This is a genomic window from Streptomyces sp. NPDC017529 (genome assembly GCF_044329785.1).
In the GTDB taxonomy this organism is placed as follows: domain Bacteria; phylum Actinomycetota; class Actinomycetes; order Streptomycetales; family Streptomycetaceae; genus Streptomyces.
The window spans coordinates 209,191-265,179 of sequence record NZ_JBIRJY010000009.1 but is presented as its reverse complement, the minus strand read 5'-3'; the positions used below and the strand labels follow the sequence as shown (position 1 = coordinate 265,179).

The 55,989-nt window shown below is 72.7% G+C and carries 51 protein-coding genes and 1 pseudogene; 24 read left to right on the top strand and 28 right to left on the bottom strand.

Features of this window, described 5'->3' with window-relative positions; genetic code table 11:
* Nucleotides 1–128: 128 nt before the first annotated feature.
* Nucleotides 129–1,187 carry a glycosyltransferase family 2 protein gene (locus ACH4K4_RS24200; protein WP_398169957.1) on the bottom strand — a complete coding sequence of 353 codons (1,059 nt, stop codon included), beginning with the start codon at nt 1,185–1,187 and terminating at the stop codon, nt 129–131.
* A 275-nt stretch (nt 1,188–1,462) separates the two neighbouring features.
* Here ACH4K4_RS24200 and ACH4K4_RS24195 point away from each other — a divergent pair, with 275 nt between their 5' ends.
* Nucleotides 1,463–2,932: an LCP family protein gene (locus tag ACH4K4_RS24195; protein WP_398169956.1), complete on the top strand. Its 1,470-nt coding sequence runs from the start codon at nt 1,463–1,465 to the stop codon at nt 2,930–2,932.
* A 44-nt stretch (nt 2,933–2,976) separates the two neighbouring features.
* Nucleotides 2,977–3,681, top strand: coding sequence for a hypothetical protein (locus tag ACH4K4_RS24190; RefSeq protein ID WP_398169955.1), 705 nt, complete (start codon nt 2,977–2,979; stop codon nt 3,679–3,681).
* A gap of 25 nt (nt 3,682–3,706) precedes the next feature.
* Here the strand turns inward: ACH4K4_RS24190 and ACH4K4_RS24185 are convergent, their stop codons facing one another.
* Complete coding sequence (locus ACH4K4_RS24185; protein ID WP_398169953.1) at nt 3,707–4,258, bottom strand: acyl-CoA thioesterase; 552 nt, start codon at nt 4,256–4,258, stop codon at nt 3,707–3,709.
* Between the two features lie 263 nt (nt 4,259–4,521).
* Here ACH4K4_RS24185 and ACH4K4_RS24180 point away from each other — a divergent pair, with 263 nt between their 5' ends.
* The 7 genes and pseudogenes from ACH4K4_RS24180 (at nt 4,522) to ACH4K4_RS24150 (ending at nt 8,919) form a co-directional block, all read left to right on the top strand.
* Nucleotides 4,522–5,841 carry an LCP family protein gene (locus ACH4K4_RS24180; RefSeq protein WP_398169952.1) on the top strand — a complete coding sequence of 440 codons (1,320 nt, stop codon included), beginning with the start codon at nt 4,522–4,524 and terminating at the stop codon, nt 5,839–5,841.
* A gap of 419 nt (nt 5,842–6,260) precedes the next feature.
* Nucleotides 6,261–6,470 (top strand): hypothetical protein, encoded by a 210-nt coding sequence (locus ACH4K4_RS24175; protein WP_329920733.1) that lies wholly within the window; start codon nt 6,261–6,263, stop codon nt 6,468–6,470.
* Nucleotides 6,454–6,978, top strand: a complete 525-nt coding sequence (locus tag ACH4K4_RS24170; RefSeq protein ID WP_398169950.1) for a DUF6879 family protein — start codon at nt 6,454–6,456, stop codon at nt 6,976–6,978. The genes ACH4K4_RS24175 and ACH4K4_RS24170 overlap by 17 nt, the downstream gene beginning before the upstream one ends.
* On the top strand, nt 6,968–7,810 hold the full coding sequence (locus ACH4K4_RS24165; RefSeq protein WP_398169948.1) for a helix-turn-helix domain-containing protein: 843 nt from the start codon (nt 6,968–6,970) through the stop codon (nt 7,808–7,810). The genes ACH4K4_RS24170 and ACH4K4_RS24165 overlap by 11 nt, the downstream gene beginning before the upstream one ends.
* 38 nt (nt 7,811–7,848) lie before the next feature.
* Nucleotides 7,849–8,166 (top strand): hypothetical protein, encoded by a 318-nt coding sequence (locus tag ACH4K4_RS24160; RefSeq protein ID WP_398169946.1) that lies wholly within the window; start codon nt 7,849–7,851, stop codon nt 8,164–8,166.
* A 20-nt stretch (nt 8,167–8,186) separates the two neighbouring features.
* Nucleotides 8,187–8,411, top strand: a pseudogene (locus ACH4K4_RS24155) (DUF397 domain-containing protein); the annotation flags it as partial.
* Between the two features lie 37 nt (nt 8,412–8,448).
* Complete coding sequence (locus tag ACH4K4_RS24150; RefSeq protein ID WP_398169945.1) at nt 8,449–8,919, top strand: hypothetical protein; 471 nt, start codon at nt 8,449–8,451, stop codon at nt 8,917–8,919.
* A gap of 340 nt (nt 8,920–9,259) precedes the next feature.
* Here the strand turns inward: ACH4K4_RS24150 and ACH4K4_RS24145 are convergent, their stop codons facing one another.
* Complete coding sequence (locus ACH4K4_RS24145; RefSeq protein ID WP_398169944.1) at nt 9,260–10,432, bottom strand: acyl-CoA dehydrogenase family protein; 1,173 nt, start codon at nt 10,430–10,432, stop codon at nt 9,260–9,262.
* A 198-nt stretch (nt 10,433–10,630) separates the two neighbouring features.
* Here ACH4K4_RS24145 and ACH4K4_RS24140 point away from each other — a divergent pair, with 198 nt between their 5' ends.
* Nucleotides 10,631–11,971 carry a UDP-glucose dehydrogenase family protein gene (locus ACH4K4_RS24140; protein ID WP_398169943.1) on the top strand — a complete coding sequence of 447 codons (1,341 nt, stop codon included), beginning with the start codon at nt 10,631–10,633 and terminating at the stop codon, nt 11,969–11,971.
* A gap of 142 nt (nt 11,972–12,113) precedes the next feature.
* On the opposite strand, the gene ACH4K4_RS24135 is transcribed toward ACH4K4_RS24140, so the two are convergent.
* From ACH4K4_RS24135 to ACH4K4_RS24125, 3 genes are read right to left on the bottom strand one after another with little or no spacing between them, the layout of a single operon-like run.
* Nucleotides 12,114–13,301 carry a dipeptidase gene (locus tag ACH4K4_RS24135; RefSeq protein ID WP_398169942.1) on the bottom strand — a complete coding sequence of 396 codons (1,188 nt, stop codon included), beginning with the start codon at nt 13,299–13,301 and terminating at the stop codon, nt 12,114–12,116.
* Nucleotides 13,298–13,837 carry a 5-(carboxyamino)imidazole ribonucleotide mutase gene (gene purE, locus ACH4K4_RS24130; protein WP_398169940.1) on the bottom strand — a complete coding sequence of 180 codons (540 nt, stop codon included), beginning with the start codon at nt 13,835–13,837 and terminating at the stop codon, nt 13,298–13,300. The genes ACH4K4_RS24135 and purE overlap by 4 nt, the downstream gene beginning before the upstream one ends.
* Nucleotides 13,834–14,952 (bottom strand): 5-(carboxyamino)imidazole ribonucleotide synthase, encoded by a 1,119-nt coding sequence (locus tag ACH4K4_RS24125; RefSeq protein ID WP_398170026.1) that lies wholly within the window; start codon nt 14,950–14,952, stop codon nt 13,834–13,836. Before ACH4K4_RS24125 ends, purE begins: the two co-directional genes overlap by 4 nt.
* Nucleotides 14,953–15,115: 163 nt before the next feature.
* Here ACH4K4_RS24125 and ACH4K4_RS24120 point away from each other — a divergent pair, with 163 nt between their 5' ends.
* Together ACH4K4_RS24120 and ACH4K4_RS24115 are read left to right on the top strand one after the other, a co-directional pair.
* On the top strand, nt 15,116–15,553 hold the full coding sequence (locus tag ACH4K4_RS24120; protein WP_398169939.1) for a protease inhibitor I42 family protein: 438 nt from the start codon (nt 15,116–15,118) through the stop codon (nt 15,551–15,553).
* A gap of 136 nt (nt 15,554–15,689) precedes the next feature.
* Complete coding sequence (locus ACH4K4_RS24115) at nt 15,690–16,220, top strand: GtrA family protein (protein WP_398169938.1); 531 nt, start codon at nt 15,690–15,692, stop codon at nt 16,218–16,220.
* Between the two features lie 21 nt (nt 16,221–16,241).
* On the opposite strand, the gene ACH4K4_RS24110 is transcribed toward ACH4K4_RS24115, so the two are convergent.
* Both ACH4K4_RS24110 and ACH4K4_RS24105 read right to left on the bottom strand, forming a co-directional pair.
* Nucleotides 16,242–17,489, bottom strand: a complete 1,248-nt coding sequence (locus ACH4K4_RS24110; protein WP_398169936.1) for an ATP-binding protein — start codon at nt 17,487–17,489, stop codon at nt 16,242–16,244.
* A gap of 59 nt (nt 17,490–17,548) precedes the next feature.
* Nucleotides 17,549–18,229, bottom strand: coding sequence for a response regulator transcription factor (locus tag ACH4K4_RS24105; RefSeq protein ID WP_360126934.1), 681 nt, complete (start codon nt 18,227–18,229; stop codon nt 17,549–17,551).
* A gap of 523 nt (nt 18,230–18,752) precedes the next feature.
* Between ACH4K4_RS24105 and ACH4K4_RS24100 the strand changes: the two genes are divergently transcribed.
* A complete protein-coding gene (locus tag ACH4K4_RS24100) occupies nt 18,753–20,279 on the top strand; it encodes a peptide MFS transporter (protein WP_398169935.1) in 1,527 nt (508 codons plus the stop codon).
* Nucleotides 20,280–20,351: 72 nt separating this feature from the next.
* Here ACH4K4_RS24100 and ACH4K4_RS24095 read toward each other — a convergent pair whose 3' ends face one another.
* The 5 genes from ACH4K4_RS24095 to ACH4K4_RS24075 form a co-directional block, all read right to left on the bottom strand.
* On the bottom strand, nt 20,352–21,719 hold the full coding sequence (locus tag ACH4K4_RS24095; RefSeq protein ID WP_398169933.1) for a hypothetical protein: 1,368 nt from the start codon (nt 21,717–21,719) through the stop codon (nt 20,352–20,354).
* Nucleotides 21,719–22,885: a hypothetical protein gene (locus ACH4K4_RS24090; protein WP_398170025.1), complete on the bottom strand. Its 1,167-nt coding sequence runs from the start codon at nt 22,883–22,885 to the stop codon at nt 21,719–21,721. The genes ACH4K4_RS24095 and ACH4K4_RS24090 overlap by 1 nt, the downstream gene beginning before the upstream one ends.
* 903 nt (nt 22,886–23,788) lie before the next feature.
* On the bottom strand, nt 23,789–24,598 hold the full coding sequence (locus ACH4K4_RS24085; protein WP_398169931.1) for an LPXTG cell wall anchor domain-containing protein: 810 nt from the start codon (nt 24,596–24,598) through the stop codon (nt 23,789–23,791).
* Nucleotides 24,599–24,899: 301 nt separating this feature from the next.
* Entirely contained in the window at nt 24,900–25,400 is a 501-nt protein-coding gene (locus tag ACH4K4_RS24080; protein WP_398169929.1) for an ATP-binding protein, read from the bottom strand.
* A 181-nt stretch (nt 25,401–25,581) separates the two neighbouring features.
* Entirely contained in the window at nt 25,582–25,950 is a 369-nt protein-coding gene (locus ACH4K4_RS24075; protein WP_398169927.1) for an STAS domain-containing protein, read from the bottom strand.
* A gap of 260 nt (nt 25,951–26,210) precedes the next feature.
* Here ACH4K4_RS24075 and ACH4K4_RS24070 point away from each other — a divergent pair, with 260 nt between their 5' ends.
* Nucleotides 26,211–27,215, top strand: a complete 1,005-nt coding sequence (locus ACH4K4_RS24070) for an RNA polymerase sigma factor SigF (RefSeq protein WP_398169925.1) — start codon at nt 26,211–26,213, stop codon at nt 27,213–27,215.
* Nucleotides 27,216–27,326: 111 nt separating this feature from the next.
* On the opposite strand, the gene ACH4K4_RS24065 is transcribed toward ACH4K4_RS24070, so the two are convergent.
* Nucleotides 27,327–28,028 (bottom strand): class I SAM-dependent methyltransferase, encoded by a 702-nt coding sequence (locus ACH4K4_RS24065; RefSeq protein ID WP_398169924.1) that lies wholly within the window; start codon nt 28,026–28,028, stop codon nt 27,327–27,329.
* Between the two features lie 155 nt (nt 28,029–28,183).
* Between ACH4K4_RS24065 and ACH4K4_RS24060 the strand changes: the two genes are divergently transcribed.
* Nucleotides 28,184–29,386: a sensor histidine kinase gene (locus tag ACH4K4_RS24060; RefSeq protein ID WP_398169922.1), complete on the top strand. Its 1,203-nt coding sequence runs from the start codon at nt 28,184–28,186 to the stop codon at nt 29,384–29,386.
* On the top strand, nt 29,383–30,033 hold the full coding sequence (locus ACH4K4_RS24055; protein WP_398169920.1) for a response regulator: 651 nt from the start codon (nt 29,383–29,385) through the stop codon (nt 30,031–30,033). Before ACH4K4_RS24060 ends, ACH4K4_RS24055 begins: the two co-directional genes overlap by 4 nt.
* 71 nt (nt 30,034–30,104) lie before the next feature.
* On the opposite strand, the gene ACH4K4_RS24050 is transcribed toward ACH4K4_RS24055, so the two are convergent.
* The 10 genes from ACH4K4_RS24050 to ACH4K4_RS24005 form a co-directional block, all read right to left on the bottom strand.
* On the bottom strand, nt 30,105–30,539 hold the full coding sequence (locus tag ACH4K4_RS24050; RefSeq protein ID WP_398169919.1) for a hypothetical protein: 435 nt from the start codon (nt 30,537–30,539) through the stop codon (nt 30,105–30,107).
* A 161-nt stretch (nt 30,540–30,700) separates the two neighbouring features.
* Nucleotides 30,701–31,906 (bottom strand): imidazolonepropionase, encoded by a 1,206-nt coding sequence (gene hutI, locus ACH4K4_RS24045; RefSeq protein WP_398169917.1) that lies wholly within the window; start codon nt 31,904–31,906, stop codon nt 30,701–30,703.
* Between the two features lie 29 nt (nt 31,907–31,935).
* On the bottom strand, nt 31,936–33,261 hold the full coding sequence (locus ACH4K4_RS24040; RefSeq protein WP_398170024.1) for a formimidoylglutamate deiminase: 1,326 nt from the start codon (nt 33,259–33,261) through the stop codon (nt 31,936–31,938).
* A 71-nt stretch (nt 33,262–33,332) separates the two neighbouring features.
* Nucleotides 33,333–34,580: an allantoate amidohydrolase gene (locus tag ACH4K4_RS24035; protein ID WP_398170022.1), complete on the bottom strand. Its 1,248-nt coding sequence runs from the start codon at nt 34,578–34,580 to the stop codon at nt 33,333–33,335.
* Nucleotides 34,581–34,639: 59 nt separating this feature from the next.
* On the bottom strand, nt 34,640–36,298 hold the full coding sequence (hutU, locus tag ACH4K4_RS24030) for a urocanate hydratase (protein WP_398169915.1): 1,659 nt from the start codon (nt 36,296–36,298) through the stop codon (nt 34,640–34,642).
* 159 nt (nt 36,299–36,457) lie between these two features.
* Nucleotides 36,458–36,988: a hypothetical protein gene (locus ACH4K4_RS24025; RefSeq protein ID WP_398169913.1), complete on the bottom strand. Its 531-nt coding sequence runs from the start codon at nt 36,986–36,988 to the stop codon at nt 36,458–36,460.
* 127 nt (nt 36,989–37,115) lie between these two features.
* Complete coding sequence (locus ACH4K4_RS24020; protein WP_398169911.1) at nt 37,116–38,207, bottom strand: proline racemase family protein; 1,092 nt, start codon at nt 38,205–38,207, stop codon at nt 37,116–37,118.
* The gene (locus tag ACH4K4_RS24015; RefSeq protein WP_398169910.1) at nt 38,186–39,148 is read right to left on the bottom strand and encodes a dihydrodipicolinate synthase family protein; all 963 of its coding nucleotides are present in this window, start codon (nt 39,146–39,148) and stop codon (nt 38,186–38,188) included. The genes ACH4K4_RS24020 and ACH4K4_RS24015 overlap by 22 nt, the downstream gene beginning before the upstream one ends.
* Complete coding sequence (locus ACH4K4_RS24010; RefSeq protein WP_398169908.1) at nt 39,145–40,899, bottom strand: FAD-dependent oxidoreductase; 1,755 nt, start codon at nt 40,897–40,899, stop codon at nt 39,145–39,147. Before ACH4K4_RS24010 ends, ACH4K4_RS24015 begins: the two co-directional genes overlap by 4 nt.
* Complete coding sequence (locus ACH4K4_RS24005) at nt 40,887–42,152, bottom strand: NAD(P)/FAD-dependent oxidoreductase (RefSeq protein ID WP_398169907.1); 1,266 nt, start codon at nt 42,150–42,152, stop codon at nt 40,887–40,889. The genes ACH4K4_RS24010 and ACH4K4_RS24005 overlap by 13 nt, the downstream gene beginning before the upstream one ends.
* A gap of 134 nt (nt 42,153–42,286) precedes the next feature.
* On the opposite strand from ACH4K4_RS24005, the gene ACH4K4_RS24000 reads away from it, so the two are divergent.
* Together ACH4K4_RS24000 and ACH4K4_RS23995 are read left to right on the top strand one after the other, a co-directional pair.
* Entirely contained in the window at nt 42,287–43,672 is a 1,386-nt protein-coding gene (locus ACH4K4_RS24000) for a diaminopimelate decarboxylase (protein WP_398169905.1), read from the top strand.
* A 29-nt stretch (nt 43,673–43,701) separates the two neighbouring features.
* Nucleotides 43,702–45,057 carry an APC family permease gene (locus ACH4K4_RS23995; protein WP_398169904.1) on the top strand — a complete coding sequence of 452 codons (1,356 nt, stop codon included), beginning with the start codon at nt 43,702–43,704 and terminating at the stop codon, nt 45,055–45,057.
* An 11-nt stretch (nt 45,058–45,068) separates the two neighbouring features.
* Here the strand turns inward: ACH4K4_RS23995 and ACH4K4_RS23990 are convergent, their stop codons facing one another.
* From ACH4K4_RS23990 to ACH4K4_RS23980, 3 genes are all read right to left on the bottom strand, one after another.
* Complete coding sequence (locus ACH4K4_RS23990; RefSeq protein WP_398169903.1) at nt 45,069–45,686, bottom strand: hypothetical protein; 618 nt, start codon at nt 45,684–45,686, stop codon at nt 45,069–45,071.
* Nucleotides 45,687–45,801: 115 nt separating this feature from the next.
* Nucleotides 45,802–46,722, bottom strand: coding sequence for a MurR/RpiR family transcriptional regulator (locus ACH4K4_RS23985; RefSeq protein WP_398169902.1), 921 nt, complete (start codon nt 46,720–46,722; stop codon nt 45,802–45,804).
* Nucleotides 46,723–46,875: 153 nt separating this feature from the next.
* Entirely contained in the window at nt 46,876–47,877 is a 1,002-nt protein-coding gene (locus tag ACH4K4_RS23980; protein WP_398169901.1) for a LacI family DNA-binding transcriptional regulator, read from the bottom strand.
* Between the two features lie 179 nt (nt 47,878–48,056).
* On the opposite strand from ACH4K4_RS23980, the gene ACH4K4_RS23975 reads away from it, so the two are divergent.
* The 4 genes from ACH4K4_RS23975 to ACH4K4_RS23960 all read left to right on the top strand — a co-directional run bounded on the left by ACH4K4_RS23975 (nt 48,057) and on the right by ACH4K4_RS23960 (nt 51,475).
* Nucleotides 48,057–48,962 carry an amidohydrolase gene (locus tag ACH4K4_RS23975; RefSeq protein WP_398169900.1) on the top strand — a complete coding sequence of 302 codons (906 nt, stop codon included), beginning with the start codon at nt 48,057–48,059 and terminating at the stop codon, nt 48,960–48,962.
* Entirely contained in the window at nt 48,959–49,567 is a 609-nt protein-coding gene (locus ACH4K4_RS23970; protein WP_398169898.1) for a cysteine dioxygenase, read from the top strand. The genes ACH4K4_RS23975 and ACH4K4_RS23970 overlap by 4 nt, the downstream gene beginning before the upstream one ends.
* A gap of 66 nt (nt 49,568–49,633) precedes the next feature.
* Nucleotides 49,634–51,046 (top strand): purine-cytosine permease family protein, encoded by a 1,413-nt coding sequence (locus tag ACH4K4_RS23965; protein WP_398169896.1) that lies wholly within the window; start codon nt 49,634–49,636, stop codon nt 51,044–51,046.
* 9 nt (nt 51,047–51,055) lie between these two features.
* The gene (locus tag ACH4K4_RS23960) at nt 51,056–51,475 is read left to right on the top strand and encodes a hypothetical protein (protein ID WP_398169894.1); all 420 of its coding nucleotides are present in this window, start codon (nt 51,056–51,058) and stop codon (nt 51,473–51,475) included.
* Between the two features lie 389 nt (nt 51,476–51,864).
* On the opposite strand, the gene ACH4K4_RS23955 is transcribed toward ACH4K4_RS23960, so the two are convergent.
* Nucleotides 51,865–53,256 (bottom strand): cystathionine beta-synthase, encoded by a 1,392-nt coding sequence (locus ACH4K4_RS23955; RefSeq protein WP_398169892.1) that lies wholly within the window; start codon nt 53,254–53,256, stop codon nt 51,865–51,867.
* A gap of 261 nt (nt 53,257–53,517) precedes the next feature.
* Between ACH4K4_RS23955 and ACH4K4_RS23950 the strand changes: the two genes are divergently transcribed.
* Nucleotides 53,518–54,528, top strand: coding sequence for an SGNH/GDSL hydrolase family protein (locus tag ACH4K4_RS23950; protein WP_398169890.1), 1,011 nt, complete (start codon nt 53,518–53,520; stop codon nt 54,526–54,528).
* Between the two features lie 128 nt (nt 54,529–54,656).
* Complete coding sequence (locus ACH4K4_RS23945; protein ID WP_398169888.1) at nt 54,657–55,877, top strand: acetyl-CoA C-acetyltransferase; 1,221 nt, start codon at nt 54,657–54,659, stop codon at nt 55,875–55,877.
* The last annotated feature ends 112 nt before the right edge of the window (nt 55,878–55,989 follow it).

Sequence of the window (55,989 nt, the reverse complement as noted above, 5' to 3'; positions counted from 1 at the left end):
GGCGGGCCGTGCCCAGCCCGCCCGAACCACGGAGACGGAAGGGTCGGATGTGACGCCGGTGGGTGGCGGCGGATACGCGAACGGGCGCCCCGGTGAGGCGCCCGTTCCCTGCTCGTCCGCGTCCGCGCCTATTCGGCGGCGACCGGCTCCGCCGCCGTCACCGCCGGGCGGCGGCTGGCGATGACCTTCTTGGCCAGCGACCGCGGGCTGGTCAGGAAGCCCCAGCCCCAGGACATGTGCATGGTCGCCAGCGCGACCGGGATCTGGGCCCTGGCCTTCAGCGGCAGCCCCTTGCCCGCCGGGGCCGAGCCCGCCACGATGGCGGCCAGGTAGCCGGCCGGGACGACGAAGCCCCACGGCGTGACGAAGGCGCCGACCACGGCGCCCGCCGCGATGGCGCACACGGCGGTCGGCGGCGCCAGGTAGCGCGCGTTGATCGAACCGGCGTGGTAGCGGGCCACGACGTGCCGCCAGCGGCCGTAGTCCTTGTACTGCTTCGCGAGCGCGCGGACGCTGGGCCGCGGCCGGTACCGCACCTTCAGCTCGGGCGAGAACCAGATCTGCCCGCCCGCCTCGCGGATGCGGAAGTTCAGCTCCCAGTCCTGGGCGCGGATGAACTCCTCGTTGTAGCCGCCCTGCCGCTCCAGCGCCTCGCGCCGGAAGACGCCCAGGTAGACCGTTTCGGCCGGGCCGGCCTGGCCGCCCGTGTGGAACGCCGCGTTACCGACGCCGATCTTGGAGGTCATCGCGGCGGCCACCGCGTCCTCCCAGGCGTTCTCGCCCTCGGCGTGCATGATGCCGCCGACGTTCTGCGCGCCGGTCTCCTCCAGGAGGCGGACGGCGGTCGCGATGTAGTTCGGCGAGAGCATGCCGTGGCCGTCGACGCGCACCACGACCGGGTGGCGGGACGCCTTGATCGCCGCGTTCAGGGCGGCCGGGGTGCGGCCCGTGGGGTTCGGCACGGTGAGCACGCGGGCGCGCTCGTTCCCGGCGTTCTCGGCGACCAGCTCGGCGGCGATCTCGTCCGTACGGTCGGTCGAGGGCCCGAGCGCGATCACCACTTCCATCTCACCGGCGTACTCCTGCTCCAGGATGTGCTGGACCGAGCTGCGCAGATGACGTTCCTCATTGAGCACCGGCATGATCACGGAGACGGCCGGGAGCTGCTGCGGGGGCGTGGCGTTCATCGCGGTCACGTTACCGCGTATGGGGGATCGGGGCCGACGGCAGCCGGGTGGCCCTGGGGCCGGTGCCCGGCGTGTGGTGCTTTACAGCCGATCGTATGGGCCTACGGTGACCCGGCCTGCACGTACCGTTCCCGGCCTCCCTGTCCCTGCTTCGTCCCGACCCGTAGACGACCCGTCCCGTTCCGATCCGTTCCGTAGACGACCCGTTCCCGTACGGAGCCGCCCCGCCCCTTGCCCCCACCCCGTCCGCCCGGCCCACCGCGGAGGTGTCCCCCTTGCCCGCAGCGCACCGCTCACCCCGCCCGCCCGCCCGTCACCGGCGCCCGGACGGGCGGCCCCGCTGGGGGCTGCGCATCACCGCGGGCGCCTCGCTCCTCCTGCTGGCCGCGGGCGGTATCGGGCACGCCATGGTCACCGGCGTCGAGGACGGCATCGCCCGGGTGGACGCCTTCGAGGGCATGGGCAACCGGCCGGACAACAGCGGCGGCGACGGCATGAACTTCCTGGTGGTCGGCACCGACGGCCGGGACAAGCTCTCCCCGCAGGAGAAACGCAGGTACCGGCTGGGCGGGGAGCCGTGCCACTGCACCGACACGATCATGGTGGTGCACCTGTCCGCCGGCCGGGACCGCGCCAGCGTGGTCAGCCTGCCGCGCGACTCGTACGCCGTCACGCCCCCGCACACCGACGCGAACACCGGCCGGAAACACCACGGCCACCCCGTGAAGCTGAACGCCGCGTACGCCGAGGGCGGGCCGAACCTGACCATCCGGACCGTCGAACGCATGACCGGGGTGCACATCGACCACTACCTGGAGGTCGACTTCACCAGCTTCATGAAGACGGTGGACGCGGTCGGCGGCGTGCAGGTCTGCACGACCCGCCCCCTCAAGGACAGCTACACCGGCCTGGACCTGCCCGCCGGACGGACCCAGCTCAGCGGCGGCCAGGCCCTCCAGTACGTCCGCGCCCGGCACCTGGACAGCGCCTCCGACCTCGGGCGGATGCAGCGCCAGCAGCGCTTCCTCGCCGCCCTCATGCACAAGATCACCAGTTCCGGCGCCCTGCTGCACCCGGTCAAGCTCAAGGACATCACCGACGCGCTCCTGGAGTCCGTACGGGCCGACGAGGGCTTCGGCGCCGACGAGATGGTCGACCTCGGGCAGGCGCTGCGCGGCTTCAACCCGTCGTCGTCCGAGTTCGCCTCCGTACCGCTGGGCGACATCGACTTCGAGGTGCCCAACGTGGGCTCGACCGTGAAGTGGAACGAGGCCAAGGCGCAGAAGCTCTTCCGGGCGCTGCGCGAGGACCGGCCGCTGGCCGTGCGCCGGGCCGGCCGGCAGCGCGCGGCGGTCGTGGACGTACCACCGGCCACGATCCGGGTGCAGGTCGACAACGGCGCCGGCCGGATGGGCCTGGGCCGCGCGGTCGACAAGGCCCTGCGCGCCACCGGCTTCGACACCACCGGCACCGCCGGCAACGCCCCCGCCCGCGTACGGCGGACCGTGATCGCCTACGACCCGCGCTGGAACCGCTCGGTCCGCTCACTCGCCGCCGCCCTGCCCGGCGCCGCCCTCCGCCAGGTCCCCGGCCAGGGCGCGGTGCTGCGCGTCACCGTCGGCAAGGACTTCACATCCGTGCACAAGGTCCGCTCCGACGACCCCACCCAGCCGTCGGGCTCGGACGAGTTCGCCACCCTGACCGGCGACGAGGCGGCCTGCCCGGGACGACCGCGCTCGGAGTGAACCGTGTTGTGCCGGGCGCTGTGTACTGAGTACATTCACCGCCCATGGGCGAAAAACGCGCACTACTCACCGACCGGTGGTTCATCGACCAGGTCACCGCCGTCACCCAGCAGTTTCTCCGCTCCCTGCCCGACCGCGGCGCATCGGACACACCCGGCCCCTCCCGCACGAACGCCGGGCCCGACGCCCTGACCGCCCGCGCCGCGCGCCTCTCCGCCGAGCGCGCCCGGCTGGAAGAGGAGGAAGCGGCCCTCCAGGCCGACGTCGAACGCCTCAACCACGCACATCTGCCGCACCCCGGGCCGCCGTCGCCCCGGCCCGTCCCGGCCGCCGGCCCGGGCCTCGACGCGGAGACCCTCACCCTCGCCGAGGCGGGCCGTATCCGCCGCGCGTACAAGATCACCGAGGCCGCGCTGCCACGGCTCGTACTGGAAGCGGCCGAGGACGGCCGGGACGCCTCCGCGATCGCCCGCGACCTCGCGGTCACCCCGTCGTACGTCTACCGCATCCTGCGGGAACGGGTCCGCTACACCTGGCGTGTCGACGTGCTCACGGACAAGACGTGGGCGGAGCGCGGCACCGGCCACGCCGTCGTCGATCGCGCCCTGGGCAGCAAGGCCGCCCTGGCGGAGAAGGTTCTCGCCGAGACCGCCGCGCCGCACCCCGCCCGCGTCCTCGTCTGGGAGGGGCGCCGGACGGCCGACGAGGACGCGGCGCACACCCTCACCCGGCCCGAGCCGGGACCGTGACCGGAGCGCTCGTCGGCGGGGGCCGCTACTCCGCGATGCCGTCGGCGACCCGCTGGGCGCGCAGTTCCTTGATCGCGCGGCGGCGGGCCAGGCGGTGGGTGCGGCGGATCTGGGCCTCCTGGTAGCGGCGCTTGTCGCGCTCGGTCTCCGGGACGACCGGCGGTACGGGGCGCGGCTTGCCCTCCTCGTCCACCGCCGCGAAGACGAGGTAGGCCGAGCCGACCTGGGTGGCGGGCGTGGACTCGTTCCAGCGCTCGGCCATGACGCGCACGCCGATCTCCATGGAGGAGCGGCCGGTCCAGTTGCACTGGGCGCGTACGTGGACGAGGTCGCCCACCTTCACCGGCTCCAGGAACGCCATCTCGTCCATGGAGGCGGTGACCGCGGGCCCGCCGGAGTGGCGTCCGGCCACCGCGCCCGCCGCGTCGTCGACGAGTTTCATGATCACGCCACCGTGCACGGTGCCCAGCAGATTGGTGTCCCCCGCCGTCATGATGTGGCTGAGGGTGGTGCGCGACGCCGAGGTGGGCTTGCCCGGAAGGTCGCCCTCCGGGCCGGTGGTGACGAGATCGGTCATGCGCCCACCTTATGCGCGGGTCGCACGCCCCTCCCTGGCACCCGCCCCCACGCCCCCCGCACTCCTGGCCGTGTCACCACACCTCCGTGCGCGCCCCAATGCGCCTTTTCCTCCCTGACCAGCGGCAACGTGCCGGAATCAACACCTCCGCACGGATTCCGCAAGCGACGCCCCGCGTCACTTTGCATCAGCTCTGCAACAGCGGCGGCCCGATCTCGTACCCGGCCTGTATGACAGGCCCGTACTACAGGCAGACTTCCTCCATGAACGAGTGGCCTGGGTCCGACAACAGAGACCGGTACGGGCGCGGCAGCGGCTCCGACCCGGAGGGCGCGCGCGCCATGCCGCACGTACGGCGCGGCGGCCCCGGGGGTCCCGGCGGACCCGGGCCCGGCCCCAACCCCGGGCAGCAGCCCGAGCCGCCGCTGCCGCCGCACCTCTCGCCGCGCCGCCCCGGCGTCCCGCACCAGGGGCAGGGCCACGGCCAGGACCCGTACGGCAACGGCTACGGCCAAGGGCAGGACGACGGCTACAACACCGGCCAGGTGTACGGCGGGGGCCGCGGCGGCGGGCAGGGCGGCGGCCGCTCCCCGCGCCCCGCCCCCAACTGGGGCCGCCGCATCAAGTGGACCGTCCTGACGCTGGTCGCCGTGCTGCTGGTCACCTCGGTCGCCACGTACTTCTGGGCCGACGGCAAGCTGCGCCGCGAGGTCGACCTGAGCAAGGTCATCGACCGGCCGGAGGAAGGCGACGGCACGAACTACCTGATCGTCGGCTCCGACAGCCGCGAGGGCATGTCCGACGAGGACAAGAAGAAGCTGCACACCGGCTCCGCCGAGGGCAAGCGCACGGACTCGATGATGATCCTGCACGACGGGAGCAACGGCCCGACGCTGATCTCCCTGCCGCGCGACTCGGACGTGGAGATCCCCTCGTTCGTCGGCTCCAAGACCGGCAAGAAGTACCCGGGCAAGGGCCGGCACACCAAGCTCAACGCGGCGTACGCGGAGGACGGCCCGGAGCTGCTGGTGCGCACCGTCGAGCACAACACCGGGCTGCGCATCGACCACTACGTCGAGATCGGCTTCGCGGGCTTCGCCAACATCGTCGACGCGATCGGCGGGGTCGAGATGGACATCCCGAAGGCGTTCAAGGACAAGAAGTCCGGCGCCGACTTCCAGGCCGGCAAGCAGACCCTCAACGGTGAGCAGGCCCTCGCCTTCGTCCGCACCCGCTACGCCTTCGCGGGCAGCGACCTGGACCGTACGAAGAACCAGCAGAAGTTCCTCGCCGCGCTCGCCAGCCAGACGGCCACCCCCGGCACGATCATCAATCCGTTCAAGCTCTACCCGACGCTGGGCGCGGGCCTGGACACCCTGATCGTCGACAAGGACATGGGCCTGTTCGACCTCGGCTCGATGTTCTTCGCCATGAAGGGCGTCACCGGCGGCGACGGCAAGTCGATGAACATGCCCGTCTCCGGCACCCGCGGCGGCAACCTCGTCTGGGACAAGGCCCAGGTCTCCAAGCTGGTCGGACAGCTGAAGAACGACGAGCCGGTGACGGTGAGCGGAAACGAGTAACCGGGGCAGGCAAAAGGGAAAGCCCCCGCCTCGGCGGGGGCTTTCTCACGTGCCGGGCGTTACGGCAGGTTCCGCGCCATCACGATCCGCTGGACCTGGTTGGTGCCCTCGTAGATCTGCGTGCTTTACAGCGAACACGGCGCTGACCTGGGAAGACACCCCTTCCGTGGGGTACCTCCCCAGCATTTCCCCATGATCACCAAGCTGACCCCCTTGGGACCTCCCTCGGCCCCTCTGTTGGTCATGCGTTGCTCACGTGAGCCTGCCACGCCATACCCAAGGCCGCCTCCGGCGGTGGGCGAGCACCACAGTTTTATGCGACAACGCAAATATTGGCGTGATCGCATGGACGCCGACGGCACGCCCTCCGTACGGTCGTGGAGCCGCCCCACAAGGGGGCGGGGGCAGGGGGCTTCACCATGGCTCGTGAGGAACTGACCCGACTCACCGGAAACGGCAACGGGGGGCCGTGCGGCAAGGACGACTGCCCGAACGTCTACCGCACCGCTTCCGGCTCCATCGTCGTCCAGGGCGACGTGTCCAAGGCATTCCAGCCCCCGGAGGGGGAAGGGCTTGTCGAGATCCCCGAAGACATTCTGAGGGAGGCTGTCCGTGCTCTTGGCTGGTGAAGAGTGGGCCGCACGCTTCGAGGGCTTCCGGCGGGAAGCATGGCGTCTTGAGACCCTGCCGCAGTACCTCATGCCGCAGGAAGCCGAGGAGCTTCAGGCGTTCCGCGACGGCGCGCGTATCGACCCCGCAACGGTCCACAACGAGTACACAGAACGGCTTCGCAGACAGGTCACGGAGGGGCGCGTTCAAGGACGCGTCCACATCGTCACTCGACCTCTGTCTGAGTACCTGCGGTTCGAGTTCTCCCAGTACTACCGGCCGCACCTCTTGGCTGGGGAGCAGATCCGCATTCTCGACGTGACCGACAGAACCAACCCTCTTGAGGGGGTTCAAGACTTCTGGATGTTCGACCAGTCGGAAGTCGTGCTCATGAACTATGAGCCTGACGGGAAGCAGATCAACCGCGAGGTATTCGAGGGCGACGTGGCCCGGTTCATCGAATACCAGCGAATCGCGGTAGCTGAGTCCGTGCCCTTCGAGGAGTTCGTGAAGGGTCTTGAGCTTTGAGCCTGAACGGCTAGGTCAGTCCAGGTCGGACCTAGCGGAAGCACTGCGAAGCCTGCGTAAGCGAGCCGGGAAGACTCAGACCTGGCTCGCTCGCCGCTGCAACCTGTCACAAACCAAGGTCAGCAACATGGAGAGCGGGAAACTCACTCCCGCCATTGTCGACGTAGAGCTGATCCTTGAAGCGCTTGGTACCGATGATCCGGCAGCCTCGCAGATCCTCGAACTGGTTCGCACCGCGAATACCGAGTGGCAGGACCATTGGTCTTCGCGGCGCCGGGGTCTTGATAAGAAGCAGAACGAGCTAGCCAGGATCGAAACGGTCACAACGGAGTTCCGATTCTTCCTGCTCTCGGCGATCACAGGGCTACTTGCTACGCCGGAGTATGTGCGTGCCAGCATCGCGGACACTCCCGGAGACCAGTCCAAGACCATTGCGAAGAAGCTGGCACGCCAGAGCGTCCTCTACGACTCGTCAAAGTCGTGCACGTTCCTGCTGACGGAACAGGCCGTTCGCTGGCCCTTACTGCCACCTCTCGCCATGGCAATGCAGCTCGACCGACTGGCTTCGGTATCTCGAATTCCTGGTGTTCGGCTTGGGGTCATCCCCTTGGCAGGCCACATTTCAGAGATGCCGCTGAATACTTTCACGGTATACGACCGGCGACTAGCCACCGTGGAAACCGGCACCGGTGCATTGATCCTGCGGGACCATCGTGACGTGAACGCATACCGCGAGGACTTCGAGAGGTACGAGTCGTACGCAGTGTTCGGAGTCGAGTGCCGAGAACTCCTGAACGAGTGGTCCGGGATCTTTACCCGACAACGCAAATAGCACTAGAGGTCCCTCGCCTGCGGCCCGAGGATGTACTCATGCCGACCGAACCGAAGAAGGACCGTCAGAAGGTCCCGCTGGGTTGGCGGATGGACCCCATCCCAAGTCGCCCGGCATACCGGGACGATGATGGGAACATTCGCATTCCTGTGTGGCTGACGAAGAGCGGTCGGCATATGGCAGACACGGAAATGGTTCTGCTCCCGTCTGAGGCCGCTTTGCTGGCTGACCATCTAGCCAAAGCGATGCGCGACAACGCCCGGTCGATGCTGCACGAGTTCTTTCGGGAGAGCGCGACGGCTCTTGGTCCGGGCGCTGTGTATGTGTCGAAGCCGGATCAGTACCGGCTGCACTGATCTCACAGGAAGGCACACCTATGCCCGGAACCGACCTGTACAGCCTGCCCATCGACGGTGTCACGTTCCTCAAGGCGTGCGGGGGCAACACACACCCCGACGGCGAGTCCTGCGCCACGCTGGCCAAGATCGGCCCCAACGCGTGGGCGCTGGGCGACAGCAAGCGGCCCGGTGCGGAGCCGTTGCGCTTCACCACCGAGGAACTGAACGCACCCGGTATTGACCCGGCCCGCTTCGGCCTGTCGGGCGCCCGTCTTCTTCCTGCACTGAACGGGACGACAGTTGCACCACCACGGCTACCTGTGGACCGGTTCCAAGCAACGGTTCGATGACGAGGCACTGCGACGGCCCCCGTATTCTGGTCCACCACCGGCCGATAAGCCGGATCTGATCGCGCGGTACAAGGAAGTGAAGGCGGAGTTCCCGACCGTGGACCTGCCACCGCTGGAAACCGCCCACTGGCTGATCAAACCCGCGAAGTTGGTGCGCGGCACCTGGGACGCGCCGAAAGAAGCGGCGGAATGGCTCGGGCAACAACTGACCGAGTACGCGCTCCGGTTCGCCTCAGAGTCGGACCGCGACAGTACGCGGCTGGCACTACGGGTTCACTCCGCTGCTGTACGGCTGGGTTGGGGTGGAGACGTGTCCCACGGCTTCTACCTGGAGAGGCCCGCATTTCTGTCTGTAGCTCTGGTGACGTGTTCCCCGAACCGTGCAGCACCGGATCTTGTCTGCCCGATTGGCTGGATCTGATGAGGACAGCACACCACGATGTCCCGTTCGATCCTGCGGTATACGAAGCATCGGATCACTCAGCAGCCGGACACAGAATCGCCACGATGCTGACGCCCGGCGCGGACGACCCCACCGAGGCACAGGCCGAAGTCGCCTGACAGAGCCCATGCGAACGGCCCCCGGCAGAGTGCCGGGGGCCGTTGCGTTTATGCAGGCGAGAGGCGGTTCCCCGTCCAGCGTCAGCCCAGGATTTCCCCAGCATGACGCCCATGATCGGCCCGAAACGGACCCGAACGGACCGGAAGCCGATCACAGCCCGCGAGCCATCGAAAATGGCCGTTGACCTGCGAAAACCCAGTTACGGCAGGTTCCGCGCCATCACGATGCGCTGGACCTGGTTGGTGCCCTCGTAGATCTGCGTGATCTTGGCGTCGCGCATCATGCGCTCCAGCGGGTAGTCGCGGGTGTAGCCGTAGCCGCCGAGGAGCTGGACCGCGTCGGTGGTGATCTCCATGGCGGCGTCGGAGGCGTAGCACTTGGCGGCGGCGCCGAAGAAGGTGAGGTCCTCGGCCTTGCCGCCGGCGGAGATGCGCTCGGACTTGGCGGCCGCCGCGTAGGTGAGCTGGCGGGCGGCCTCCAGCTTCATGGCCATGTCGGCGAGCATGAACTGCACGCCCTGGAAGTCGCCGATCGGCTTGCCGAACTGCTTGCGCTCCTGGACGTAGCCCTTGGCGTAGTCCAGGGCGCCCTGGGCGATGCCGAGGGCCTGGGCCGCGATGGTGATGCGGGTGTGGTCCAGGGTCTTCATGGCGGTGGCGAAGCCGGTGCCCTCGGCGCCGATCATGCGGTCCGCGGGGATGCGGACGTTGTCGAGGTAGACCTCGCGGGTCGGCGAGCCCTTGATGCCGAGCTTCTTCTCCGGGGCGCCGAAGGAGACGCCCTCGTCGTCCTTCTCCACGACGAAGGCGGAGATGCCCTTGGAGCGCTTCTCCGGGTCGGTGACGGCCATGACGGTGTAGTACTCGCTGACGCCGGCGTTGGTGATCCAGCGCTTGACGCCGTTGAGGACGTAGTGGTCGCCGTCGCGTACGGCCTTGGTCTTCATGCCGGCGGCGTCGGAGCCGGCGTCCGGCTCGCTCAGGCAGTACGAGAACATCGCGTCGCCCTTGGCGAGCGGGGCCAGGTACTGCTTCTTCAGCTCCTCGGAGCCGGAGAGGATCACGGGCAGGGAGCCGAGCTTGTTGACGGCCGGGATCAGCGAGGAGGAGGCGCAGACGCGGGCGACCTCCTCGATGACGATGACGGTGGCCAGCGCGTCGGCGCCGGCGCCGCCGTACGCCTCGGGTACGTGCACGGCGTGCAGGTCGTTGAGGGTCAGCGCGTCCCGGGCCTCCTGCGGGAAGCGGGCCTCCTCGTCGACGGCGGCGGCGAACGGCGCGATCTTCGCCTCGGCGAGCGAGCGCACCGACTCGCGGAGCATGTCGTGCTCCTCGGACGGCCGGTACAGATCGAAATCAGCGGTTCCCGCCAATGTTTCTCACTCCCCTGAGAGCTGGCTACTTGCTAACTACCGTTAAGTAACCCAAATACTAGGGGCCGCGCGGCGGGCGGGGTACGTGAGTTAGCCGACAGCACCCGGACGGATCTCGGCCACCGGGCCGAAACCGCTCGGCACGGCCCGGACTATGCTCAGCCTGCGCAGCATTCCCCGTCAGCACCTGGAGCATCCATGGCCCTGAAGATCACCGTGATCGGCACCGGCTACCTCGGCGCGACCCACGCGGCGGCCATGGCGGAGCTGGGATTCGAGGTGCTGGGGCTGGACATCGACCCGGCGAAGATCGCGATGCTGGAGCGGGGCGAGACCCCGATGTTCGAGCCCGGCCTGGAGGAGCTGCTGCGGGCGCACGTCGCGGGCATCGAGGGCGCCAGCGGCCGGCTGCGCTTCACGACCTCCTGGGAGGAGCTGGCGGACTTCGGCGACGTGCACTTCGTGTGCGTCAACACGCCGCAGAAGCACGGCGAGTACGCCTGTGACATGTCGTACGTCGAGTCGGCCGTCGAGTCGCTGGCCCCGCTGCTGCGGCGCCCGGCGCTGGTGGTCGGCAAGTCGACGGTGCCGGTGGGCAGCGCGGCGCGGCTGGCCAAGCGGCTGGCGGAGCTGGCGCCGGCCGGCGAGGACGTCGAGCTGGCCTGGAACCCCGAGTTCCTGCGCGAAGGTTTCGCCGTACAGGACACGCTGCACCCGGACCGGATCGTCGTCGGTGTCGACGGCGGCCGGGCCGAGGAGCTGCTGCGCGAGGTCTACGCGAAGCCCGTCGCCGAGGGTTCGCCGTTCGTCGTGGCCGACTTCCCCACCGCCGAGCTGGTCAAGACCGCCGCCAACTCCTTCCTGGCCACCAAGATCTCGTTCATCAACGCCATGGCGGAGGTGTGCGAGGCGGCCGGCGGCGACGTGGTGAAGCTGGCGGAGGCGATCGGCCACGACGAGCGGATCGGCAAGAAGTTCCTGCGGGCCGGCATCGGCTTCGGCGGCGGCTGCCTGCCCAAGGACATCCGGGCGTTCATGGCGCGCGCCGGCGAGCTGGGCGCCGACCAGGCGCTGACCTTCCTGCGCGAGGTCGACTCGATCAACATGCGGCGCCGCGGCCACATGGTCGAGCTGGCCCGGGAGGCGGTCGGCGGGTCCTTCCTCGGTAAGCGGGTGGCCGTCCTCGGCGCCACCTTCAAGCCCGACTCGGACGACGTACGGGACTCCCCCGCGCTCAACGTCGCCGGCCAGATCCACCTCCAGGGCGGCCAGGTGACGGTGTTCGACCCCAAGGGCATGGAGAACGCGCGACGCGTGTTCCCGACGCTGGGGTACGCGGACACGGCCACGGAGGCGGTGCGCGGCGCCGACGTGGTGCTGCACCTGACCGAGTGGCGGGAGTTCCGCGAGCTGGACCCGGCCGTGCTGGCCGAGGTCGTGGCCACGCCGCACATCCTGGACGGGCGCAACGCGCTCGACCCCTCGCTGTGGCGCAAGGCGGGCTGGACCTACCGGGCGCTGGGCCGTCCGCAGGCCTGACACGACGAGCGACGAGGGGCCGGACTCCGTGGAGTCCGGCCCCTCGTGGCGTTGCGGCGGGCTGCGCGCCCCTCAGAGCGGGGGCCTCGGAGCAGGGCCCTCAGAGCGGGGGCCTCGGAGCGGGGGCCTCAGGTCCGGTGCCTCAGCCGTCCAGCTGCTCGATCGTCGCGATGGACGGGCCGCGCTCCGCGCGCAGGGAGCCCGCGACGTCCTCGGCACCGCGCAGCACACGCACCGCGTTCTGCCAGGTCAGCTTGGCCAGGTCGGCTTCGGACCAGTTGCGGTCGAGCAGTTCGGCGATCAGGTTCGGGTAGCCGGACACGTCGGCGAGGTCGGCGGGCGTGAAGGCGGTGCCGTCGAAGTCGCCGCCGATGCCGAGGTGGTCGATGCCGGCGGCCTCGCGCATGTGGTCGAGGTGGTCGGCGACGGTCGCGGCGGTGGCGAGCGGGCGGGGGTTCGCCGCCTCGAAGGCGCGGTGTATCGCCATGCCCTCGGCGGTGGTGTCCAGGTGGTGGAAGCCGTGCGCGCGCATGTTCGCGTCCGCCCGCAGCGTCCAGTCGACGGCTTCGGGGAGGATGAACTTCGGCACGAAGGTGGCCATCGCGACGCCGCCGTTGGCGGGCAGCCGCTCCAGCACGTCGTCCGGGATGTTGCGCGGGTGGTCGCAGACCGCGCGGGCGGAGGAGTGCGAGAAGACGACCGGCGCGACGCTGGTGTCCAGCGCGTCGCGCATGGTGTCGGCGGAGACGTGCGAGAGGTCCACGAGCATGCCGAGGCGGTTCATCTCGCGGACGACCTCGCGGCCGAAGGCGGTGAGGCCGTGCGCGCGCGGCTCGTCGGTGGCCGAGTCCGCCCAGGCGATGTTGTCGTTGTGGGTGAGCGTCATGTAGCGCACGCCCAGTTCGTACAGCGCGCGCAGGGTGGCCAGCGAGTTGTTGATGGAGTGGCCGCCCTCGGCGCCCATCAGGGAGGCGATCCGGCCGTCGGCGCGGGCCGCTTCCATGTCGTCGGCGGTGTACGCCATGCGCAGGTCGTCCGGGTAGCGGGCGGCGAGCCTGCGCACCACGTCGATCTGTTCGAGGGTGGCGCTGACCGCCTGGTCGCCGGTGTAGTCGGTCCGTACGTACACCGACCAGAACTGCGCGCCGACGCCGCCGGCCCGCAGCCGGGGGATGTCGGTGTGCAGGTGCTCGGCCTGGTCGCCGGCGATGTCGCGGCGGTCGAGGTCGTAGCGGACCTGCTCGCGCAGCGCCCAGGGCAGGTCGTTGTGGCCGTCGACGACGGGGTGCTCGGCGAGCAGCGCGCGGGCCGCCTCCAGGGACGCGCTCACTTGCCGCTCCCGAAGCCGAAGCCGGCCGGGGAGGCGACCTTGTTGCGCAGCCGCTTGCCCTTCTCGGTGGCCTGCTCGTTCAGGTGCTGCTGGAACTCGCGCATCCGGGTCTGGAGCTCCGGGTCGTGGGCGGCGAGCATCCGGGCGGCGAGCAGTCCGGCGTTGCGGGCGCCGCCGACCGAGACGGTCGCGACGGGCACGCCGGCCGGCATCTGCACGATGGACAGCAGCGAGTCCATGCCGTCCAGGTACTTCAGCGGTACGGGCACGCCGATGACCGGCAGCGGCGTGACCGAGGCGAGCATCCCCGGCAGGTGGGCCGCTCCCCCGGCGCCCGCGATGACCGCCTTCAGGCCCCGCCCGGCGGCCTGCTCGCCGTACGCGATCATCTCGTGCGGCATGCGGTGGGCGGAGACGACGTCGACCTCGTAGGTGATCTCGAACTCGTCGAGGGCCTTGGCGGCGGCCTCCATGACGGGCCAGTCGGAGTCGGAGCCCATGACGATGCCGATGAGGGGGGAGCTGCTGTGGGTCATTCGGTGATGGTTCCTCGCAGGTAGCCGGCGGCGTGCGCGGCGCGCTCGCGCACGTCGGCCAGGTCGTCGCCGTAGGTGTTGACGTGTCCGACCTTGCGGCCGGGCTTCACGTCCTTTCCGTACATATGGATCTTCAGCTGCGGGTCCCGTGCCATGCAATGGAGGTACGCGTAATACATGTCGGGGTAATCGCCGCCGAGGACGTTGGCCATCACCGTCCACTTGGCGCGCGGGCGGGGGTCGCCGAGCGGGAGGTCGAGGACGGCCCGGACGTGGTTGGCGAACTGCGAGGTGACCGCGCCGTCCTGGGTCCAGTGGCCGGAGTTGTGCGGGCGCATCGCCAGCTCGTTGACCAGGATGCGGCCGTCGGCGGTCTCGAACAGCTCGACCGCGAGGTGGCCGATCACGCCGAGTTCCCGCGCGATGCGCAGCGCCAGCTCCTGGGCCTGCCCCGACAGCTCGTCGCTCAGGCCGGGGGCGGGCGCGATGACCGTGTCGCAGACGCCGTCGACCTGGACGGACTCCACGACCGGGTACGCGACGGCCTGGCCGTGCGGCGAGCGGACGACGTTGGCGGCCAGTTCCCGTACGAAGGGGACCTTCTCCTCGGCCAGAACCGGCACTCCGGCGCGGAACGGCTCGGCGGCCTCCTTGGAGGATCGTACGACCCACACGCCCTTGCCGTCGTAGCCGCCGCGGACCGTCTTCAAGACGACGGGGAACCCTTCCCCTTCCGCCGCGAACCGCTCCACGTCCGCCGGGTCGGCGACGACGCGGTGCCGGGGGCAGGGGGCGCCGATCGCGTCCAGCTTCGCGCGCATCACCCCCTTGTCCTGGGCGTGCACCAGCGCGTCGGGGCCGGGCCGGACGGGGATGCCGTCGGCCTCCAGGGCCCTCAAGTGCTCGGTGGGAACGTGCTCATGATCGAAAGTGATCACGTCACAGCCACGGGCGAAGGCGCGCAGCGTGTCCAGGTCGCGGTAGTCGCCGATGACGACGTCGCTGACCACCTGGGCCGCCGAGTCCTGCGGAGTGTCGCTGAGGAGCTTGAATCTGATGCCGAGGGGGATGCCCGCCTCGTGGGTCATACGGGCGAGCTGACCGCCGCCGACCATGCCGACTACCGGGAACGTCACGCCCCCAGGGTATCCGCCCGTCCGCTCCGCCCCGTCGCCCCCTTGGATGAACGTACGAACGCAAGTGCGCCAGCTTGGCGGTTCACGCCCCCCGAAGATCACCCCGGGCGGTAGGCTCGCCGCGCCCGCGGAGGGGGGAGACATGAACGACGGCGGCGCGGCGCGGCCCGCCAGGACCGCCGGGGTCGTCGTCGCGGTGCTGGCTCTGATCGCCGCCGGGTACGCGGTGGTCACACTGCTGACCGCACCGGTCGTCTTCGACGAGGGCGACCGCGAGATATCGGTCACCTCCGGCACATCGTTCTCGATCCGCCTCAAGGACAACCCCTCGACGGGTTTCCGGTGGGTTCTCGCGGCACCGGAGCCGGATCCGGCCGTACTGCAGGAGTCCGGCGGGCACTACGTCCCCGACAAGCCGGTACGCGCGGGTTCGGGCGGCATCCGCTACGTGGAATTCAGGGCCCGGGGCGCCGGACGCACCGAGGTTACTCTCAAGTACTGCTTCCGCTGCGGCACCCCGCAGGCCGACGAGCAGGACGAAAACACCAGGATCAGACGGTTTCACGTGTCCGTGGACTGACAAAATCTGACCGCTTCCGCGCCCCCGGATGGCAGGCAACACACAGGTCCCCTGGTTAGCATGAGCGGGCGGACGCAGGTTGACGACCGCACAAAGACGCCCAAGAACGCCCACCGTCAGGAGCTGAACGATCACTATGAGTGAACGGAGCGCACTGCGGGCCCGACTGGACGCGCTGACACGCGAATTCGTGAAGTTCGGCGCCGTCGGCGGTGCGGGGGTGCTCGTCAACTTCGCGGTGTTCAACCTCGTACGGCACCTCACCGAGCTGCCCGTCGTCCGGGCCAGCATCGTGGCCACCGTCGTGGCCACCGGCACCAACTACCTCGGCTACCGCTACTTCACCTACCGGGAGCGCGAGAAGAGCGGACGCACGAAGGAGCTGACGCTCTTCCTGCTCTTCAGCGTCATCGGCCTGGTGATCGAGAACGGCACCCTGTACGTGGCGACCTACGGGTTCCACTGGGACACACCGCTCCAGAGCAACTTCTTCAAGTTCTTCGGTATCGGCCTGGCCACGCTCTTCCGCTTCTGGTCCTACCGCACCTGGGTCTTCAGGGCACTGCCCGCGCGCAAGGCCGTGGCGACCGCGGAATCCTTTCTGGCCGAAGGCGCGCAGGCAGAGCGCGCGCCGAGCGCGGCCGCAGCCGAGCGGGCCCGCAAGTAGCGCGGCGCACGCGGCGGCGGCTCATTCCGCGTGCGGCTCCGCCTCGCGGGCGAGGAACAGCGCGAAGACCGGCGGGTACTGCTGGAGGAGCTCCAGCCGGCCGCCGTCCGCCTCCGCCAGGTCACGGGCGACCGCCAGCCCCAGCCCCGTCGAATTGCGGCCGCTGACCGTGCGCTCGAAGACCCGCGAACCGAGATCCGGCGCCACGCCCCGGCCGGCGTCCGTGACCTCGACGACCGCCTGGTTGCCGGTGACCCGGATGCGCAGCGCCACCGTCCCGTCCCCGTGCATCAGCGAGTTCTCGATCAGCGTGGCGAGCACCTGGGCCACCGCCCCGGGCGTGCCGACCGCCCGCAGCCCCTTCTTGCCGGAGCGCACGATGGCCCGGCCCGCGCTGCGGTAGGCCGGGCGCCACTCCTCGATCTGCTGCTTGACCACCTCGTCCAGGTCGAAGGCGACGGCGGAGCCGGAACGCGGGTCGCGGGAGTTGGTCAGCAGCCGCTGGACGACGTCGGTCAGCCGCTCGACCTGCCCGAGCGCGATGGTGGCCTCCTCCTTCACCGTGTCCAGGTCGTCGGTGAGGGTGATCTCCTCCAGCCGCATGGAGAGCGCGGTCAGCGGCGTACGCAGCTGGTGGGAGGCGTCGGCGGCGAGCCGGCGTTCGGCGGTGAGCATCCGCGCGATCCGCTCGGCGCTGGCGTCCAGCACGTCCGCGACCCGGTCCAGTTCCTGCACCCCGTAGCGGCGGTGGCGCGGGCGCGGGTCGCCGGAGCCGAGGCGTTCGGCGGTCTCGGCGAGGTCGGTCAGCGGCGCGGTCAGCCGGTGGGCCTGGCGGACGGCGAGCACCACGGCGGCCAGGATCGCCAGGATCGCGACGGCCAGGATGACCAGCAGCGTCCGGCCGATCTCGGCGCTGACCGCGGAGCGCGGCTCCTGGACCGTGACCGTCTCGCCGCGGTCGCCGTGCTGCGTCGACTCGATGACGTCGCCCGTCGGCCGGGTGCCGAGCTCGATGCGCGGCCTGCCGGGCACCTCGATCTCGGCGTACCGCTGGGCGGTGATCTGCTCCGAGAGGATCTCGGGGGTCAGTTTCTCGCCGCTGCCCAGCCGGCTCTCGACGATGCCGACCAGCCGTACGGCCTCGGCGGCGACGCTGTCCTGCGCCCCCGACTGGATGGTGCGGGTCTCGACGATGACGAGCGAGACGCCGAAGACGGCGATCACGACGAGCACCACGGCGAGGGTGGAGTTGATCAGACGGCGGCGCACGGTGTCCTCCGGGCGGGATGCGTTCTTTCTTCTACTTCTTCCCGCCCGGCGGCGGGCGCTCAGCTCTTTTCGAAGCGGAAGCCGACGCCGCGGACGGTGGCGATGTAGCGCGGGTTCGCCGCGTCGTCACCGAGCTTCTTGCGCAGCCAGGAGATGTGCATGTCCAGCGTCTTCGTGGACGACCACCACGTCGTGTCCCAGACCTCGCGCATCAGCTGGTCGCGGGTGACGACCCGGCCCGCGTCGCGCACCAGCACCCGCAGCAGGTCGAACTCCTTCGCCGTGAGCTGGAGTTCGTCGTCCCCCATCCAGGCGCGGTGCGACTCGACGTCGATCCGCACGCCGTGCGTCGCGGGCGGCTGCTGCGGCTCCACGGTCGAACCGCGGCGCAGCAGGGCCCGGACGCGGGCGAGCAGCTCGGCGAGCCGGAAGGGCTTGGTGACGTAGTCGTCGGCGCCGGCGTCCAGGCCCACGACGGTGTCGACCTCGTCGGCGCGGGCGGTCAGGACGAGGATGGGGAAGGAGTGGCCTTCGTTGCGCAGCCGGCGGGCGACCTCCAGGCCGTCCATGCCGGGCAGGCCCAGGTCGAGGACGACCAGGTCGATATTGCCCTGGAGACCGGCGTCGAGCGCCGTGGGTCCGTCCTCACGCACCTCGACTTCGTAACCCTCGCGGCGCAGGGCGCGGGCGAGCGGCTCCGAGATGGACGCGTCATCCTCGGCGAGCAGTACACGGGTCATGGGCCGATGGTAGTCCGATGTCGTACCTTCACGGGCCGGGGCCGGCAGGCCCGGAGCCGCCCGGAAAACGTCCGGCGTACGGGGTGGCGGCGGCCGGAAAGCGACCGGCGCGCGACGGCGGGGTACGCGCCCCGCCTCGCCTGGAACCCCTCCAATGGTTCCCGGTCACACATGTGACCGTTGTCTCACTGGCCCCAACGGCGGGGTCGCTGGACGTATGGTGTCCCAACGTCCGTAGCACAGCCATGGGACCAGTGACTCTCGAACGAGGTCATCGGTCCCTGTTGTGTGCGGGGCCGGAACCACCGGCCCTGATACACAGTGAAAGACCTGTCGACCGGGTCCACCGCGCGAGCAGCACGGGGGGCGTGGATCCCGGTGTCGCGAATGTCCTGCCGATTCCTCTTCTCAGTGGCATCGACCCCCAGGGACGTGGGGTGGGCAGAGTGACGCCGGTGCCGGTCAGCCGACCCGGGCGCGCTGCGGTCACCCACACGCGTCCCGAGCACACCTAGGAAGCACCATGGCGTCCAGCCTGACGAAGGACGCGGCCGCGCAGGGGAACCCTGCCAACGGCGGCAAGACCTTCTTCGGCCACCCCCGCGGACTGGCCACCCTCTTCATGACCGAGATGTGGGAGCGGTTCAGCTTCTACGGCATGAGGGCGCTCCTCGTCCTCTACCTGATCTCGGGAGGCGCAGACGCGGAGACCGGCTCGCAAGGTGGCGGCCTGGCCATGACCGCGGCGAGCGCCAGCGCCATCTACGCGGTGTACATGGCCCTGGTCTACCTCCTCGCCATGCCCGGCGGCTGGTTCGGCGACCGGGTCTGGGGCCCCCGCAAGACGGTCATCGTCGGCGCGTCCGTCGTCATCGCGGGTCACGTGGTGCTCGCCATCCCGGGACCGTCGTTCTTCGTCGGCCTGGCCATGGTCGCCTGCGGCTCCGGCCTGCTGAAGTCCAACATCTCCACGATGGTCGGACACCTCTACAACGGCCCGCAGGACCCGCGCCGCGACGGTGGTTTCACCGTCTTCTACATGAGCATCAACCTCGGGTCGCTGGTCGCCCCGCTGCTCTTCGGCTGGGTCGGCCAGAGCATCAACTGGCACCTGGGCTTCGGTCTCGCGGCGGTCGGCATGGCGCTGGGCCTGACCCAGTTCCTGTTCGGCACCAAGCACCTGGACCCGAAGAGCAGCCAGGTGCCGACCCCGCTGACGGTCGAGGAGCGCAACGGCTGGCTGCGCAAGGGCCTGCTGTGGGCGGGCATCGCCGCCGTCTTCTACGGCATCGTCGCGGGCACCGGTCACTTCACGCTCAACTGGGCGCTGGTCCCGATCGGCGTCATCGGCATCGCCATCCCGTTCGCGGTGCTGTTCCGCATCAAGCGGGACAAGGAGCTGTCGCCGTCCGAGCAGGGCAAGGTCAGCAGCTACCTGTGGTTCTTCGTCGCGGCCGCCGCCTTCTGGATGATCTTCGACCAGGCGGGCTCGACGCTCAGCCTGTTCGCCGAGAAGAACACCGCGAAGACCATCTTCGGCCTGAGCTTCCCCTCGACGTGGCTGCAGTCCGTCAACCCGATGTGGGTGCTCGCCCTGGCCCCGGTCTTCGCGACGATGTGGCTCGCGCTGGCCCGGCGCGGCAAGGAGCCGAGCACCACGGTGAAGTTCGCGATGGCGATGGTCGCCATCGGCGCCTCGTACTTCTTCTTCATCGTCCCGATCATGATGTCCGCCGGCGGCGACAAGGTCAGCCCGATGTGGCTGATCACCGTGTACTGCATGCAGACCATGGGTGAGCTGTGCCTCTCCCCGGTCGGCCTGTCGGTGACCACGAAGCTGGCCCCGGTGAAGTACGCCAGCCAGATGATGGGCGTGTGGTTCCTCGCCAACACCGCCGGCGACAGCGTCGTCAGCCTCCTGGGCATCGCCGGGGCCGACCTCAGCGGCGTCGGCGTACTGGTGGCGGAAGCCGCGCTCGCCACGCTGGCCGGTGTGGCGATCTACCTGAACCGCAAGCGGATCAACGAGCGGATGGGCGACGTGCGCTGAGGCACGGCGACACCGCACCGAACCGGAGGGCCCGGCACCGAGCGTGCCGGGCCCTCCGGCGTACCCGGGCGGTCACCGCCGCGTGCGCCGCCACGGGGTGAAGGCGAACACCGCGCCGCCGAGCAGCACCGCCGTGCCCGCGGCGAGGGCGAGGGCCCGCAGGGCGCCGTGGTCGTTCGCACCGGTCTCCGCGAGACCGCCCGAAGTGCCGCCCGCGCTCGCCGGGCCCCCGGCGCCGCCGCCGGCCGTGGAACCGCCTGAGGTGCCGCCCTGCTGGGCCGTGGTGTCCAGGGTGAGGGAGGCGCCCGGGTCCTTCTCCGGGGTGCACGTCGTGGTCGTACCCAGCGCGTTGACGGTCAGTACGCCCGGTGTGAGCGTCGCCTTGCCGGTCGCGCCCGGCGTGTAGGCGCCCTTCAGATCGGGAATCGTGATCGGCTGCCCGGACTTGACGGGGTCCTTGTTGGCCGGGCCCTCGGCCCTGACGGCCCCCTGGTCGGCGCCGCCGACCCGGACGTCCATGGACGGCTTGACCGCGCCCGCCGGGATGTCGGCCGGGCTGTCCATCACCGACTTGGCGAACTTCACCGTCAGGCCGTAGCCGCCGCTCTTCTTTACGGCGTCGATCCGCACCGGGGAAGTGGCCTTCTTGTCGCCGATGGGGGTCTTGCAGGCGTACGGGACCCGGACCTCTTCGCCCTCGTAGGAGGTACCGTCGGGGTCGCCGCCACCTCCGGTGGAGCCACCGGTTCCGGTGGAACCACCCGTTCCGGTCGAGCCGCCGGCGTCCCCGCCACTCGTGCTCCCGCCACTCGTGCTCCCGCCGCTCGTGCCCCCTCCGCTCGTACCGCCGCCGGTCGTGGAGCCGCCGCCGGTCGTGCCGCCCGGGTCGCCGCCGCCGGCCGTGACCTTGATCGTGGCGGCCGGCTTCACCTCCTCCTTGGGCGTGCACTTCGTGTCCGTGGAGATCGGCTTGTCGACGTTGATGTTGTAGAAGCCGGGCGTCAGGGTGACCTCACCGGGCTTGTCCAGCTTCAGGGTGCCCTTCATCTCCGACAGCTTCATCGGGCTGTTCTTGGGGATCGGCGGGTTCTGCCGCGGCCCCCGCACGCTCAGTTCGCCGCTCTGCGCGCCGCCCACCGTGATCTTCCCGCTGGGCTGCACGGTGTCCTTGCCCAGGTCGAGTACGCCGGGATTCCCGGACGCGGCCTCGACCGTCTTCCAGACCACCTCGACCTCGTCGCCGGCCTTCGCCGTCGCGGGCGCGGTCACCGCCACCTTGGTGGTGCCCTGGACCGCGGGCAGGCCCGAGATCGGCGGTGGTACGCACTCGGTCCGGTACGCCGTCTCCGCGGCCCCGGCCGGCCCCGCGGCCGCCAGGATTCCCGCACCGGCGAGCATCAGGGCGGCCCCGCCCGCGCTCGCTCTCCTGCGTTGCCTCATCACGTGGACCCTTTCGAAGTCGGCGGGTCGTGCGGTGTGGACGTGGTGGCGGACGGTGCGGTGTCCGGGGTGAACCACGGGAGGGCGGCGGCTTCGCCGTCCGCCGGGGGCGGCTGCCGGGTGCGGCCGCCGGGCCGGGAGACGCGCCTGCGGGTACGGGCGGCGCCCTGGCGCGGCCGTACGCGGTCGACGACCGCCATGCCCGCACGGAAGACCGCGGCCGGCACGACGACGCACAGCAGGACCCAGAACAGCGTCACGCCCCACGGCCGCCCGACGCCCCAGGGCTGCTCGGCCAGTACCTTGCCGCCGTACTTGAGCGACACCAGGTAGTCGCCGTGCGCGCCGGACGGCAGCTCCACCGGCAGTCTGATCTGCTGTTTCCGCCCGGCCGGCACGGTGCCCCGCCACTGCCGCTCCTCCCACTGCGGCGCGTAGACGCCGTGCGAGGTGCCGACCTGGAAGACGGGGTCCTTGGCAGGGGTCGGGCCCAGGTTGCCCACGGTCAGCACGAGGTCGCGCCGGGCCGGGGCGCCGAACCAGGTCAGCAGGCCGCTGGAGCCTTCCAGACGCGGCGGGGCCAGGACGCTCAGCCGCCCGCCGGAGTCCTCCTGGGGCAGCGGCGCGACCGGGTGGCCCGCGACCTGGAAGGCGGCGTCCGCGGTGGCGGCACGGCCGGTCACCGTCGCGGCGTGGACGACGCACGGGCAGGGCTTGGGCGGCTCGGCGACCGGGAGGACCTTGCGGAAGGAGCCGTCCGCGCCGGTGGTCACGGCCCGGCCGTCGCCGTTGGCGCAGGCGTTGGTGCCGCCGATCATGTTCTGTCCGCAGATGAGCAGGGTCAGGAGGGTCTTGGGCCGCCATCCTCGGCCGGTCACGGTGACGGTGCCCCCCTTGCCCGCCTCCCGCGGCGAGACCTGGATGGCGGGGCCGGAGGCGGCCGCGGCGGACGCGCCCGGTGCGGGCAGGACGCAGAAGAGGGTGAGAACGAGGGCGAGGAGCGTGGTGAAGACCGCGGGCGTACGGGCGGCTCTGCGCGCCGCCCGGGTCCGGCTGCGCCCCGCGCTCGTACCGGCGTCTGGGCTCGTACCGGCGCCCGGGCCTGCGCCACCGCCCCCCGCGCGCCGCCTGCGCCGCCGTACGCGCCACGCCGCCGCGCCTGCCAGCAGCCCTGCGGGCGGCAGCGCGGCGGCGGCCCATGGCACAGCCGTGTACGTGGCCCCGGCCGTCCCCCGCGCGCCGCCCGCGGCCGTGACCGTCAGCCGTACGTCCACCGAGTCCAGCGCGGGCGGATCGGGCCACGGCTCGGCCAGTGCCATCCGGCGTCCCGGCGGCAGGGTGACGGGCAGGGCCCGTGCGGCGCGGCGCAGGGCCGGGCCGAAGAGGCCGTCGGCGTGCACCGCGAGTCGTGGCGCGAGCGTGGTGTTACCGCGGTTGACCAGCACGTACCGGATGGCCGCCGCACTTCCCTCGCGCTCCACCGACACGTTCTCGACGCTCAGCGCGGCCAGCGCGGGCCCGGTCACCCGCAGGTGCACCCGGACACCGGCCTTCTGGCCTTCGCCCTCGGCGACGATCGCGGCGGTGTGGTCGCCCGGCACCGCGTCCCCGGGGACGGTCACGGTGAAGGGCACGTCCGCCCGGGTGCGCGGCGGCACCCGTACCTGCTCCGCCGCCGGCGAGATCCAGCCACCCGGCCCCGTCGGCCCGCCGCGCAGCCGGAGCCCCACCGGCCTGCCGGTGGGGTTGGTGAGCGAGAGCCTGTCCTTCAGGACCGCCCCGGGCGCGCCTTCCAGGTAGAAGTACGGGCGGTCCTGGGCGCTCGGCCGGGTGCCGCCGGAAGCCGGCGCGGCGGACCACTGTGCGCCCTCCGGGGCCGTGGCCGGTGCGGCGGCCGCGCCGGCCGGGCACAGCAGGGCGACGGCGGTCGCGAGGACCGCGCAGGTGACCACCGCGCGGGTACGGGACGGCATCGGCGGCTCCTGGGGCTGGTGCTCGTGCGGTACTCGTACGCGGGCGGGAGCGCCGGCGGGCGGGAGCACGTGGCGCGCCCCCGCGCCGCCCGGGCCCTACGCGCGCTTCTGGTTGCGCCGCGTCAGCCAGAGCACGCCCGCCGCGCCGGCGAGGAGCACCGTTCCGCCCAGCGTGCCGAGGGCGACGGCGGAGTCGGCCGGGCCGGTCTGCGGCAGCTCTCCGCCGCCGGCGGTGCCCGCCGATCCCCCGGTGCTCCCGGAACCGCCCCCGGACCCGCCGGTGGAACCGCCGGACCCGCTGCCGCCCGTACCGCCGGAACCACCCGTTCCACCCGTTCCTCCCGTGCCGCCCGTGCCGCCCGTGCCGCCCGCGGCCTTGACGTCCAGGGAGAGCGCGGGCTTCGGGTTGTTCACCGGAGTGCAGGTGGTGGTCGTGCCGAGGGCCTTGATGGCGAGCGTGGAGGCGGTGAAGGTGACCTTGCCGCTCTGTTTGGGCGTGTACGTCCCGCTCAGGTCACTGATCTTGATGGGCGTGTTGGCGGGGATCGCCTGGTCGTTGGGCGGTCCCGACACGGGCACGGTGCCGCTCTCCGCGCCGCCCAGCTTGATCAGCGCGCTCGGCTTCATGGCGCCCGCGCCCAGTTCGACGGGGCTGGAGGAGACGCCCTTCTGGAACGACATCACCAGCTTGTACCCGCTGCCGCTACGGGTGCTCTTGATGTCGATGGGCGAGACCGCGCCCTTGTTCCCGATCGGCGTCTTGCACTGGTAGTTGACGTCCACGACGTCGGCCTGTGCGGCCGGCGCGGCAAGCAGGACCACGGACCCCGCCGTCAGCGCCACGGCCGCGGCCAGGCCGGCCGCGCGGCGGGGGCGCGTGGCGTGCTGTTCGTAGAAGCGGGCCACCTTGAGTTCCCCTTCTCGCGGGTTGCGCGCCGCCCGATGTTACTGACGGCACATCAGATCGGTCGCTCAAGGTACGCCGGGGACCTTGCCGAGGGAAGTCAAAGAACAGGCCGGATCCGTACGGCGCGGAACGCGAGAGGGGACGGGGACGCGCGGGGGCCGGGGGTGCGCCGGGGGGCGGGCGTACGCCGGTACACCCCGCCATCAGCCGTACACCGAGGGCCACAGGGCCGCGCGACGACCCCGTGGATCGCGCGCCGCCCCGGGGACGGCGCGAACAAGGGCCCCTGACCAGGGGCCCTTAAGAGGGAGCCGCGAGCTCCGCCCACACGGTCTTGCCCGTGCCGTCCGGGTTGCGTACGACACCCCAGTCCAGACACAGCCGCTGCACGATGAACATGCCGTGGCCGCCGGGCCGCCCGGCGCGGTGCGGGGTGCGCGGCGCGGGCGAGCCCGCGCCCAGGTCCGTCACTTCCAGGCGCAGCACCTTGGCGTTGACGCGCAGCCGCAGCTCCTCCGGACCCTCCGCGTGCAGGCAGGCGTTGGTGACCAGCTCGGAGACGACGAGCAGGACGTCCTCGGCGGCTGCCCGCTGGTCGGCACCGCCGGCCGGCAGCCAGCCCCAGTCGTGGAGTGCCTGCCGGGCGAAGTCACGGGCCCGCGCGACGGCTCCCTGCACACCCGACAGGCGCAGCCTGCGGATCTGGCCGGCCGGCGCGACAGCCGGGGAGGCGGAGGGAGCGCCGGCGTTGCCCGGCTCCGGGCCGAGGTCGCCCGGCGGGTACGGCCGGGTGGTGCTCATCAGCGCTTCACCTCACCGATTCGCCATTTCACGGATAGCGGTTACCTGACAGATTCAACAGATTCAGATGTCTCCTGCCCGACGGGACCGTGAGAACACCCACTTCTTGGGTACGGAAGTTGTGACGCGGGCAACGCGTTCGGGAGGAACCCCCCGAAGTGCCCTGCCGGCGCCGCCACCGTCAGTCGGCGAGAGCCGCGTCGAGGGAGTCGTGCACCGTGAAGACGGCGTCCGCACCAGTGATCTCGAAGACCCGGGCCACCACCGGTTGCATTCCGGCCAGATGCACCCCGCCCCCTTCGGCCTCCGCCTTCAGGCGGGCGCCGAGCAGGACGTTGAGCCCGGTGGAGTCCATGAACTCCAGCGGCGAGCAGTCGACGACCAGTCGCGCGAACCCGTCGGCGACACAGCCTTCGAGTGATTCGCGCAACAGCTCCGCCGTGTGGTGATCCAGCTCACCAGCGACGGTCACGATCGCGCTGGCACCCTGATGCCGGATCGCGACGTTGAGCCGTCCCCGGCTGGCACTGCCGACCGTCCCGCGGTCCATGCGTGCGCACCCCTCTTGCTGTCTCGGCGTCTGATTGCTTACGACTGCGCTGACCGAACACTACGCCTTCAATACACCCAGCCGGTACCCGAACAGTACGCAATCTCCATCAAACCCGGACAACACGCACTTGCCATCTTCCGGCAAAGCCAGGTAGGCGTAGAAGGACACATTCGAAACGGCCGGCTTTGGAGGCGCCGCACACCGCAGCTTCACGTAGAGGCATCGGCAGCCATATGCCGAGAACGATGGAGGACAACATGTCACCCCGGCTCGACGAATTGCGCACCGAAGACACCACGGCGAACGCGTCGTCGACTCCCCTGTCAGACCCCCTGGCGGAGGCCGCCCTCACCGAGGCCGTCCTGTCCGAGGCCACCCTGCCCGACCAGTCCGAACAGACTCATTCCCCGCAGAACGCATCCGAATCGTCCGAACCGGACGCGACGGGAATTCCGGAGATCGACGGGCTGCCCGAGATCCCCCCGTACGACGAGGTGGGGCCGCTGGACGCGCGGGCCCTTTCCAAGACCCTCTTCGAGCGCCTGGAGTCGCTGGAGGAAGGCACCCACGAATTCGCGTACGTCCGCAACACCCTGGTCGAACTCAACCTCGCCCTGGTCAAGTTCGCGGCCTCCCGGTTCCGCTCCCGCAGCGAGCCCATGGAGGACATCGTCCAGGTCGGCACCATCGGCCTGATCAAGGCGATCGACCGCTTCGAACTCAGCCGCGGCGTGGAGTTCCCGACGTTCGCCATGCCGACCATCGTCGGCGAGATCAAGCGCTTCTTCCGCGACACCAGCTGGTCGGTACGGGTCCCCCGGCGCCTGCAGGAACTCCGCCTCGACCTCGCCAAGGCCGGTGACGAACTGGCGCAGAAGCTGGACCGGTCCCCGACGGTGAGCGAGCTCGCCGAACGCCTCGGCATCACCAACGAGGAAGTCGTCGAGGGCATGGCCGCGAGCAACGCCTACACGGCCAGCTCGCTGGACGCCCAGCCGGAGGAGGACGACAACGAGGGCGCGCTGGCCGACCGCATCGGCTACGAGGACCACGGCCTCGAAGGCATCGAGTACGTCGAGTCGCTCAAGCCGCTCATCGCCGAGCTGCCCCCGCGTGACCGCAAGATCCTCTCGCTCCGCTTCGTCGCCAACATGACGCAGTCGGAGATCGGCGAGGAGCTGAACATCTCTCAGATGCACGTGTCGCGGCTGCTGTCGCGCACGCTGGTCAAACTCCGCAAGGGGCTGATGGTCGAGGAGTGAGCTCCGGCGACCGCCTCGCGGTCGCTGCCGGCCCGACCGCCGGCAACCGCCCGCGTGGAAGAGGGCCTGCCCCGATCGTTCGGGACGGGCCCTCCTCTGCTTGCCGGGCGCCTACGCGGACCTCGCCCCCTCGGGGGCGCGCAGATGGTGGACGTGCGCCGGGGGCAGATTGCGCCACACCGTGCTGCGGCCCCGCCCGTACCGTTCCGCGTACTCGGCCAGTACTGCCGCCACCGCACGGTGGCGCGCGGCCTCGGAACGGCTCGCGCCCAGCGAACGGGCGGCGGCGGTACCCAGGTAGCCGAAGTACGTCAGATGCCCGCCGGGCACGAGCGCGGACAGGTAGCGCTCCAGGATCGTACGGACCTCTTCGGGGCAGAAGTTGGTGAACGGCAGGCAGGAGACGACCGCGTCGTAGCGGCGGTCCAGCGGGACGTCGGTGATCGAGCCGGGGACGATCCGTATGCGGCCCGCCGCCGCGGCCAGGGCGGGGTCCGTGCGCAGCGCGCGGTCGAGGACCGCCACGAAGCGGGGGTTGATCTCCACCACGTCCAGGTGGTCGGCGGGCCGCAGCAGCCCGGCCAGCGCCCTGGTGACCGGCCCGGTGCCCGCCCCGGCTTCCAGCACTGCGGCGGGGCGGCCGAGTTGCCGTAGTTCGCGGGCGAGCGGCGCGGCCAGGCGGGCCGCCAGCCGCGGGCCGCTGGCGGCCACGGCACCGGTGGTGTGCGGCGTGCGGACCGCTTCACGGAGGAACCGGAGGGGGCCGGTGACGGCGGGGGCGGCGGAGGTCGCCGGGACTGGTGTCGCGTTCATGAGAGTGACGCTAAAAAGCGCCGGGGCGCGGTGAATCGGCCGTTGTGCGAGGGTCACCCCGTACGAAAGTAGGGGGCCGGGACGGCCGTGGGTCGAATGTCCGTGCCCACCCAGGGCCCTATGCTCGTCGCGTGCTGAGGGCGACGAAACGGGCCATGACGAACCTCGGAGTGACAAACCCGGGCACGCTCGGCCTGGAGCGGACGAAGCGGGCCTGGCCCTGGTGGGCCGAGGTACTGCTGCTGGCCGCCGTCGTACAGGAGGCCGGGCAGGAGGCGTACATCAGCGCGGGCGGGACCCTGCTGAGTCCGCAGGTCGCCGCGGCCGTCGCCGGGTCGCTGACGGTGGCGCTGCGCTACCGGTGCCCGGCGGTCGCCCTGGTCTGCACGGTCGCGCTGGCCGCCGGTCTCGGGATGGTGCTGCCGCTGCTGGTCGTGCTCTTCCATCAGGTCGCCGGCGGGCGGCTGGTCGTCCCGTTGCTGGGCACCGCCGTGGCACTGGCCGGCAACGCGGTCGTGCAGCCGCAGCAGAGCCTGTGGGTGAACCGTTCGTACGGCCCCCTGCTCCCCTTGGGCATCGTGCTGGCGCTGGGCCTGTGGGCGGGCAGCAGGCGGCGTCTGGAGGCCGCCCTCGCGGCGCGCGTCGAGCAGCTGCGGGTCGAGCGGGAGCTGCGCGCCGAACAGGCCAGACTCACCGAACGCGCCCGTATCGCCGCCGAGATGCACGACGTCCTCGCCCACCGGCTGACCGTCCTGGCCCTGCACACGGGCGCGCTGCAAAGGCGCGCCGCCACCCTGCCGGAACCGGTCGCGGACCGCATCGCGCTGTTGCGGACCACCTCCACGGAGGCACTGGGCGACCTGCGGGACGTACTGGGCGCCCTGCGCGACACCGACGGGCAGCCGGGGCAGGCGGCACCGGACGCGTCCCGGGTGCCGGGGCTGCGGGAGCTGCCCGACCTGCTGGACGAGGCGCGCGCGGCCGGGCAGGCCGTCGAGGCCCGCATCGAGGGCGACGGCCGGCAGCTGCCCGCCAGCCAGCGTCTCGCCGTACACCGGCTCGTCCAGGAGGCCCTGACCAACGCCCGCAAACACGCGCCGGGCGCGCCCGTGCGGGTCTCGGTGCACTACGGGCCGTACGAGTCCGCCGTAGAGGTCGACAACGCGGCGGGCAGGCCGGAAGCCGGACCTCCGGTCACCGCCGTGACGAGCGGCTACGGCCTGATCGGGCTGGCCGAGCGGGTGTCCGCACTGGGCGGCACCCTGGAGTACGGCCCGGTGGCAGGCGGCGGGTGGCGGCTCGCCGCGACCGTACCGACGGTTCCCGTACCGGACTCACCGACAACTGGAGCGACATGATCCGCATGCTGGTCGCCGACGACGACAGCCTGGTCCGGCTCGCGCTGACCGACATCCTCGGCGACGCACCCGGCATCACCGTCGTGGCCGAGGCGTCGGACGGCGCCGAAGCCGTCGAACTGGCCCGAGCCCACCGGATCGACGTCGCGCTGATGGACATCCGCATGCCGCGCATGGACGGCATCGCCGCCACCGAACGGCTCCGCGGGCTCTCGCACCCCCCGGACGTCGTCGTACTGACCACCTTCGACCTGGACCAGTACGTCTACGACGCGCTCGCCGCCGGCGCCTCGGGATTCCTGCTCAAGGACAGCGAACCGGCGGAGATCATCCGCGCGGTACGGGTGGTCGCCGAGGGCCAGGCGATGCTGCATCCCACGGCCGCCCGCCGCCTGATCGACCGCCACCACCGCACGACCACCCGCAACACCCCGGACGCCCGCTCCCGCATCGAACGCCTCACGCCCCGCGAGACCGAGGTACTGGCCCTCCTGGCCGACGGCGCGTCGAACGCCGAGATCGCCAACGCCCTGTCGATGCGCGAAAGCACGGTCAAGGCCCATGTGAGCCGCATCCTGGCCGCATTGGAGGTCGGCAACCGGGTACAGGCGGCACTGTGCGCGCGGGATGCGGGGGTGGTGGGGTGAGGGGAACGCGAAGGGCCGTGCCCCGGAACCGGTGTGGTTCCGGGGCACGGCCCTGCATGCTCCTCGGGCGCTTACAGCACCGTGGAGAACAGCGCGATGGGGCGCCCGTCCTCCTGCTCGCCCGGCGCCACGTAGTTGGCGGTGACCTTCACCTCGTCGCCCTTCGCGAAGTGCGAGCCGGCGGCCGGCTTGAGCTTCACCTTGAGGACACGGGTCTCGTAGTCACAGATGATCTTGTTGGCCGGGACGGTGGCGGTCGCCAGCGACGTGGCGCCCTGCTCCTCGCCCACCTTGGTCATCTTGGTGACCAGCTGCCACTGGAGGCCGGTGTCGCAGGAGTACTTGACGGTCACGGACAGCGCGTCGCCACGCAGCTGCGCCCGCTCGATCGAGATCAGGTTGGCCTTCGCCGCGGCGCCCGGCGCCATGGCGAGGGCGGCGCCGCCGAGGACGGCGACGGCGGCCGCGGTGCCGGCGATGCGCGTCTTGAGACGGGTCGACTTCATGAGGTTCCTTCCCCCTCCGCTGTCACCTTGGTCGTGCACTGGGGGAATTCGAGGATCCTCCGATTGTGCGGGTGACTGCGACAGTTGTTCGTGTTGAGGGGCAGACATTACGTGATCTACGTAATGTCCGGGTACGGGAACTTGCCGAAGTTGCTGCCGGGTCAGACGCGTACGCCCCGGTGCCAGACCTGGGAGACGAGGGGGACGCCCGGGCGGTAGGCGAGGTGGACGTGGGAGGGGGCGTCGAGGAGGGCGAGGTCGGCGCGGGCGCCGGGGGTGAGGCGGCCGATGTCGGTGCGGCGCAGGGCGGCGGCGCCGCCGGCCGTGGCGGACCAGACGGCCTCGTCGGGGGTCATCTTCATGTCCCGTACGGCGAGCGCGATGCAGAAGGGCATCGAGCTGGTGAAGGACGAGCCGGGGTTGCAGTCCGTGGACAGGGCGACGGTGGCGCCCGCGTCCAGGAGGGGGCGCGCGTCGGGCCATTGCGCGCGGGTGGAGAACTCGGCGCCGGGCAGCAGCGTGGCGACGGTCGCGCTGTTGGCGAGGGCGTCGATGTCGGCGGCGTCCAGGTGGGTGCAGTGGTCGGCGGAGGCGGCGTCGAGTTCGACGGCGAGCTGGACGCCGGGGCCGTGGTGGAGCTGGTTGGCGTGCACGCGCGGGTGCAGGCCCTTGGCCTTGCCCGCGGTGAGGACGGCGCGGGCCTGGTCGCCGTCGAAGGCGCCCTGTTCGCAGAAGACGTCGATCCAGCGGGCGTGCGGGGCGCAGGCGTCCAGCATGGGGCCGGTGACGAGGTCGACGTAGCCGGCCGGGTCGTCGGCGTAGTCGGGGGAGACGATGTGCGCGCCGAGGAAGGTGACCTCGTCGGTGTGGGCGGCGGCGATGCGCAGGGCGCGGGCCTCGTCCTCGACGTTCAGGCCGTAGCCGGACTTGGTCTCCAGGGTCGTGGTGCCCTGGCGCAGCGCCTCGGCGAGGTACTTGGCGACGTTGGCGTGCAGTTGCTCGTCGGTGGCGGCGCGGGTGGCGGCGACGGTGGTGCGGATGCCGCCGGCGGAGTAGGGGCGGCCGGACATCCGGGCGTTGAACTCGGCGGTGCGGTCGCCGCCGAAGACCAGGTGGGAGTGGGAGTCGACGAAGCCGGGAAGGGCGGCGCGGCCGCCGGCGTCGACGTGACTGTCAGTGGCGGGTGCTTTGCTTGCCGTACCGACCCAGGCAACGCGGTCGCCGTCGAGGACGACGGCCGCGTCCTGGATCAGACCGAGGGGGCCTTCGCCGAGGGAGGGGTCGTTGGTGACGAGACTGGCGATGTTGGTGATGGCGGTGGTGCGGCCGTTCGCGGCGTGCTCCGCGGCCGTGGTGCCGGTGTTCATCGTGGGGGTGCTCTCCTTCGGCCGCGGTGTCAGCCGCGTACGGCCGCGATGGCCTCGGCCAGTGCGGTGGGGACGTCGGGCACGAGCGTGTGGACTCCGTCGCATACGACCTGGCGGCCGCCGACCACCGTATGGCGCACGTCGGCTCCGGAGGCGGCGAATACGGCCGTCTCGGCGCCCAGCCGGGGCAGCGGGCCCGCGGTGCGTACGGAGTCCAGCGCGATCGTGGTGAGGTCGGCGAGCGCGCCGCGTTCGATGGTGCCCGCCTCGTCCCAGCCCAGCGCGGCGTGGCCGTCGGCGGTCGCGGCGCGCAGCAGGGCGGCGGCGGTCCAGTGGCCGCGGGTGCGGGTGCGCAGCCGTTCGTCCAGTTCCATCGCGCGGGCCTCTTCGAAGAGGTCGATGACGGCGTGGCTGTCGCTGCCGAGCGACAGGGGGCTGCCCTCGGCCTGGAGCCGGGCGGCTGGGCCGATGCCGTCGGCGAGGTCGCGTTCGGTGGTGGGGCACATGCACACGCCGGTGGTGGCGGTGCCCAGCAGCCGGATGTCCTCGTCGGTGAGGTGGGTGGCGTGCACGGCGGTGGTGCGGCGGCCCAGGACGCCGTGCTCGGCGAGCAGCTCGGTGGGCGTGCGGCCGTGCGCCTCGCGGCAGGCGTCGTTCTCGGCGGTCTGCTCGGAGAGGTGGACGTGCAGCGGTGCTTCACGGCGCTCGGCCCACTGCGCGACGGTGCTCAACTGGTCGGCGGGCACGGCGCGTACGGAGTGCACGGCCGCCCCGACGCGGGCGTGCGGGCGGCCTTCCTTCAGGGCGGACGCGCGCTGGGCCCAGGCGTCCGCCGTGCCGTCGGAGAAGCGAAGCTGGTGGTGGTTGGGCGCGGCGCCGAAGCCGGAGGAGAGATAGGCGGTGTCCAGCAGGGTGATGCGGATGCCCGCCTCGTCGGCGGCGGCGATCAGGGCCTCGCCCATCGCGTTGGGGTCGTCGTAGCGGGTGCCGCCGGGCCCGTGGTGGAGGTAGTGGAATTCGCCGACGCAGGTGATGCCGGTGATCGCCATCTCCGCGTAGACGGCGCGTGCGAGCGCGAAGTAGCTGTCGGGGGTGAGCTGGGAGGCGACCTGGTACATGACCTCGCGCCAGGTCCAGAAGGTGCCGGAGCCGACCTGGACGGTGCCGCGCAGGGCCCGGTGGAAGGCGTGCGAGTGGGCGTTGGCGAGGCCGGGGAGGGTCAGGCCGCGCAGGGGGACGGCGCCGGGCGGCGGCGCCGGGACCTCGGTCCGTACGGCGGTGATGCGGCCGTCGGCCGGGTCGACGTCCACGGCCACGTCCGGTTCGACGTGCGTGCCCAGCCAGGCGTGTTCCAGCCAGTACGTCTTCGGGGCGGCCGGCCCCGGCCCGTCGCCGGGTCGCGGGGTCGGCTCGGCTTCCTGCGGCGTCACCTGCACGCCAGGCCCTCCAGTACGTCGGCGAGTGCGGTCACCCCGGCGAGGCAGTCGTCCTCGGCCGCCCGTTCGGCGGGCGAGTGCGAGACGCCGGTGGGGTTGCGTACGAACAGCATGGCGGTGGGGACGGTGGCGGACAAAATACCCGCGTCGTGTCCGGCGCCGGTGCCGAGCACGGGGACCGCGCGGCCACCGGCCCGGCCGCCACCGGGGCGGCCGTCCGCCGTCCGGGTGAGGATCGCGGCCAGTTCGTCCCGCAGCGCGTGCCCGAACTCGACCACGGGGGTGAACGATTCACGGGTGACGCGGACGTCGACGCCGTCGCGCACGCCGCGCTCGGCGGCCTCGCGCTCGATGGCGGCGACGAGGGTGTCCAGCGTCTCCTGGTCGGCGGCGCGGGAGTCCAGCCAGCCGCGGACCAGCGACGGGATGGCGTTGACGCCGTTCGGCTCGACGTTGATCTTGCCGAAGGTGGCCAGCGCCCCGGCCAGCTCGGCGCTCTTGCGGGCGGCGAGCACGGTCGCGGCGTAGGTGAGCATCGGGTCGCGCCGGTCCGCCAGGCGGGTGGTGCCGGCGTGGTTGGCCTCGCCGTGGAAGTCGAACCGCCAGCGGCCGTGCGGCCAGATGGCGGAGGCGATGCCCACGGGGTCGCCGGTCAGGTCGAGCGCGCGGCCCTGTTCGACGTGCAGTTCGACGAACGCGCCGATGCGGGAGAGCCGGTCGGTGTCGGGGCCGATGGCGTCCGGGTCGTGGCCGGCCCGTTCCATGGCCTGCGGCAGCGACGTGCCGTCGGCGTCCCGCAGCGCGTGGGCGGCCTCGGCGGTGAGCTGCCCCGCGCTGAGCCGGGAGCCGACGCAGGCCAGGCCGAAGCGGGCGCCTTCCTCGTCGCCGAAGTTGACGACGGCCAGCGGCTTGGCGGGCGCCGCCCCCCTGCGGCGGAGTTCGTCGAGCGCGGCGAAGGAGGACACGACGCCGAGCGGGCCGTCGAAGGCGCCGCCGTCCGGGACGGAGTCCAGGTGGGAGCCGGTGACGACGGCCTCGCCCGGGGCCACGTCGGCGGCGGAGCGGGCGCCGAGCCAGGCCCACTGGTTGCCGTTGCGGTCCTGCTCGTAGGAGAGGCCGCGGGCGCGGGCCTGGGCCTCGAACCAGGCCCGGCAGTCGGCGTCGGCGCCGGTCCAGGCGTAGCGGCGGTAGCCGCCGCTGCCGGTGTCCCGGCCGATGGCGGCGAGGTCCCGCCACATCTCGTGGAAGGACGCCCCGGCGGGTCCGGGTGTGCCCGCCGGTCCGTCGTCCGGCGGGGTCACTCGCCCTCCCGCATCGGGATGCGCACGCCGCGCTCGGCCGCGACCTCGTCGGCACGCTCGTACCCGGCGTCCACGTGGCGGATGACGCCCATGCCCGGGTCGTTGGTCAACACCCGGCGGATCTTCTCGCCCGCCAGCGGCGTGCCGTCGGCGACCGTGACCTGCCCGGCGTGGATCGAGCGGCCCATGCCGACGCCGCCGCCGTGGTGCAGCGACACCCACGAGGCGCCGGAGGCGACGTTGACCATGGCGTTGAGCAGCGGCCAGTCGGCGATGGCGTCGGAGCCGTCGAGCATCGCCTCGGTCTCGCGGTACGGGGAGGCCACCGAGCCGCAGTCCAGGTGGTCACGGCCGATGGCCAGCGGCGCCTGGAGGGTGCCGTCGGCGACCATGTCGTTGAAGCGCTCGCCGGCCTTGTCGCGCTCGCCGTAGCCGAGCCAGCAGATCCGGGCCGGCAGGCCCTGGAAGTGCACCCGCTCGCCGGCCAGCTTGATCCAGCGGGCGAGGGACTCGTTCTCCGGGAAGAGGTCCAGGATCGCCCGGTCGGTGGCGGCGATGTCCTTGGGGTCGCCGGACAGCGCGGCCCAGCGGAACGGTCCCTTGCCCTCGGCGAACAGCGGCCGGATGTAAGCAGGTACGAAGCCGGGGAAGGCGAAGGCGCGCTTGTATCCGGCGAGTTCGGCCTCGCCGCGGATGGAGTTGCCGTAGTCGAAGACCTCGGCGCCGGCGTCCATGAAGCCGACCATGGCCTCCACGTGCCGGGCCATCGACTCGCGGGCCCGGCGGGTGAAGTCGGCGGGCTGCTCGGCCGCGTAGGCGGCCATGTCCGCGAAGTCCACGCCGGTAGGAAGGTAGGCGAGGGGGTCGTGGGCGGAGGTCTGGTCGGTGACGATGTCGATCGGCGCGCCGTCGGCGAGCATCCGCGGCAGCAGGTCCGCCGCGTTGCCCAGCAGGCCGATGGAGAGCGGTTTGCGCTGGTCACGTGCGTCCACGGCGAGTTGCAGCGCGTGCTGGAGGCTGTCCGCCCGCACGTCCAGGTAGCGGTGTTCGATGCGCCGCTCGATGGCGCGCGGGTCGCAGTCGATGCAGATGGCGACGCCGTCGTTCATCGTGACGGCGAGCGGCTGGGCGCCGCCCATGCCGCCGAGCCCGGCGGTGAGCGTGATCGTCCCGGCGAGCGAGCCGTTGAACTTCTTCGCGGCGACGGCGGCGAACGTCTCGTACGTGCCCTGGAGGATGCCCTGCGTGCCGATGTAGATCCACGAGCCGGCCGTCATCTGCCCGTACATGGTCAGGCCGAGGGCCTCCAGGCGCCGGAACTCCTCCCAGTTGGCCCAGTCGCCCACCAGGTTGGAGTTGGCGAGCAGCACCCGCGGCGCCCACTCGTGGGTCTGCATGACGCCGACCGGCCGCCCGGACTGGACGAGCATCGTCTCGTCCTGCCTGAGCGTGGTCAGGGTGCGCACCATGGCGTCGAAGGAGCGCCAGTCGCGGGCGGCCTTGCCGGTGCCGCCGTAGACGACGAGCTGGTCCGGGTGCTCGGCGACCTCGGGGTCGAGGTTGTTCTGCAGCATGCGCAGCGCGGCTTCCTGCTGCCATCCCCGGGCGCTCAGTTCCGTACCGCGCGGTGCCCGCACGGGTCGCGGTCCTGACATGGGCCGTGCCTCCCTGACGTCGATGCGAGTGGATCGAGCGATGCGCGCGAAGGAGACGCACGGCATCTGGATCGAGCTATTCACATCTTGGGGCGTTGAATATGGCTAGTCAACAGGTCGGGGCGGGTCTGGCGCCGCCCCGACCGTCCGGCCACGGCCTCAGCGCACCGTCTGGTCCCCGTCCGGCACGTCCGCCACCGTGACCTTCGCGCGCGGCTGTCCCAGGCCGTCCGCCACCGCCGCCGCCAAGCCCTCGGGGTCGGGCTCCGTCGGGAACGGCACGCTCTCCCCGTCCCCGTAGCTCTCGATCGCCTTGGTGAAGTAGCCGGGCAGCCAGGCGCCGACCGCGCCCCTGACCTCCACCGCGGTCACGTCCCGGCCGCCCACCCGGTTCCGCAGGGCGGCGAGGATGCGGTCGGAGCGGTACTCCCCCGGCACCTGGAACAGGCTGGCGTGCGCACCCGCCAGGCCGCCGCCCGCGAGGCGGACCGTCACGGTCAGGCAGCTGGTCACACTCGGGTAGAACAGCGTGCCGCCGGGGCCGGTCCCGGCGACCTGTCCCTCGGTGATCCGGACGGCCGGGTCCGCCCGTTCGGACGCGGGGGCGCCGGCCGCCACGGCCGTGCCCGCGCCGGCCCCCGTTCCGGCCTGCAACGCCAGCACCGCGACCGGCACGGCCAGCAGCCGCACCGCCGTCCCCCGCCACCCGTGCCGCCCACTCCCGCCGCCCGGTATTCCCCTGGTGAACAACTGCGCTCCGCTCTCTCCGCTCGTACGCGACGGCCGCGTACGACAGCCCACCCTCGCAGCCGCGCGGCTACAGCACGAAGCCGCGGGGGAAGGGGTCGGACGGGTCGAGGACGTAGCGGGCGGTGCCGGTGATCCAGGCCCGGCCCGTCACCGTCGGCACGACGGCCGGCCGCCCGCCGACCAGGCAGGTGTCCACCAGCCGGCCCGTGAAGCGGGTGCCGATCAGGGACTCGTTGACGAAGGGCCGGTGCAGCGGGAGTATTCCGCGCGCGTGCAGCTGGGCCATGCGGGCGCTGGTGCCGGTGCCGCAGGGCGAGCGGTCGAGCCACCCGGGGTGGATGGCCATGGCGTTACGGGAGTCCGAGCCGCCGGGGCCCGGCGTGCCGGGGGCCGTGAACTGCACGTGGTGGCAGCCGGAGATGGCCGGGTCGGTGGGGTGGACGGGCCGGTTGCGTTCGTTGACCGCGTCCATGACGGCCAGTCCGGCGGCGAGGATGTCGGCCTGGCGGGAGCCGGCGAACGGGATGCCGAGCGCGGCGAGCGGGGTGATCGCGTAGAAGTTGCCGCCGTAGGCCAGGTCGTAGCGGACCTCGCCGAGTCCCGGCACCTTGACCGAGGCGTCCAGTTCGTGGGCGTACGAGGGGACGTTGTGGAGGGTTACGTGTTCGGCGCGCCCTTCGCGCACCGCGACCCGGGCCGCCACCAGCCCGGCCGGGGTGTCCAGGCGCACGGTGGTGACGGGCTCGGTGACCGCGACCATCCCCGTCTCCACCAGCACCGTCGCCACGCCGATCGTGCCGTGCCCGCACATCGGCAGGCATCCGGAGACCTCGATGTAGACGACGCCCCAGTCGGCGTCGGCGCGGGCCGGCGGCTGGAGGACCGCCCCGCTCATCGCGGCGTGCCCGCGCGGCTCGTTGACCAGCAACTGGCGGATGTGGTCGAGGTGCGCCATGAAATAGCGGCGGCGGTCGGCCATGGTCGCGCCGGGGATCGTGCCGACGCCGTCGATGACGACGCGCGTCGGCATGCCCTCGGTGTGCGAGTCGACGGCGGTGAAGGTCCGCACGCTGCGGGCGGCGAAGGAGGCCCGGGGGCCGCCGGAACCGCCCGCCCCCGGGGTGCCGTCGTACGCCATCACCCGGCCGCCTTCACCCACGCCTCCAGCGCCTGGACGGCGCCGCGCATGTCGGCGTCCAGCTGCCGGCGGTGCTCGGGCAGGAGCGGGCCGCGCGGCGGCCTGCAGGGCCCGCCGTACCGTCCCACGAGGTCCATCCCGCGCTTGATCGCCTGCACGAACTCGGTGCGCGAGTCCCAGCGGAACGCGGCGACCAGCGGCTCGTACAGCTCGCGCGCCTCGGCCACGCGCCCGTCCCGCGCCAGCTCGTAGAGGCGTACGGACTCGGCGGGGAAGACGTTGGGGAAGCCGGCGAACCAGCCGGTCGCGCCCATCAGCAGCGCTTCCAGCACGAGGTCGTCGGCGCCCGCGACCACGTCCAGCGCGGGGGCCTGCTCCTTGATGTGCAGCACCCTGCGGATGTCGCCGGAGAACTCCTTGACGGCCACGACACCGTCGATCGCGGCGACCTCCCGCAGCACCTCGGGGGTGAGGTCGATCTTCGTGTCGAGCGGGTTGTTGTAGACCATCACCGGCAGCCCGGCGGCCGCGACCTCTTCGAAGTGGCGCACGATCTCCGCGGTGTTGGCCCGGTAGAGGGTGGGCGGCAGGCACAGCACCCCGTCGGCGCCGTCCTCGGCCGCCAGCTCCGCCCAGTGCCGCGCCTGGTGCGAGCCGACGCCGTGCACGCCCACGACGACCAGCGCGTCCCGCCCCACGGCCGCGACGGCGGTACGGGCCACCGCGCGCCGTTCGTCGTCGGTGAGGGAGGAGTACTCGCCGAGCGAACCGTTCGGCCCGACCCCGTGGCAGCCGTTGGCGACGAGCCAGCGGCAGTGGTCGGCGTAGCGGTCGAGGTCGGGGCGCAGCCCGGCGGGGGCGGCCGGGTCCTCCGCGTACGGGAGGGTGGTGGCGACGATGACGCCGGTCAGGGACGTACGGGAGGCGGCGGGGCGGGACTGCGGCGTCGCGGGGTCCGTCATGTCGGGTCCTCTCGGTACGGCGGGGTGGCGGGCGGTAGGACGAGCGGTTCCGCGTGGGGTGCGGGGTCCGGTCCGGGGGCGGTTCCGGCGGCCAGGTCGGCGAGCCGTACCGGCTGGGCGATCGGCCGGCGGTCGGCCGTCTGCGGGTCGGGCAGCGGTCCGGCGCCGCGGAGTTCGGCGGCGTTGCGGGCGCAGACGCGGCCCTGGCACGGCCCCAGGCCGACGCGGGTGGCGAGTTTGAACGCGCGCATGCCGTCCGCCACCGGTCCCGCGTCGCCGCACAGCGCGCGGTACGTGACCTCCTCGCAGCGGCAGACGAGCGTGTCCTCGTCGGGCCAGGTGCGCCAGCCGGGCCGTACGGGGTGGGCCGTGGCGAGGAGACGGGCGAAGCGGCGTCCCGCGCGCACCCGCCGCCGGACGGCCGGCGCACGCTCCGCGACGCCTTCCGCGCCGGTCCAGCGGGCCGCCGCCAGCCCCGCCAGCTCGCCTTCCGCCGCGGCGAGGGCCGCGCCGCCGACGCCGGTGGGCTCGCCCGCCGCGTACACGCCGGGCACGGAGGTCTGCTGCCAGGCGCCGACCGCGACCCAGGTGCGGTCGCGCAGCGCGCAGCCGGCGGCGAGGGCGAGTTCCAGTTGCGGGAGGAAGCCGTAGCCGGCGCAGACCGCGTCCACGCCCTCGATGCGGCGCTCGGTGCCGGGCAGGACGCGCCAGTCGGCGGTGAGACGGGCCACCGTCACGGCCTCGACCCGGTCGTTCCCGTGCGCGGCCACGACCGCCCCGCGGGTCCGGTAGGGGACGCGGTGCCGGGCCAATCGGGCGCCGTACGCGAGGAGTTCGGGGAGTTTGCCGCGCCCGTCCCTGAGCGCGGTCACGGGCGCGCGCAGCCAGCCGGCGGGCGAGCCGGCCTCGTACACGCCGAGGACGTCCGCACCCACGGTGAGCAGCGACGACGTGACCGGCAGCAGGAACGGGCCGGTGCCGGAGACCACCACGCGGCGGCCGATCGCCGTCCGCTGCCCCTTGGCGAGCGCCTGCGCCGCGCCCGCCGTCACCACGCCCGGCAGCTCCCAGCCGGGGAACGGCAGCGCCCGGTCGTACGCGCCGGTGCACAGGACGAGCGCGGTGGCGCGCAGCGTGTACGCGGTGCGGTCGGCGGCGTCGGCGGGGCCTTGCAGGGCGTGCACGGTCCAGCCGCCGTCCGGCGCCGCGCCGCTGTCCGCCGCGTCCGCCCGCTCCAGCGCCCACACCGCACACCCCGGCAGCCACTCGATCCGCGGGTGGTCCTGTACGGCGCGTACCGCCGCGTTCCGGTCCGGGCCGTCCGCGGCCTGCCGGTGGAACTGGCCGCCCGGCCGCTCCCCGTCGTCCACCAGGACCACCCGCGCCCCGGCCCCGGCCGCCGCCAGCGCGGCCGCCATCCCGGCGGGCCCGGCGCCGATCACGGCCACCGGGGCCGCCACGTCACGGCGGGCGCCCGCGGACGGCCCGCGCGGGCCGTCCGGCAGCCGGGCCCCGGCCTGCGTCTCGACGCGGTCCCCCGCCGCCAGCACGCGCCGGCAGGCCCGTACGTCCGGTACGCCGTTGACCGCCACCAGGCAGTCGTGGCAGACGCCGATCCCGCAGAAGACCCCGCGCGGGCGGCCGCCGCGCGTGGTCCGCCAGGAGGCGCGTCCCTGGGCCAGCAGGAGCGAGGCGGCCGTCTGGCCGGGACCGGCCCACCGTTCGGCGCCGTCCACCGTCACGCGGAACACGGCTGTGCCTCCCCCGCGAGCCCCAGGCCCGGCCGGTCCACCCGGTACGGCCGCGGGTCCGGCTGCGGGCGCTCGCCCGCGTACAGCGCGGCGAGGAGTTCGCCGGTCGCCGGTGCCAGGCCGATGCCCGCGCCCTCGTGCCCGGTCGCGTGCCACAGGCCGGGCACCCGCGGGTCCCGGCCGATCACCGGCAGGTGGTCGGGGGTGTACGGGCGGAAGCCGCCGTACGCCCTGATGACCGGGGTCCGGCCTAGCACCGGGAACAACGCCACCGCCTTGCGGGCGAGTTCGCGCAGGACGGCGACCCGGACGCGCTCCTCGAAGCCGGCCCGTTCCCTGCTCGACCCGATGAGCACCGTCCCGCCCCTGGTGGCCTCGACGACCGCCGAGGTCCGCAGGTCCGCCGCGCCGCTGCCGACGGCGCCCACGTAGTCCGCGTCGTACACCTTGTGCCGGACGGTGCCCGGCGGCAGCGGCGCGGTGACCAGCACCAGGCCCCGGCGGGGCTGGACGGGCAGCGGTGCGCCCGCCGCCCGCGCGAACCGGCCCGCCCACGGGCCGCAGGCGTTGACGACCGCGCCGCACGGCAGCGGCCCTGCCGAGGTGCGCAGCGCCGTCACCCGCCCGCCCGCGCCGCGCTCCACGCCGAGGGCGCGCACGCCGGAGCGCAGCGTGCCGCCGCGTCTTCGTACGGCGGCGAGCAGCGCGGTGGCCGCCGCGACCGGCTGGATCTGGGCGTCCTGCGGGTAGTGGACGGCGGCGCGGACGCCCGGCGCGAGGTGCGGTTCGTACGCGTGTACGTCGTCCGGGCCGAGTTCGTGCGCCGCGACCCCGGCGGTCCGCTGGATGGCGGCGAACGCGGCCAGCGCCCGCGCGCCCTGGTCCCCCAGGGCGGCGACGAGGCCGCCCTTCGCTTCGTACTCGCACCGCTCCCCGAGCCCCTCGCCCCCTTCGTCGGCCAGCTCGGCGAGCAGCCGCGGCCAGCGTGCCGACGAGGCGAGGGCCAGCGTCAGTTCGGGCCCCGGCGGCTTGTCGGAGACCAGGAGGTTGCCCTCGCCGCGGGCGGTCGTGCCGGACGCGAGCGGCGCGCTGTCCAGGACGGTGACCCGTACGCCGCGCCGGGTGAGGGCTTCCGCGCAGGCCGCGCCGACGATGCCGCTGCCGACGACGGCCACGTCGGGGTACGGGGGCCGGGGCGGCCCCGGGCGTTCCCGCCGCACCGTAGGACTCGCCTGGACGCGCCGGAATCGCATGCAACGCACCACCGTTCCATGGAAGGGCCCCGTGAGAGCGCCGTGACGCTATTGCCGCGTGCCGACGAGGTCAACACCGCCTGCGCCAAGGCCGGTCGATGGCGGCCACGGCGGGCAGGTGGTGGAGTGGTGGCATGAGCCCCGCGACGCCTCCGCCCCCGCCCTCCTCCGCCGCTGCCGCCCCCTTCCCCGGGGACGGGCCCGCCCTGCGGGACCGCGCCGTCGCGGCCGCCGTCGCCGACGGCCTGGTCAGCGCCGCCGACCCCGTAGCGGGCCTGCTCGACGTCACCGGAATCCGCCGTTCCGCCGCCGAACTGCGCGCCGCCTTCGCGGAATTCGCCGCCCCCGGTACCCCGGTCCTGCACGCCTTCGCCGTCAAGGCCGCCTCGCTCGTCCCCGTCCTGCGCCTGCTCGCCGCCGAAGGGCTGGGGTGCGAGGTCGCCAGCCCCGGCGAGCTGGCCCTCGCCCGCGCCGCCGGGGTGCCGCCGGCCCGCACCGTGCTGGACTCGCCCGCCAAGACCCCCGCCGAGCTGCGCGAGGCCCTCGCCCTCGGCATCGCCGTCAACGCCGACAACCCCGGGGAACTGGCCCGCCTGGACGGCCTCGCCGCCTCGGCGCCGACCGCGTCCCCCCTCGGCCTGCGGGTCAACCCGCAGCTCGGCGGCGGCAGCATCGGCGCGATGAGCACCGCCACCGGCACCTCGAAGTTCGGCGTGGCGCTGCGCGACGAGGGCGCCCGCGACTGGGTCGTCCGGGCCTTCCTGGACCGCCCGTGGCTGACCCGGCTGCACGCCCACGTCGGCTCGCAGGGCATGCCGCTCGACCTGATGGCCGGCGGCGTGCGCACCCTCTACGAGCTGGCCGAGGAGATCAACGAGAAGGCCGGCCGCACCCAGGTCACCACCCTCGACATCGGCGGCGGCCTGCCGGTGAACTTCGCCTCCGACGAGACGGCGCCGACGTACCGCGCGTACGCCCGGCTGCTGCACGCGGCCGTGCCGGGGCTGTTCGGCGGGCGCTACGGCCTGGTCACCGAGTTCGGCCGCTCGCTGCTGGCCAAGCACGGCACGGTCCTGGCCCGCGTCGAGTACGCCAAGTCCGCCGGCGGCCGCCGGATCGCGGTCACCCACGCGGGCGCCCAGGTCGCCACCCGTACCGTCTTCGCGCCGGACTCCTGGCCCCTGCGGGTCGCCGCCTACGACGCGCAAGGGCGCCCCAAGACCGGCGCGCCGGTCGCCCAGGACGTCGCCGGGCCCTGCTGCTTCGCGGGCGACCTGGTGGCGGTGGACCGCCCGCTGCCACCCCTGGAGCCGGGCGACCACGTCGCCCTCCTGGACACCGGCGCGTACTACTTCTCGACGCACTTCGCGTACAACTCGCTGCTCCGGCCCGGTGTGCACGGCTACGCGGCAGGGCCGGACGGCGCCCCCCGCTGGGCGACCGTACGCGCCCCGCAGCGCATGGCCGAGCTGGTCGCCGAGAGCGGCGGCGCCCACGCCGACGCGCTGACCCAGCTCTAACGATCTCCCGCGGCGGGCATCCCGGCCCCATGCGGACTCCCCATGCCAACACCACGGACGACCCCGGCGCCGACCCCACCCCGCTGCGCCGGGCCATCGGCCCGAGACTGCTGGTCCTGCTGGTCGTCGGAGACATCCTGGGCACCGGTGTCTACGCCGTCAGCGGCAAGGTCGCGGGCAAGGTCGGCGGCGCCCTGTGGCTGCCCTTCGTGATCGGCTTCGCCATCGCCGTGCTGACCGCGGCCTCCTACGTCGAACTCGTCGGCAAGTACCCGAAGGCGGCGGGCGCCGCGCTCTACACGCAGAAGGCGTTCCGCCTGCCCTTCGTCACCTTCCTCGTCGCCTTCATGGTGATGTGCTCGGGCCTGGGCTCGGCGAGCGCCGCCGCCCGCGCCTTCGGCGGCGACTACCTGCGCACCTTCGCCGACCTGCCGCCGACCCTGGTCGCGGTGGTCTTCGTGCTCGCGCTGTCCGCGCTCAACCTGCGGGGCGTGGCGGAGTCGGTGAAGGCGAACGTGGTGCTGACGGTGGTCGAGGTGTCCGGCCTGCTGATCGTCATCGGGATCGGGGTGTACGCGGTCCTGACGGGCGGCGGGGAACCGGAGCGGCTGGTCCGGCTCGACACCGGCGGCACCGGGTTCGCGGTGCTGACGGGCGTGCTGGGCGCCACCGCGCTCGCCTTCTTCGCCTTCCTCGGCTTCGAGGACTCGGTGAACATGGCGGAGGAGACCCGGCACCCCGGCCGCGACTTCCCGCGCGCGATCTTCATCGGGGTCGGCGTCACGGGCACCGTCTACGTCCTGGTGGCCCTGGTCTCGTCGCTGCTCGTGGACCACCGGAAGCTGGCCGGGTCCTCGGCGCCGCTGCTGGAGGTGGTGCGGGCCGGAGAGGTGTCCTTCCCGCCGCAGCTCTTCGCGCTGATGGCGCTGTTCGCGGTCACCAACTCGGCGCTGATCAACCTGATGATGGCCTCCCGGCTGTGCTACGGCATGGCCAACGAGCGCATCCTGCCGCGCGCCGTGGCCCGCGTCCTGCCGGGCCGGCGCACGCCCGTCGTCGGCATCGCCCTGACCACGCTGCTGGCCCTGGGCCTGGTCCTCACCGGCGAGATCGAGGGCCTCGGCGACACCACGGCCTTCCTGCTGCTGTGCGTCTTCGCGGTCGTCAACGTCGCGGTGCTGGTGCTGCGCCGCGACCGGGTGCCGCACCGCCACTTCCGTACGCCCACCGCCCTGCCGGTCCTCGGCGCCGCCGGTGCGCTCGTCCTGGCCAGTCCGCTCGCCGACCGGGCGGCCGAGGTGTACGTACGGGCGGCCGTCCTGATCGCCGTCGGCATCGCGCTGTGGGGGCTGAACAAGCTCGTCCTGCGCCGGCGAGGCGAGTGAGAGGGGGTCTCTCAGACGCCCGGGGCCTGGGCCTTCGGCGTCCGTGCCGCGGCCTTCGCCTTCGGCCGCGCCGCCTTCGCTCCCCCGGGGCGCGCGTCTCCCGCCGCCGCGCCGGTCGCCAGGTAGCCGCGTACGTCCCGGCCGGCGGCCCCGCCCCGTACAGCCGCCTCCGTACGCACCCACAGCAGCGCGTCGTGCTCGCGCTCCCAGCGGCCCAGCCACAGCGCCTTGGCCCACAGCCCGAGCCCTGCCCCGGCCAGCAGCATCCCGCCCGCCGCGGGCAGGGCGAACGACGAGCCGACCGCCGCCAGGAACGCCAGGAGCAGCCACCAGCGGTGTGCCCGCCGCCAGACCCGCAGCGTCACGGCGCGGTCCTGGAGGATCGCCGACTTCCCGGCCCTGGACGCCGCCTTCGCCAGGCGCGCGTACCGCTTGCGCCGCACCGCGAAGGCCACGGAAGCGGCGACGACGAGCAGCGCGGCACCGGCGAACACCCCGATCCGCCGCCCGGTCAGGCCGGGCAGCAGCACGCCGATGCCCGCGGCCAGCACGCCCGGCCACCACAGCCACCCGGCCGGTGCCCGTACCACCACAGCCACCCGCGCCAGCGCAACAGCCCCGCGACCCACGACAACCTCCTCCGCACCACGACCCGGCGACGGGTCCCTACACGGCGGCGGATGGTAGCCAGCCCGTCTGAGAATTCCGTGAAACCGGCGGGCCGGACGGCAGGGGCCGGGCGGCTCACTCCACGAACAGCCCCCGCTCGGCCGCCTTCGCGTCGAACTCCTCCAGCCGCGCCTGCGCGTCCGGCAGGGCGTCGCACATGGCCTCCAGGAGCACCCGGCCGAGGAGCATCGGCGCGCAGGCCGTGTCGAAGGCGAGGCCGGTGCCGACCGCGGCGGGCAGCAGCAGGTCCGTGTGGCGGGCGACCGGCGCGAAGGCGCTGTCGGCGACCGTGACGACGGTCAGACCGGCGGCGCGCGCGTACTCCAGGGCGTCCACGACCTCGCGCGGATGGCGCGGCAGCGCGAAGCACAGCAGGGTGCTCGCGCCCGCGCGCACGGCGGCGTCGACGCGGTCGGTGAGCATCGTGCCGCCCTCGTCGAGCAGCCGGACGTCGGGGTGCACCTTGCGGGCGAAGTAGGCGAAGCCGGCGGCCTGCGCGGACGCGGCCCGCAGGCCGAGGACCGGCAGCGGCCGGGAGGCGGCGAACAGCCGCCCCGCGCGCACCACGGGCCCGGGGTCGGCCAGCACCGCGGCGAGGTGCCGCAGGTTGTCGATCTCCGCCTGCACGGCCTGCTGGTACTCGTTGTACGTGTCCGCGCCGCGCGCTGCCGGGGCGGGCGCCACCTCGCGCAGGTGCTTGCGCAGCGCCGGATAGCCGTCGAAGCCGAGCGCGACCGCGAAGCGGGTCACCGAGGGCTGGCTGACCCCGGCCAGTTCGGCGAGTTCGACGCTGGAGAGGAAGGGCGCGTCCCCGGCCCGGCGCACCATGCAGTGCGCGATGCGCCGCTGGGTGGGGGTCAGGCGGTGCCCCTCGAAGAGCTTCTGAAGGCGGGCCGCGGTGCCGGTGGCGGCGCCGGGTCCGGCCGGGGACGCTCCCTCGGTCCCCGTGCCCGCCGCCGTGCCGCCGCGGTCCTCGCCGCCACCGTCCCCGCTCATCGCTTCCTCCCGGCCGTACTCGCGGCCGTGCTCCCGGCCCACTCGATATTCACTCCCCTATGACTCTGCATGACCATATACAGACCGGCAAGGGACGAGGCCACCGCCGTCCGGCTGAACCGCCCCGGCGGGACGGCCCTGCCGCGCGCCCCGTCACACCCGTACGGCCGAACCCCGCTCGCTCAGCCGCGGCTCGCACAGCATCCGCTTGCGCCGCACCCGGCGGCCCTCGATCGCCGCCACCGCCAGCCGGGCCGCCTCCTTGGCGATGCCCGCGAGTCCCCAGTCCAGGGTGGTCAGGGGCGGGGTGAGCACCCGGGAGACCGGGTGGTCGTCGAAGCCGACCACCGAGACGTCCCGGCCGACCGTCAGCGACGCCTCGGCCGCCGCCGCGTAGACGCCGTACGCGATCGAGTCGGAGAAGCAGAACACCGCCGTCGGGGCCGCCCCGCCCAGCACGCGCCGCGCGACCGCCGTCGCCTCGCCCAGCTCCTGGGCGCACGGCAGGACTTCGGCCGCGATGCCGAGCCGCCCGGCGGCCTCCCGCACATAGACGTCGGCGGGCCGGTCCGGGGTGGAAGGGCCGGTCGGCGTCAGGACGGTGACCCGCCGGTGGCCGAGCCGCACCAGGTACTCCAGTACGGCGTCGATGCCGGCGCGGTTGTCGAACAGCACCTCGCCCGCGGTACGGGCGCGGCGCAGCGAGTCGCCGACGGACACCACCGGCACCGCCTCGGCGATCTTCGCCCAGCCCGCCGCCGACGGGTCGACCGGCGACACCAGCAGGCCGTCCACCCGCTGGTCGTGCAGCTGCTTGGCCAGGGCGAGTTCGCGCTGCGGGTCGCCGCCCGCGTCGAGGATGAGCGCGTACCGGTCGCCCGCGAGCAACTCCCGCCCTATCGCCGCCATCAGCTGCTGCTGCCACAGGTCCTGGAGGTCGCCGGCCAGTACGCCGACCATGCTGGTGCGGCCGCCGGCCAGGGCGCGGGCGATCGGGTCCGCCTCGTAGCCGAGTTCGGCGGCGGCCCTGCGCACCCGTTCCTCGGTCTCCTTGGAGACGTGCGTGCCGCGCAGGGCGTAGGAGACGGCCGCGGTGGAGAGTCCGGTGGCCTCGGCCACTTCGCGGAGGGTGGTGCGCTTGCTGGGCCTGGCCATGCCGGAAGCCTACCCAAGGGCCCGCGCGGCGCCCCGCGTGCGCGGCGCCGCGACCGCCGTCGCGCACGCGTGCCCGCCCCCGCGCTTCCCTTGACAGCCGCCCTGGTTAATCGCTTCACTGAATCGCATCACTGAAGCGGTTAACCTCCTCGGTCCACTCGATCCACGGGAGGCAGCCCGTGCCCACCGACGTCCACCAGCACTACTGGCCACCGCAGTTCACCGAGCTGCTGCGCACCCGCCGCGCACCGCCCCGCCTGGACGGCTGGACGCTCCACCTGCCCGGCGAACCCCCGTACGCCGTCGACCCCGCCGGCCACGACCTCACCGCCCGCACGGAACTGGCCCGCGCCGACGGGCTCGACCGGGCCCTGGTCTCCCTCTCCAGCCCCCTCGGCATCGAACACCTGCCGCCCGCCGAAGCCGCCCCGCTCCTCGACGCCTTCCACGACGGCGCCCTCGCCCTGCCCGCCCCCTTCGGCGTCTGGGCCTCCCCCTGCCTGGCCGACCCCGACCCCGCGCCCGTCGAACGCCTGCTGCGCCGCGGCTGCGCCGGCCTCCAACTCCCCGCCACCGCCCTGCTCGACGCCGCCGGATGGGCGTACTGCGCCCCGCTCGTCGACGCCGCCGTACGCCACGACAAGCCCCTGTTCGTCCACCCCGGAGCCGCTCCGGCGCCCGCACCCTCCGGTCCCCCGTGGTGGCCGGCCCTGGTCCCCTACCTCCACCAGCTGCACGCCTCCTGGTTCGCCTTCCGCGCCTTCGGCCGGCCGCGCCACCCGCGCCTGCGCGTCTGCTTCGCCGCCCTCGCGGGCCTCGCCCCGCTGCACGGCGAGCGGCTGACGGCCCGCGGCGGCCGGGACCGCGGCCGCGTGGACCCCGGCGTCTTCCACGAGACCTCCTCCTACGGCACCCGCGCCGTGGACGCGGTCGTCCGCGCCGCCGGCATCGACGTCGTCGTCAGCGGCAGCGACCGCCCGTACGCCGTCCCCGTCCTGCCCGACCTGGGCGCCGCCGCCGTACACGCCCTGCGTACCGCCAACCCCGCCCGCCTCCTCGGCCCGGCGCAAGGAGCCCGCCCATGACCCACGCCCCCGCAACGTTCGCACCGCACGACGCCCCCGAGCCCTTCGCCGCCCTGCCCGACCGCAACCTCGGCAAGCGCGAACTGCGGTCGCTCGTCGAACGGCTGGCCGCCACCCCCGGCCTCTGGCGCGGCGAGGTCGCCTTCTCCGACGCCGAGCGGCACTACACCTCCCTGCACCGCGACGCCTACGTCGACGTCTGGCTGCTGTGCTGGACCCGGCAGAACGACACCGGCTGGCACGACCACGACCTGTCCTCCGGCGCGGTACGCGTCGTCCAGGGCGTCCTGACCGAGTCCAACCCGCGCATCGGCGGCGCGCACCTGGCCACCGCCGTCGGCGCCGGCGCCTCCTTCTGCTTCGGCCCCGACCACATCCACCGCCTGACCGGCGCCACCGACGACGCGGTCTCCCTGCACGCCTACTCGCCGCCCCTGTGGCGGCTCGGCCAGTACGCCATCACGGACGACGGCCTGATGCGCCGGATCTCCGTCTCGTACGCCGACGAACTGCGCCCCCTGGAGCCCGCCGCCCGCGCCGACACCCGCGCGCCCGCGCCCGTCACCGGAACCGGCCGCGGCACTTTTCCCGGCCCCGGGTATTGATTTTCCCATTCACCGGCATCAATCCTGCATGAACCCATACAGCCGATGCGCGGAAGAGGGCAGCCGATGGTGGCAGTGGTGGAACAGCGCTCGATCGACGTCGTCCCGGACGACGAACGCCACGGCACGCCCGTCAGCCAGTTCACGCTCTGGCTCGGCGCCAACCTCCAGATCACCGCCGTCGTCACCGGAGCGCTGGCCGTCGTCTTCGGTGCCAACGCCTTCTGGTCCCTGACCGGCCTGCTGCTCGGCAACCTCCTCGGCGGCGCGGTCATGGCGCTGCACTCCGCCCAGGGCCCGCGCCTCGGCCTGCCGCAGATGATCACCTCGCGGGCCCAGTTCGGGGTGCGCGGCGCCGTCGTACCCCTGGCGCTGGTCGTCGTCATGTACATCGGGTTCTTCGCCAGCGGCACGGTGCTGGCCGGGCAGGCGGTCGGCCAGCTGACGCACCTGGGCGACACTCCGGGCATCGTCGTCTTCGCCGCGGTGACGGCCGTCGCCGCCGCCGTCGGCTACCGGCTCATCCACCTGCTGGGCCGGGTGGCCGGCGTCGTGTGCGCGCTGGCCTTCCTCTACCTCGGCGCCCGCCTGCTGGAGCGCGTCGACCTGGCCGTACTCCTGCACGACCGGTCCTTCTCCTTCCCGCTCTTCCTCCTCGCCGTCTCGCTGTCCGCCTCCTGGCAGCTGGCCTTCGGCCCGTACGTCGCCGACTACTCCCGCTACCTGCCCCGGCACACCTCCACCCGCGCCACGTTCTGGTGGACGCTCTCCGGCTCCGTCCTCGGCTCGCAGTGGTCGATGACCTTCGGGGCGCTCGCCGCCGCGGCGGCGCCGGCCGCCTTCGTCGGCCACGAGGTCTCCTACGTGGTCTCCCTGGGCGGCACCGGCCTGACGGCCTCGGCGCTGTACTTCGTCATCGCCCTCGGCAAGCTCACCATCAACGTCCTGAACACCTACGGCGGCTTCATGTCGCTGGTCACCAGCGTCAGCGGCTTCCGAGGCCGGCGACGCCTCACCCCGCGCGGGCGCACCGCCTACATCACCGGCATCATGCTGGCGGGCACCGCCGTGGCCCTGCTGGGCAAGGACTCCTTCCTCACCTCGTTCAAGGACTTCCTGCTGTTCCTGCTGACCTTCTTCACCCCGTGGTCGGCGATCAACCTCGTCGACTACTACCTGATCTCCAAGGAGCGCTACGACATCCCGGCGCTCAGCGACCCGGCCGGGCGCTACGGCGCCTGGAACGGCAAGGCCCTGTCCGTGTACGCCCTCGGGGTGCTGGCCCAGTTCCCCTTCCTCGCGACCCACTTCTTCACGGGACCGCTGGTGGAACGGCTCGGCGGCGCGGACGTCTCCTGGCTCGTCGGCCTCGCCGTCCCCGCCGTCCTCTACCTGGCCGTCACCCGCCGGGGCACCGGCCCCTCGGCGGCCGCGGATACGGGGGCTAGCCCTACCGCGCGGCCCGTCCCGCGGCCGTAATCTCGGTGCATGGCCACTCATGACCCCGAGCTGAGGAAAGAACTCGACGCGACCCTCCAGACGCGCAAGGAGCTGGGGCCGGAGTACGAGTCGGAGCTCGTCGACGCCTTCCTGGAGAAGCTCGACAAGAACGTCGACCAGCGCGTGCGCAGGCAGTTCGCCCAACAGCAGATGCAGGTGGCGCGCGGCGCGCAGCCGCCCTCGTCACGGAGCGCGTCCGGCGGCAGCGGCTACGGCGAGCGCTTCGGCTTCGCCACCGTCTCGCTGGTCCTCGCGGTCCCGCTGTCGGCGATCGGCGCGGTCAACGAGGGCCTCATCGGGCTGATCGTCACCTGGGCCGGCATATTCGGCGTGAACGCGGTGCACACTTCCGGCTTCCTCAAGCTCTCCCGGGCAGACCGCAAGCAAGGGGCGGACGGCTGGGACTGAGCGGAGGGTCGGGACTGAGCGGACGGTTCGGGCCGAGCGGGCGGGGGGACGCCCGGTGCCGGGTGCCCGCCGTTCCCGGTCCGCGTGGTGGTGCGGAGACCGCCGTACCTCGGCCGAAGCCGGGTCGGGACGACGGCGGTCCCCGCAAAGGACGCGGTCCGGGCCGGGGCCCGCGCGTCGCGTCCAGGCGATCCGCGGAGGTCCGGGAGCCGCTCCGGAGTTCCGTATCGCCACCACCCACCACTGTGCCGGGCCAGTGTTAAGCCCGTGCTGCGAGCACGTGACGCATACGTACACCTTGCGGCGGCCGCCCGTTTCCTGACGGACACTTGACGCCGGCTGTCCTCGGCGCCGTGCACCGCACGCCCCGTGTGCCCCGAACGCCCCGCTCAGCCCTGCTTGGCCTCGCGCGCCAGGAAGGCGAGCAGGTCCTGCCGGCTCACCACGCCCTTCGGCTTGCCCTCGACGAGCACGATCGCCGCGTCCGCCTTCTCCAGGACCGCCATCAGGTCGCCGACCGGCTCGCCCGAGCCGACCTGCGGCAGCGGCGGGCACATGTGCTTCTCCAGCGGGTCCGCGAGCGACGCGCGCTGTGCGAACAGCGCGTCCAGCAGCTCCCGCTCCACGACCGAGCCGACGACCTCCGCCGCCATCACGTCCGGGTGCCCGGCGCCCGGCTTGACGATCGGCATCTGCGAGACGCCGTACTCGCGCAGCACGTCGATGGCCTCGCCGACCGTCTCCTCGGGGTGCATGTGGACCAGCGAGGGCAGCGCGCCCTCCTTGTGCCGCAGCACGTCGCCGACCGACGCCGCGGGCCCGGCGTCCTCCAGGAAGCCGTAGTCGGCCATCCACTCGTCGTTGAAGATCTTGCTGAGGTAGCCGCGCCCGCTGTCCGGCAGCAGGACGACCACCACGTCGTCCGGACCGAGCCGCTCGGCGACCTCCAGGCCCGCCACGACCGCCATGCCGCAGGAGCCGCCGACCAGCAGCCCCTCCTCCTTGGCCAGGCGCCGCGTCATCTGGAAGGCGTCCTTGTCCGAGACCGCCACGATCTCGTCCGCGACCGTACGGTCGTAGGCGCTCGGCCAGAAGTCCTCACCGACGCCCTCGATCAGGTACGGGCGGCCCGAGCCGCCGCTGTAGACCGAGCCCTCCGGGTCGGCGCCGACGACCTTGACCCGGCCCTCGCTCGCCTCCTTCAGGTACCGGCCGGTGCCGCTGATCGTGCCGCCGGTGCCCACGCCCGCGACGAAATGAGTGATCTTTCCCTCGGTCTGTTCCCACAGCTCGGGACCGGTCGTCTCGTAGTGCGAACGCGGGTTGTTCGGGTTGCTGTACTGGTCCGGCTTCCAGGCACCCGGCGTCTCGCGGACCAGCCGGTCGGAGACGTTGTAGTACGAGTCGGGGTGCTCGGGGTCCACCGCCGTGGGGCAGACCACGACCTCGGCCCCGTACGCCCGCAGCACGTTGATCTTGTCGGTCGACACCTTGTCCGGGCAGACGAAGATGCACTTGTAGCCCTTCTGCTGGGCCACGATCGCCAGGCCCACCCCGGTGTTTCCCGAGGTCGGCTCCACGATGGTGCCGCCGGGCCGCAGCTCGCCCGACTGCTCGGCGGCCTCGATCATCCGCACGGCGATCCGGTCCTTCACGGACCCGCCCGGGTTGAAGTACTCCACCTTCACCAGGACGGTCGCCTGGATCCCTCGGGTGACGTTGTTGAGCTTCACCAGCGGGGTGTCGCCGACGAGCTCGATCATGGATTCGTAAAACTGCACGGTGGTCTCCGCGGTCGGGGGCACGCTGTCCTGCGCCCATCCGACCAGCCTATTGCCCGTCCTTCGCCTCGTCCGTGCGCGTTGCGCGGCCCGTCCTGCGGGGCACCACCTTGTTGTACCGCTATTCGTTCCAGCCGCCGCGGCTTCCCGAACCCGCCGCCGAGCCCACCGCCACCACCACTCCACCCTCACTTCCGTCTCCAAGTCCCACTCACTCACGCACGCACTGCACGGGGAGGTGCCCGGCCTATGCCGATGACGATGTCCAGGGCGAGGGTGGCACGGCGGATCGCCGCCGCCGCCGCGATGGGGGGCGGCGGGATCGGTCTGCTCGGCGTGGCCGGCGTCGGCCTGCTGCTGACCGAGGTCCGCCTCGCCCGCCGTACGGTCGGCGGCTCCAGCGAGGTCCCGCCCAGCGCGGACGGCCGCTACGGCTCCGCCTTCGCCCACCGCACCGACCGCCCGCCCCTGCGCCTGGGCTTCCTGGGCGACTCGACGGCGGCCGGCCAGGGCGTCCACCGGCCCCGCCAGACGCCGGGCGCGCTGCTCGCCTCCGGCCTCGCCGCCGTCGCCGAACTCCCGGTCGACCTGCGCAACGTGGCGCTGCCCGGCGCCCAGTCCGACGACCTCGACCGGCAGGTCTCCCTCGTCCTCCAGGGCCCGGGGCCCGCGCCCGACGTCGCCGTCATCATGATCGGCGCCAACGACGTCACCCACCGCATGCCGCCGGCCCGTTCGGTGCGCCTGCTGTCCGAGGCGGTCCGCCGGCTGCGCGGGGCCGGCTGCGCCGTGGTCGTCGGCACCTGCCCCGACCTGGGCACCATCGAGCCGGTCTACCAGCCGCTGCGCTGGGTCGCGCGCCGCCTGTCCCGGCAGCTCGCCGCCGCCCAGACCATAGGGGTGGTGGAGAACGGCGGCCGTACGGTCTCGCTCGGCGACCTCCTGGGCCCCGAGTTCGAGGCCCGCCCCCGCGAGCTGTTCGGCCCCGACAACTACCACCCGTCCGCCGAGGGCTACGCCACCGCCGCGATGGCCGTCCTGCCCACCCTCTGCGCCGCGCTCGGCCTGTGGCCCGAAGCGGAACACCCCGAGCCGCACCGCCGCGAGGGCATCCTCCCGGTGGCCGAGGCGGCCGCCCAGGCCGCCGACGAGGGCGGTACGGAGGTCGCCGCCACGCGGGCCCCCTGGGCCCTGCTCAAGCACCGGCGCCGCCGCCAGATTCCGACCACCGACCCGGCGCGAACCACGGCACCGGCGCCGCAGGGCGAATGACCCGGCGGCCCTGCGCGGTAAGCACCCGCTTAGAAAAGAGTCCCGCATCACAAGCCCTGCCCCGTGACCTGCGCCCTACGTCCGGGTAACTTCCCCCACAGCCCTGCCAGTCTTCCTTTGGAGCCGTCATGCCCGAAGCCGTGATCGTTTCTGCCGCCCGTTCCCCGATCGGCCGCGCCTTCAAGGGCTCCCTGAAGGACGTGCGCCCGGACGACCTGACCGCCGAGATCATCAAGGCGGCGCTGGCCAAGGTCCCCGCACTGGACCCGAAGGACATCGACGACCTGATGCTGGGCTGCGGCCTGCCCGGCGGCGAGCAGGGCCACAACCTGGGCCGGATCGTCGCCGTGCAGATGGGCATGGACCACCTGCCCGGCTGCACGATCACCCGCTACTGCTCGTCCTCCCTCCAGACGACCCGGATGGCGCTGCACGCCATCAAGGCGGGCGAGGGTGACGTCTTCGTCTCGGCCGGGGTGGAGACCGTCTCGCGGTCGGTGAAGGGCAGCTCGGACGGCATGCCCGAGACCCACAACCCGCTGTTCGCCGACGCCGAGGCGCGGACGGCCGCCCGCGCCGAGCAGGAGGGCGCCGGCTGGCACGACCCGCGCGAGGACGGCCTGCTGCCCGACCCGTACATCGCGATGGGGCAGACCGCCGAGAACCTGGCGCGGGCGAAGGGCGTCACCCGCCAGGACATGGACGAGTTCGGCGTACGGTCCCAGAACCTCGCCGAAGAGGCGATCAAGAACGGCTTCTGGGAGCGCGAGATCACCCCGGTGACCACCCCGGACGGCACGGTCGTCAGCAAGGACGACGGCCCGCGCGCGGGCGTCACCCTCGAAGGCGTACAGGGCCTCAAGCCGGTCTTCCGGCCCGACGGCCTGGTGACGGCCGGCAACTGCTGCCCGCTCAACGACGGCGCGGCGGCCCTCGTCGTCATGTCCGACACCAAGGCCCGCGAGCTGGGCCTGACGCCGCTGGCGCGGATCGTCTCCACCGGCGTCAGCGGCCTGTCGCCGGAGATCATGGGGCTCGGCCCGGTGGAGGCGTCCAAGCAGGCCCTGCGGCGCGCGGGCCTGGGCATCTCCGACATCGACCTGGTGGAGATCAACGAGGCGTTCGCCGCCCAGGTGATCCCCTCGTACCGCGACCTGGGCGTCGACCTGGACCGGCTGAACGTCAACGGCGGCGCGATCGCCGTCGGCCACCCCTTCGGCATGACCGGCGCCCGCATCACCACCACGCTGATCAACTCCCTCCAGTGGCACGACAAGCAGTTCGGCCTGGAGACGATGTGCGTGGGCGGCGGCCAGGGCATGGCCATGGTCATCGAGCGCCTGAGCTGATCCGGGCCGCGGGGGGGGGGCCCCCCCGGGGGGGGGGGCCCCCCCCCCCCCCCCCGCCCCCCCCCCCCCCCCCGGGCCCCCCCCCCCCCCCGGGGGGGGGGGGGCCCCCCCC

What these genes read in the sequence shown, in the direction of transcription:
- ACH4K4_RS24095 (WP_398169933.1), bottom strand. Translation starts at nt 21,719, where the DNA reads ATGAGGCAACGCAGGAGAGCGAGCGCGGGCGGGGCCGCCCTGATGCTC.
- ACH4K4_RS24200 (WP_398169957.1), bottom strand. Translation starts at nt 1,187, where the DNA reads ATGAACGCCACGCCCCCGCAGCAGCTCCCGGCCGTCTCCGTGATCATG.
- ACH4K4_RS24125 (WP_398170026.1), bottom strand. Translation starts at nt 14,952, where the DNA reads ATGGTCGGCGGCGGTCAGCTCGCCCGTATGACCCACGAGGCGGGCATC.
- ACH4K4_RS24100 (WP_398169935.1), top strand. Translation starts at nt 18,753, where the DNA reads ATGGCGTCCAGCCTGACGAAGGACGCGGCCGCGCAGGGGAACCCTGCC.
- ACH4K4_RS24035 (WP_398170022.1), bottom strand. Translation starts at nt 34,580, where the DNA reads ATGTGGCGGGACCTCGCCGCCATCGGCCGGGACACCGGCAGCGGCGGC.
- ACH4K4_RS24080 (WP_398169929.1), bottom strand. Translation starts at nt 25,400, where the DNA reads ATGAGCACCACCCGGCCGTACCCGCCGGGCGACCTCGGCCCGGAGCCG.
- ACH4K4_RS24000 (WP_398169905.1), top strand. Translation starts at nt 42,287, where the DNA reads ATGAGCCCCGCGACGCCTCCGCCCCCGCCCTCCTCCGCCGCTGCCGCC.
- ACH4K4_RS24005 (WP_398169907.1), bottom strand. Translation starts at nt 42,152, where the DNA reads ATGCGATTCCGGCGCGTCCAGGCGAGTCCTACGGTGCGGCGGGAACGC.
- ACH4K4_RS24180 (WP_398169952.1), top strand. Translation starts at nt 4,522, where the DNA reads ATGAACGAGTGGCCTGGGTCCGACAACAGAGACCGGTACGGGCGCGGC.
- ACH4K4_RS24075 (WP_398169927.1), bottom strand. Translation starts at nt 25,950, where the DNA reads ATGGACCGCGGGACGGTCGGCAGTGCCAGCCGGGGACGGCTCAACGTC.
- ACH4K4_RS24015 (WP_398169910.1), bottom strand. Translation starts at nt 39,148, where the DNA reads ATGACGGACCCCGCGACGCCGCAGTCCCGCCCCGCCGCCTCCCGTACG.
- ACH4K4_RS23995 (WP_398169904.1), top strand. Translation starts at nt 43,702, where the DNA reads ATGCGGACTCCCCATGCCAACACCACGGACGACCCCGGCGCCGACCCC.
- ACH4K4_RS24190 (WP_398169955.1), top strand. Translation starts at nt 2,977, where the DNA reads ATGGGCGAAAAACGCGCACTACTCACCGACCGGTGGTTCATCGACCAG.
- ACH4K4_RS23980 (WP_398169901.1), bottom strand. Translation starts at nt 47,877, where the DNA reads ATGGCCAGGCCCAGCAAGCGCACCACCCTCCGCGAAGTGGCCGAGGCC.
- ACH4K4_RS24120 (WP_398169939.1), top strand. Translation starts at nt 15,116, where the DNA reads ATGAACGACGGCGGCGCGGCGCGGCCCGCCAGGACCGCCGGGGTCGTC.
- ACH4K4_RS24175 (WP_329920733.1), top strand. Translation starts at nt 6,261, where the DNA reads ATGGCTCGTGAGGAACTGACCCGACTCACCGGAAACGGCAACGGGGGG.
- ACH4K4_RS24060 (WP_398169922.1), top strand. Translation starts at nt 28,184, where the DNA reads ATGACGAACCTCGGAGTGACAAACCCGGGCACGCTCGGCCTGGAGCGG.
- ACH4K4_RS24065 (WP_398169924.1), bottom strand. Translation starts at nt 28,028, where the DNA reads ATGAACGCGACACCAGTCCCGGCGACCTCCGCCGCCCCCGCCGTCACC.
- purE (WP_398169940.1), bottom strand. Translation starts at nt 13,837, where the DNA reads ATGACCCACAGCAGCTCCCCCCTCATCGGCATCGTCATGGGCTCCGAC.
- ACH4K4_RS23960 (WP_398169894.1), top strand. Translation starts at nt 51,056, where the DNA reads ATGGCCACTCATGACCCCGAGCTGAGGAAAGAACTCGACGCGACCCTC.
- ACH4K4_RS23950 (WP_398169890.1), top strand. Translation starts at nt 53,518, where the DNA reads ATGTCCAGGGCGAGGGTGGCACGGCGGATCGCCGCCGCCGCCGCGATG.
- ACH4K4_RS24140 (WP_398169943.1), top strand. Translation starts at nt 10,631, where the DNA reads ATGGCCCTGAAGATCACCGTGATCGGCACCGGCTACCTCGGCGCGACC.
- ACH4K4_RS24055 (WP_398169920.1), top strand. Translation starts at nt 29,383, where the DNA reads ATGATCCGCATGCTGGTCGCCGACGACGACAGCCTGGTCCGGCTCGCG.
- ACH4K4_RS24185 (WP_398169953.1), bottom strand. Translation starts at nt 4,258, where the DNA reads ATGACCGATCTCGTCACCACCGGCCCGGAGGGCGACCTTCCGGGCAAG.
- ACH4K4_RS23970 (WP_398169898.1), top strand. Translation starts at nt 48,959, where the DNA reads ATGACCCACGCCCCCGCAACGTTCGCACCGCACGACGCCCCCGAGCCC.
- hutU (WP_398169915.1), bottom strand. Translation starts at nt 36,298, where the DNA reads ATGTCAGGACCGCGACCCGTGCGGGCACCGCGCGGTACGGAACTGAGC.
- ACH4K4_RS24070 (WP_398169925.1), top strand. Translation starts at nt 26,211, where the DNA reads ATGTCACCCCGGCTCGACGAATTGCGCACCGAAGACACCACGGCGAAC.
- ACH4K4_RS24160 (WP_398169946.1), top strand. Translation starts at nt 7,849, where the DNA reads ATGCCGACCGAACCGAAGAAGGACCGTCAGAAGGTCCCGCTGGGTTGG.
- ACH4K4_RS23985 (WP_398169902.1), bottom strand. Translation starts at nt 46,722, where the DNA reads ATGAGCGGGGACGGTGGCGGCGAGGACCGCGGCGGCACGGCGGCGGGC.
- ACH4K4_RS24115 (WP_398169938.1), top strand. Translation starts at nt 15,690, where the DNA reads ATGAGTGAACGGAGCGCACTGCGGGCCCGACTGGACGCGCTGACACGC.
- ACH4K4_RS24105 (WP_360126934.1), bottom strand. Translation starts at nt 18,229, where the DNA reads ATGACCCGTGTACTGCTCGCCGAGGATGACGCGTCCATCTCGGAGCCG.
- ACH4K4_RS24050 (WP_398169919.1), bottom strand. Translation starts at nt 30,539, where the DNA reads ATGAAGTCGACCCGTCTCAAGACGCGCATCGCCGGCACCGCGGCCGCC.
- ACH4K4_RS23965 (WP_398169896.1), top strand. Translation starts at nt 49,634, where the DNA reads ATGGTGGCAGTGGTGGAACAGCGCTCGATCGACGTCGTCCCGGACGAC.
- hutI (WP_398169917.1), bottom strand. Translation starts at nt 31,906, where the DNA reads ATGAACACCGGCACCACGGCCGCGGAGCACGCCGCGAACGGCCGCACC.
- ACH4K4_RS23945 (WP_398169888.1), top strand. Translation starts at nt 54,657, where the DNA reads ATGCCCGAAGCCGTGATCGTTTCTGCCGCCCGTTCCCCGATCGGCCGC.